The 56,321-nt window shown below is 54.3% G+C and carries 56 protein-coding genes, 1 tRNA gene and 2 pseudogenes (2 of these 59 running past the window's edge); 28 read left to right on the plus strand and 31 right to left on the minus strand.

Translation table 11 applies throughout. From position 1 onward, the window contains the following. Nucleotides 1-1,810 carry the 3' portion of an ATP-dependent DNA helicase RecG gene (gene recG, locus IM291_RS17255; RefSeq protein ID WP_192987383.1) on the plus strand. The gene continues 272 nt to the left of window position 1, outside the view, so the window shows 1,810 of its 2,082 coding nt (coding positions 273-2,082); its start codon lies off the left edge, out of view; the stop codon is at nt 1,808-1,810. Nucleotides 1,811-1,812: 2 nt separating this feature from the next. Here the strand turns inward: recG and gltS are convergent, their stop codons facing one another. After that, a complete protein-coding gene (gene gltS, locus IM291_RS17260; protein ID WP_047366905.1) occupies nt 1,813-3,015 on the minus strand; it encodes a sodium/glutamate symporter in 1,203 nt (400 codons plus the stop codon). Nucleotides 3,016-3,240: 225 nt separating this feature from the next. On the opposite strand from gltS, the gene xanP reads away from it, so the two are divergent. Then, nucleotides 3,241-4,632, plus strand: a complete 1,392-nt coding sequence (xanP, locus tag IM291_RS17265) for a xanthine/proton symporter XanP (RefSeq protein WP_014881972.1) — start codon at nt 3,241-3,243, stop codon at nt 4,630-4,632. Nucleotides 4,633-4,751: 119 nt separating this feature from the next. Further along, the gene (locus IM291_RS17270) at nt 4,752-6,440 is read left to right on the plus strand and encodes an AsmA family protein (protein ID WP_192971828.1); all 1,689 of its coding nucleotides are present in this window, start codon (nt 4,752-4,754) and stop codon (nt 6,438-6,440) included. 110 nt (nt 6,441-6,550) lie between these two features. On the opposite strand, the gene yicI is transcribed toward IM291_RS17270, so the two are convergent. Next, on the minus strand, nt 6,551-8,869 hold the full coding sequence (gene yicI, locus IM291_RS17275; RefSeq protein WP_192971829.1) for an alpha-xylosidase: 2,319 nt from the start codon (nt 8,867-8,869) through the stop codon (nt 6,551-6,553). A 12-nt stretch (nt 8,870-8,881) separates the two neighbouring features. Next, on the minus strand, nt 8,882-10,273 hold the full coding sequence (locus tag IM291_RS17280) for a glycoside-pentoside-hexuronide family transporter (RefSeq protein ID WP_192971830.1): 1,392 nt from the start codon (nt 10,271-10,273) through the stop codon (nt 8,882-8,884). A gap of 289 nt (nt 10,274-10,562) precedes the next feature. On the opposite strand from IM291_RS17280, the gene IM291_RS17285 reads away from it, so the two are divergent. Continuing rightward, nucleotides 10,563-10,657, plus strand: a tRNA-Sec gene (locus IM291_RS17285). A gap of 478 nt (nt 10,658-11,135) precedes the next feature. Here IM291_RS17285 and IM291_RS17290 read toward each other — a convergent pair. Then, nucleotides 11,136-11,297, minus strand: coding sequence for a YlcI/YnfO family protein (locus tag IM291_RS17290; protein WP_192971831.1), 162 nt, complete (start codon nt 11,295-11,297; stop codon nt 11,136-11,138). A gap of 128 nt (nt 11,298-11,425) precedes the next feature. On the opposite strand from IM291_RS17290, the pseudogene IM291_RS17295 reads away from it, so the two are divergent. From IM291_RS17295 to IM291_RS17310, 4 genes and pseudogenes are all read left to right on the plus strand, one after another. Continuing rightward, nucleotides 11,426-11,691 (plus strand): annotated as a pseudogene (locus IM291_RS17295) (SymE family type I addiction module toxin). A 417-nt stretch (nt 11,692-12,108) separates the two neighbouring features. Continuing rightward, nucleotides 12,109-12,804: a hypothetical protein gene (locus IM291_RS17300; protein ID WP_192971832.1), complete on the plus strand. Its 696-nt coding sequence runs from the start codon at nt 12,109-12,111 to the stop codon at nt 12,802-12,804. A 211-nt stretch (nt 12,805-13,015) separates the two neighbouring features. Next, entirely contained in the window at nt 13,016-13,495 is a 480-nt protein-coding gene (locus tag IM291_RS17305; protein ID WP_041911682.1) for a type VI secretion system tube protein Hcp, read from the plus strand. A 10-nt stretch (nt 13,496-13,505) separates the two neighbouring features. Next, nucleotides 13,506-14,090, plus strand: a complete 585-nt coding sequence (locus tag IM291_RS17310; protein WP_226837538.1) for a hypothetical protein — start codon at nt 13,506-13,508, stop codon at nt 14,088-14,090. Nucleotides 14,091-14,123: 33 nt separating this feature from the next. Here the strand turns inward: IM291_RS17310 and IM291_RS17315 are convergent, their stop codons facing one another. Continuing rightward, on the minus strand, nt 14,124-14,567 hold the full coding sequence (locus tag IM291_RS17315; protein ID WP_192971833.1) for an acetyltransferase: 444 nt from the start codon (nt 14,565-14,567) through the stop codon (nt 14,124-14,126). A gap of 248 nt (nt 14,568-14,815) precedes the next feature. Then, nucleotides 14,816-15,340 carry a lipocalin family protein gene (locus tag IM291_RS17320; RefSeq protein WP_028014997.1) on the minus strand — a complete coding sequence of 175 codons (525 nt, stop codon included), beginning with the start codon at nt 15,338-15,340 and terminating at the stop codon, nt 14,816-14,818. A gap of 117 nt (nt 15,341-15,457) precedes the next feature. Between IM291_RS17320 and IM291_RS17325 the strand changes: the two genes are divergently transcribed. The 5 genes from IM291_RS17325 to IM291_RS17345 all read left to right on the plus strand — a co-directional run bounded on the left by IM291_RS17325 (nt 15,458) and on the right by IM291_RS17345 (nt 19,979). Beyond that, on the plus strand, nt 15,458-16,183 hold the full coding sequence (locus IM291_RS17325; protein WP_192987385.1) for a MerR family transcriptional regulator: 726 nt from the start codon (nt 15,458-15,460) through the stop codon (nt 16,181-16,183). A gap of 99 nt (nt 16,184-16,282) precedes the next feature. Then, complete coding sequence (uraH, locus tag IM291_RS17330; RefSeq protein ID WP_028014995.1) at nt 16,283-16,693, plus strand: hydroxyisourate hydrolase; 411 nt, start codon at nt 16,283-16,285, stop codon at nt 16,691-16,693. A gap of 102 nt (nt 16,694-16,795) precedes the next feature. Then, the gene (locus IM291_RS17335) at nt 16,796-17,755 is read left to right on the plus strand and encodes a DUF523 and DUF1722 domain-containing protein (protein WP_192987386.1); all 960 of its coding nucleotides are present in this window, start codon (nt 16,796-16,798) and stop codon (nt 17,753-17,755) included. 145 nt (nt 17,756-17,900) lie between these two features. Further along, complete coding sequence (locus IM291_RS17340; protein WP_192987388.1) at nt 17,901-18,989, plus strand: AAA family ATPase; 1,089 nt, start codon at nt 17,901-17,903, stop codon at nt 18,987-18,989. Nucleotides 18,990-19,175: 186 nt separating this feature from the next. Next, nucleotides 19,176-19,979, plus strand: coding sequence for a DUF4225 domain-containing protein (locus tag IM291_RS17345; protein ID WP_192987389.1), 804 nt, complete (start codon nt 19,176-19,178; stop codon nt 19,977-19,979). Here IM291_RS17345 and IM291_RS17350 read toward each other — a convergent pair. The 5 genes from IM291_RS17350 to IM291_RS17370 form a co-directional block, all read right to left on the minus strand. Next, nucleotides 19,957-20,286, minus strand: a complete 330-nt coding sequence (locus IM291_RS17350) for a hypothetical protein (protein ID WP_041911688.1) — start codon at nt 20,284-20,286, stop codon at nt 19,957-19,959. The two genes, IM291_RS17345 and IM291_RS17350, sit on opposite strands and share 23 nt — an antisense overlap. 234 nt (nt 20,287-20,520) lie before the next feature. Further along, on the minus strand, nt 20,521-21,480 hold the full coding sequence (locus IM291_RS17355) for a GlxA family transcriptional regulator (RefSeq protein ID WP_192987391.1): 960 nt from the start codon (nt 21,478-21,480) through the stop codon (nt 20,521-20,523). 26 nt (nt 21,481-21,506) lie between these two features. After that, a complete protein-coding gene (locus IM291_RS17360) occupies nt 21,507-22,286 on the minus strand; it encodes an MBL fold metallo-hydrolase (protein ID WP_041911690.1) in 780 nt (259 codons plus the stop codon). A gap of 122 nt (nt 22,287-22,408) precedes the next feature. Further along, the gene (nlpA, locus tag IM291_RS17365) at nt 22,409-23,209 is read right to left on the minus strand and encodes a lipoprotein NlpA (protein WP_028014989.1); all 801 of its coding nucleotides are present in this window, start codon (nt 23,207-23,209) and stop codon (nt 22,409-22,411) included. 147 nt (nt 23,210-23,356) lie between these two features. After that, on the minus strand, nt 23,357-23,776 hold the full coding sequence (locus tag IM291_RS17370) for a GNAT family N-acetyltransferase (protein ID WP_192987393.1): 420 nt from the start codon (nt 23,774-23,776) through the stop codon (nt 23,357-23,359). Nucleotides 23,777-23,917: 141 nt separating this feature from the next. Here IM291_RS17370 and IM291_RS17375 point away from each other — a divergent pair, with 141 nt between their 5' ends. Then, entirely contained in the window at nt 23,918-24,214 is a 297-nt protein-coding gene (locus IM291_RS17375; RefSeq protein ID WP_032661999.1) for a YicS family protein, read from the plus strand. A 44-nt stretch (nt 24,215-24,258) separates the two neighbouring features. Here IM291_RS17375 and IM291_RS17380 read toward each other — a convergent pair whose 3' ends face one another. Beyond that, nucleotides 24,259-25,209 (minus strand): LacI family DNA-binding transcriptional regulator, encoded by a 951-nt coding sequence (locus IM291_RS17380; RefSeq protein WP_049000269.1) that lies wholly within the window; start codon nt 25,207-25,209, stop codon nt 24,259-24,261. 293 nt (nt 25,210-25,502) lie between these two features. Between IM291_RS17380 and IM291_RS17385 the strand changes: the two genes are divergently transcribed. The 6 genes from IM291_RS17385 to IM291_RS17410 all read left to right on the plus strand — a co-directional run bounded on the left by IM291_RS17385 (nt 25,503) and on the right by IM291_RS17410 (nt 31,427). Further along, nucleotides 25,503-25,817, plus strand: a complete 315-nt coding sequence (locus IM291_RS17385) for a PTS sugar transporter subunit IIB (protein ID WP_014830072.1) — start codon at nt 25,503-25,505, stop codon at nt 25,815-25,817. Nucleotides 25,818-25,828: 11 nt separating this feature from the next. Beyond that, entirely contained in the window at nt 25,829-27,154 is a 1,326-nt protein-coding gene (locus IM291_RS17390) for a PTS sugar transporter subunit IIC (protein ID WP_028014981.1), read from the plus strand. 17 nt (nt 27,155-27,171) lie between these two features. Beyond that, nucleotides 27,172-28,548 carry a glycoside hydrolase family 1 protein gene (locus IM291_RS17395; RefSeq protein ID WP_192971842.1) on the plus strand — a complete coding sequence of 459 codons (1,377 nt, stop codon included), beginning with the start codon at nt 27,172-27,174 and terminating at the stop codon, nt 28,546-28,548. A 5-nt stretch (nt 28,549-28,553) separates the two neighbouring features. Beyond that, complete coding sequence (locus tag IM291_RS17400) at nt 28,554-28,856, plus strand: PTS lactose/cellobiose transporter subunit IIA (protein WP_028014979.1); 303 nt, start codon at nt 28,554-28,556, stop codon at nt 28,854-28,856. 138 nt (nt 28,857-28,994) lie between these two features. Continuing rightward, a complete protein-coding gene (locus IM291_RS17405) occupies nt 28,995-30,374 on the plus strand; it encodes a carbohydrate porin (protein ID WP_049000263.1) in 1,380 nt (459 codons plus the stop codon). Between the two features lie 147 nt (nt 30,375-30,521). Then, entirely contained in the window at nt 30,522-31,427 is a 906-nt protein-coding gene (locus tag IM291_RS17410) for an EamA family transporter (protein ID WP_028014977.1), read from the plus strand. Nucleotides 31,428-31,475: 48 nt separating this feature from the next. On the opposite strand, the gene nepI is transcribed toward IM291_RS17410, so the two are convergent. Further along, entirely contained in the window at nt 31,476-32,666 is a 1,191-nt protein-coding gene (gene nepI, locus IM291_RS17415) for a purine ribonucleoside efflux pump NepI (RefSeq protein WP_049000261.1), read from the minus strand. A gap of 207 nt (nt 32,667-32,873) precedes the next feature. Here nepI and IM291_RS17420 point away from each other — a divergent pair, with 207 nt between their 5' ends. Then, nucleotides 32,874-33,872 (plus strand): aldo/keto reductase, encoded by a 999-nt coding sequence (locus tag IM291_RS17420; RefSeq protein ID WP_049000259.1) that lies wholly within the window; start codon nt 32,874-32,876, stop codon nt 33,870-33,872. A 62-nt stretch (nt 33,873-33,934) separates the two neighbouring features. Here the strand turns inward: IM291_RS17420 and IM291_RS17425 are convergent, their stop codons facing one another. Genes IM291_RS17425 through IM291_RS17460 form a run of 8 tightly spaced genes read right to left on the minus strand, consistent with a single transcriptional unit; the run spans nt 33,935 to nt 39,859 of the window. Further along, entirely contained in the window at nt 33,935-35,110 is a 1,176-nt protein-coding gene (locus IM291_RS17425) for an acetyl-CoA C-acetyltransferase (RefSeq protein WP_049000257.1), read from the minus strand. Beyond that, a complete protein-coding gene (locus tag IM291_RS17430) occupies nt 35,107-35,520 on the minus strand; it encodes a carboxymuconolactone decarboxylase family protein (protein ID WP_028014973.1) in 414 nt (137 codons plus the stop codon). The genes IM291_RS17425 and IM291_RS17430 overlap by 4 nt, the downstream gene beginning before the upstream one ends. Next, nucleotides 35,507-36,727: an MFS transporter gene (locus tag IM291_RS17435; protein WP_049000255.1), complete on the minus strand. Its 1,221-nt coding sequence runs from the start codon at nt 36,725-36,727 to the stop codon at nt 35,507-35,509. Before IM291_RS17435 ends, IM291_RS17430 begins: the two co-directional genes overlap by 14 nt. 21 nt (nt 36,728-36,748) lie before the next feature. Further along, nucleotides 36,749-37,399 (minus strand): HAD family phosphatase, encoded by a 651-nt coding sequence (locus IM291_RS17440; protein WP_047366714.1) that lies wholly within the window; start codon nt 37,397-37,399, stop codon nt 36,749-36,751. A 3-nt stretch (nt 37,400-37,402) separates the two neighbouring features. After that, nucleotides 37,403-37,627, minus strand: a complete 225-nt coding sequence (locus tag IM291_RS17445; protein WP_041911708.1) for a 2-hydroxymuconate tautomerase — start codon at nt 37,625-37,627, stop codon at nt 37,403-37,405. 7 nt (nt 37,628-37,634) lie between these two features. Then, complete coding sequence (locus IM291_RS17450) at nt 37,635-38,468, minus strand: hypothetical protein (protein WP_049000252.1); 834 nt, start codon at nt 38,466-38,468, stop codon at nt 37,635-37,637. Beyond that, on the minus strand, nt 38,461-39,237 hold the full coding sequence (locus IM291_RS17455) for an AfsA-related hotdog domain-containing protein (RefSeq protein ID WP_028014968.1): 777 nt from the start codon (nt 39,235-39,237) through the stop codon (nt 38,461-38,463). Before IM291_RS17455 ends, IM291_RS17450 begins: the two co-directional genes overlap by 8 nt. A 10-nt stretch (nt 39,238-39,247) precedes the next feature. Then, nucleotides 39,248-39,859, minus strand: coding sequence for a hypothetical protein (locus IM291_RS17460; protein WP_049000250.1), 612 nt, complete (start codon nt 39,857-39,859; stop codon nt 39,248-39,250). Between the two features lie 187 nt (nt 39,860-40,046). Between IM291_RS17460 and IM291_RS17465 the strand changes: the two genes are divergently transcribed. Continuing rightward, the gene (locus tag IM291_RS17465) at nt 40,047-40,967 is read left to right on the plus strand and encodes a LysR family transcriptional regulator (protein ID WP_049000249.1); all 921 of its coding nucleotides are present in this window, start codon (nt 40,047-40,049) and stop codon (nt 40,965-40,967) included. Here the strand turns inward: IM291_RS17465 and IM291_RS17470 are convergent. Then, complete coding sequence (locus IM291_RS17470) at nt 40,964-41,416, minus strand: DUF1198 domain-containing protein (RefSeq protein WP_045260830.1); 453 nt, start codon at nt 41,414-41,416, stop codon at nt 40,964-40,966. The genes IM291_RS17465 and IM291_RS17470 overlap by 4 nt on opposite strands. Nucleotides 41,417-41,740: 324 nt before the next feature. Between IM291_RS17470 and IM291_RS17475 the strand changes: the two genes are divergently transcribed. From IM291_RS17475 to IM291_RS17485, 3 genes are read left to right on the plus strand one after another with little or no spacing between them, the layout of a single operon-like run. After that, a complete protein-coding gene (locus tag IM291_RS17475) occupies nt 41,741-44,383 on the plus strand; it encodes a T6SS effector BTH_I2691 family protein (protein WP_192987395.1) in 2,643 nt (880 codons plus the stop codon). Nucleotide 44,384: 1 nt separating this feature from the next. Next, a complete protein-coding gene (locus IM291_RS17480) occupies nt 44,385-45,488 on the plus strand; it encodes a DUF6708 domain-containing protein (protein ID WP_192987397.1) in 1,104 nt (367 codons plus the stop codon). Further along, complete coding sequence (locus tag IM291_RS17485; protein ID WP_192987399.1) at nt 45,481-46,548, plus strand: DUF6708 domain-containing protein; 1,068 nt, start codon at nt 45,481-45,483, stop codon at nt 46,546-46,548. The genes IM291_RS17480 and IM291_RS17485 overlap by 8 nt, the downstream gene beginning before the upstream one ends. Nucleotides 46,549-46,607: 59 nt before the next feature. Here the strand turns inward: IM291_RS17485 and uhpT are convergent, their stop codons facing one another. From uhpT to IM291_RS17530, 9 genes are all read right to left on the minus strand, one after another. Beyond that, a complete protein-coding gene (uhpT, locus tag IM291_RS17490) occupies nt 46,608-47,999 on the minus strand; it encodes a hexose-6-phosphate:phosphate antiporter (protein WP_192987400.1) in 1,392 nt (463 codons plus the stop codon). A gap of 132 nt (nt 48,000-48,131) precedes the next feature. Further along, nucleotides 48,132-49,442 carry an MFS transporter gene (locus tag IM291_RS17495; RefSeq protein WP_063943316.1) on the minus strand — a complete coding sequence of 437 codons (1,311 nt, stop codon included), beginning with the start codon at nt 49,440-49,442 and terminating at the stop codon, nt 48,132-48,134. Further along, nucleotides 49,435-50,940 (minus strand): signal transduction histidine-protein kinase/phosphatase UhpB, encoded by a 1,506-nt coding sequence (uhpB, locus tag IM291_RS17500; RefSeq protein ID WP_192987402.1) that lies wholly within the window; start codon nt 50,938-50,940, stop codon nt 49,435-49,437. Before uhpB ends, IM291_RS17495 begins: the two co-directional genes overlap by 8 nt. Beyond that, nucleotides 50,937-51,530, minus strand: a complete 594-nt coding sequence (uhpA, locus tag IM291_RS17505; protein WP_041911714.1) for a transcriptional regulator UhpA — start codon at nt 51,528-51,530, stop codon at nt 50,937-50,939. Before uhpA ends, uhpB begins: the two co-directional genes overlap by 4 nt. Before the next feature lie 82 nt (nt 51,531-51,612). Continuing rightward, nucleotides 51,613-51,900, minus strand: a complete 288-nt coding sequence (ilvN, locus tag IM291_RS17510; protein WP_028014960.1) for an acetolactate synthase small subunit — start codon at nt 51,898-51,900, stop codon at nt 51,613-51,615. 3 nt (nt 51,901-51,903) lie between these two features. After that, nucleotides 51,904-53,592: an acetolactate synthase large subunit gene (gene ilvB, locus IM291_RS17515; RefSeq protein WP_192971849.1), complete on the minus strand. Its 1,689-nt coding sequence runs from the start codon at nt 53,590-53,592 to the stop codon at nt 51,904-51,906. A 106-nt stretch (nt 53,593-53,698) separates the two neighbouring features. Further along, entirely contained in the window at nt 53,699-53,797 is a 99-nt protein-coding gene (gene ivbL / locus IM291_RS17520) for an ilvB operon leader peptide IvbL (RefSeq protein ID WP_057979964.1), read from the minus strand. Between the two features lie 107 nt (nt 53,798-53,904). Continuing rightward, a complete protein-coding gene (locus IM291_RS17525) occupies nt 53,905-54,384 on the minus strand; it encodes a type VI secretion system tube protein TssD (RefSeq protein ID WP_063943320.1) in 480 nt (159 codons plus the stop codon). 208 nt (nt 54,385-54,592) lie between these two features. Beyond that, nucleotides 54,593-55,297 (minus strand): hypothetical protein, encoded by a 705-nt coding sequence (locus tag IM291_RS17530; protein ID WP_048957713.1) that lies wholly within the window; start codon nt 55,295-55,297, stop codon nt 54,593-54,595. Nucleotides 55,298-55,403: 106 nt separating this feature from the next. Between IM291_RS17530 and IM291_RS17535 the strand changes: the two genes are divergently transcribed. From IM291_RS17535 to IM291_RS17545, 3 genes and pseudogenes are all read left to right on the plus strand, one after another. Next, on the plus strand, nt 55,404-55,859 hold the full coding sequence (locus IM291_RS17535) for a hypothetical protein (RefSeq protein ID WP_164558229.1): 456 nt from the start codon (nt 55,404-55,406) through the stop codon (nt 55,857-55,859). Between the two features lie 128 nt (nt 55,860-55,987). Beyond that, on the plus strand, nt 55,988-56,077 hold the full coding sequence (gene tisB, locus IM291_RS17540; RefSeq protein WP_045260836.1) for a type I toxin-antitoxin system toxin TisB: 90 nt from the start codon (nt 55,988-55,990) through the stop codon (nt 56,075-56,077). A 64-nt stretch (nt 56,078-56,141) separates the two neighbouring features. Next, a pseudogene (locus tag IM291_RS17545) lies at nt 56,142-56,321 on the plus strand (GNAT family N-acetyltransferase); it runs 267 nt beyond the window's last position.

Raw genomic sequence — 56,321 nt, forward strand, 5'->3', positions numbered from 1 at the left:
CCTCACCATGCGTTTCTTCAACTTCAGCGCTGCAATGAAAAACAGCCTGGCGACAGGCCGCAGAGTGCTGGCCTATGGCGAAGCTAAACGCGGGAAATACGGCGCAGAGATGATCCACCCGGAGTACCGCGTGCAGGGCGATCTCAGCACGCCGGAACTGCAGGAGACGCTCACCCCGGTTTACCCGACGACCGAAGGCATCAAGCAGGCGACGCTGCGTAAGCTCACCGATCAGGCGCTGGAACTGCTGGATACCTGCGCCATTACCGAACTGCTGCCGCCAGAACTGGCTCAGGGGATGATGAGCCTGCCCGAGGCGCTGCGCACCCTGCACCGCCCGCCGCCAGCGCTGCAGCTCAGCGATTTAGAAAGCGGTAAACACCCCGCTCAACGGCGTCTTATCCTTGAGGAATTACTGGCGCATAACCTGAGCATGCTGGCGCTGCGCGCCGGCGCGCAGCGTTTCCACGCTCAGCCGTTAAGCCCGAATGATGTGCTCAAAGATAAGCTGCTGGCCTCGCTGCCCTTTAAGCCCACCGGCGCGCAGGCGCGCGTCACCGCCGAGATTGAGCGCGACATGGCGCTCGACGTGCCGATGATGCGCCTGGTGCAGGGCGACGTAGGTTCAGGTAAAACGCTGGTTGCCGCCCTGGCCGCCCTGCGCGCGATTGCCCACGGCAAACAGGTCGCGCTGATGGCACCAACCGAACTGCTGGCTGAACAACACGCTAACAATTTCCGCGCCTGGTTCGCACCGCTCGGGATTGAGGTGGGCTGGCTTGCCGGAAAGCAAAAAGGCAAAGCGCGTCTTGCGCAGCAGGAAGCCATCGCCAGCGGCCAGGTGCAGATGATTGTGGGCACGCACGCTATCTTTCAGGAGCAGGTGCAGTTTAACGGCCTCGCGCTGGTGATTATCGACGAGCAGCACCGCTTCGGCGTGCATCAGCGTCTGGCGCTGTGGGAAAAAGGGCTGCAGCAGGGCTTCCACCCGCATCAGCTGATCATGACCGCCACGCCGATCCCGCGTACCCTGGCGATGACCGCCTACGCCGATCTGGATACCTCTACCATCGACGAACTGCCGCCGGGCCGAACGCCGGTGACGACGGTCGCCATACCGGATACGCGCCGCAGCGACATCATTGACCGGGTGCGCAATGCCTGCACCCATGAAGGGCGTCAGGCCTACTGGGTCTGTACCCTGATTGAAGAGTCTGAACTGCTGGAAGCCCAGGCCGCCGAAGCGACGTGGGAAGAGCTCAAGCTGGCACTGCCCGAGCTGAACGTTGGCTTGGTTCACGGCCGCATGAAGCCTGCCGAGAAGCAGGCGGTGATGCAATCCTTCAAACAGGGGGAACTACATTTGCTGGTCGCGACGACGGTCATCGAAGTGGGCGTTGACGTACCCAACTCCAGCCTGATGATTATCGAAAACCCGGAACGTCTGGGGCTTGCCCAGCTCCACCAGCTGCGCGGGCGCGTTGGCCGCGGCGCGGTAGCGTCTCACTGCGTGCTGCTTTACAAAGCACCGCTTTCAAAAACCGCCCAGATGCGGTTGCAGGTGCTGCGCGACAGCAACGACGGCTTTGTGATTGCGCAAAAAGACCTGGAGATACGCGGCCCGGGCGAACTACTGGGCACGCGCCAGACGGGAAATGCTGAATTCAAAGTGGCGGATTTACTGCGCGATCAGGCCATGATCCCGGAAGTTCAGCGCCTTGCGCGCCATATTCATGAACGCTACCCCGAACAGGCGGCAGCGTTAATTGAGCGCTGGATGCCAGAAACCGAACGGTATTCCAACGCCTGATCTCAGGCAAATATCGGCAGCATCAGGTACAGCTTGATCACCAGCGCGTTGACGATATCAATGAAGAATGCGCCGACCATCGGGACCACCAGAAACGCCATATGCGATGGCCCGAACCGTTCGGTGATCGCCTGCATGTTGGCGATAGCCGTGGGGGTAGCCCCCAGACCAAACCCGCAGTGACCGGCCGCCAGCACCGCCGCATCATAGTTTTTCCCCATCATGCGCCAGGTCACGAACATGGCATAAAGCGCCATAAACAGCGCCTGCACCGCCAGAATCGCCACCATCGGCAGCGCCAGCGAGGCCAGCTCCCACAGCTTCAGGCTCATCAGCGCCATCGCCAGGAACAGCGACAGGCAGACGTTGCCGAGCACCGATACCGCCCGTTCAAACACGCGGTAGAAGCCCATCAGCGCCAGACCGTTGCTCAGGATCACCCCGATAAACAGCACGCAGACAAAGGTCGGCAGTTCAAACGCCGTTCCCGCCAGCCATTGCGCAACCACTTTGCCCACGGTCAGGCAGATGGCAATCATCGCGATGGTTTCAATCATCACCAGCGAGGTGATGCTGCGTCCAACGTCCGGCTTTTCGAACGCGGTCGGCACCATTTCATCGTCTGGCCTGCCGTTCGGCGTGGTGGAGTGCTTCACCAGATAACGCGCTACCGGGCCGCCAATCAGGCCACCCAGCACCAGGCCAAAGGTCGCGCAGGCCATCGCCACTTCCGTCGCGTTTTCAAAACCGTAGCGTTCGATGAACAGCTTGCTCCACGCCGCGCCGGTGCCGTGACCGCCCGAAAGGGTAATCGACCCCGCCAGCAGCCCCATCAGCGGATCCAGCCCCAGCAGCGTTGCCATACCGATGCCAATGGCGTTCTGCATCAGCAGCAACCCCACCACCACAATCAGGAATACGCCGAGCACCTTACCGCCCGAGCGCAGGCTCGCCAGGTTGGCGTTCAGGCCGATGGTGGCAAAGAAAGCCAGCATCAGCGGGTCTTTCAGGGACATATCAAAATCAATTTCCCAGCCCATGCTTTTTTTCAGTATCAGCAAGGCCAGCGCCACCAGCAGACCGCCGGCGACAGGTTCAGGAATAGTGTATTTTTTCAGAAAGGAAACGCTGTGGACCAGCTTGCGACCAAGCAGAAGAACCAGCGTTGCGGCAACAAGGGTCGACAACGTATCGAGATGAATCATAAAAGGCTCCTGTTATGCGCGTATTCCATACACACGCGGCGTTATCCTGGGCCGGTTTGCGCTCGTCATGAGCCCCCGGCGCAAAAAGTGTAATTTTTTTTTCCGATAGGTTGTAAAAAACCTGCTCACAGCGGCAGATTTTCTTCCTTTTTTTTGCTGGCAATCGTTTGCTTTTACCAGGTGGTCAGATAAAATGCCCGCTTTTCCACCGTGGGATTGCCGCCGATGTCCGTTAACACCATAGAATCGCCAGATGCGCAACCGATTGCGCAGAAGCAAAATAGCGAACTGATTTACCGCCTTGAAGACCGACCGCCGCTGCCGCAGACGCTTTTTGCCGCCTGCCAGCATCTTCTGGCGATGTTTGTTGCGGTGATCACCCCGGCGCTGCTGATTTGCCAGGCGCTCGGTTTACCGGCGCAGGACACGCAGCACATTATCAGTATGTCTCTGTTCGCCTCCGGTGTGGCCTCCATTATTCAAATTAAAGCCTGGGGCCCGGTGGGGTCTGGGCTACTGTCGATTCAGGGCACCAGCTTTAACTTCGTGGCGCCGCTGATCATGGGCGGTACGGCGCTGAAAACCGGCGGTGCGGATGTTCCGACCATGATGGCGGCGCTGTTCGGCACGCTGATGCTGGCAAGCTGCACGGAGATGGTCATCTCCCGCGTGCTGCACCTGGCTCGCCGTGTGATCACCCCGCTGGTTTCCGGCGTGGTGGTGATGATTATCGGCCTGTCGCTGATTCAGGTGGGCCTCACCTCCATCGGTGGCGGCTACGCGGCAATGAGCGACCACACCTTCGGCGCGCCGAAAAACCTGCTGCTGGCGGGCGTGGTGCTGGCGATCATTATTTTGCTTAACCGTCAGCGTAACCCTTACCTGCGCGTGGCCTCGCTGGTGATCGCCATGGCGGCGGGCTATCTGCTGGCGTGGGCGCTGGGGATGCTGCCGGAGAACACCGCGCCGACCAACAGCGCGCTAATCACCGTCCCAACGCCGCTTTATTACGGCCTGGGCATAGACTGGGGTCTGCTCCTGCCGCTGATGCTGGTCTTTATGATTACTTCTCTGGAGACCATCGGTGATATCACCGCTACCTCCGATGTCTCCGAGCAGCCGGTGTCCGGCCCGCTGTACATGAAGCGTCTGAAAGGCGGCGTACTGGCGAACGGCCTGAACTCGTTTGTCTCTGCGGTATTCAACACCTTCCCGAACTCCTGCTTCGGCCAGAACAACGGTGTGATCCAGCTGACCGGCGTGGCCAGCCGCTATGTTGGTTTCGTGGTGGCGCTGATGCTGATCGTCCTCGGCCTCTTCCCGGCGGTGAGCGGCTTTGTGCAGCACATTCCTGAGCCGGTGCTGGGCGGCGCAACGCTGGTGATGTTTGGGACTATCGCGGCCTCAGGCGTGCGTATCGTCTCCCGCGAGCCGCTGAACCGCCGCGCAATCATGATTATCGCGCTGTCGCTGGCCGTTGGTCTGGGTGTTTCCCAGCAGCCGCTGATCCTGCAGTTTGCGCCGGACTGGGTTAAAAACCTGCTCTCTTCCGGCATTGCCGCGGGCGGTATCACCGCTATCGTGCTGAACCTCGTTTTCCCGCCTGAGAAGAACTGATCTCCCTCACGGCAGGCAGTCAATGCCTGCCGTGACATCTAATTACACCATTCCCGCCTTGAGCATTGCGCATAAATCGTGCATAACTCCCTTATGTTCGTTTCGCGGGATGGAAGACCATGAAATTTATTGGAAAGCTACTCGTCTATCTTCTGGTAGCCCTGCTTATTGTGCTGCTGGCGTTCTATATTTTGCTGCAGACCCGTTGGGGCGCGGCGCAAGTCAGCAGCTGGATTACGGTGAATACCGACTACGAACTCAGTTTCGACAAGATGAATCACCGCTTTTCATCGCCTTCCCACCTCATTCTGGAAAATGTCACCTTTGGGCGGGACGGTAAACCCGCCACATTAGTTGCCAAAAAAGTCGATATTGGCCTGAGCAGCCGTCAGATCACCGCTCCGCTGCACATGGGCACTATCACCCTGTTCGACGGCACGCTGAATCTCTCGCCTCAAACAGCGCCGCTGCCCTTCCAGGCCGATCGTCTGCAGCTGAACAACATGGCCTTTAACAGCCCGAATACTGAATGGGATCTGAGCGCACAGAAGGTCACGGGCGGCGTCAGCCCATGGCAGCCAGAAGCCGGGAACGTGCTGGGTAAAAACGCGAAAATCCAGATGAGCGCCGGCTCGCTGACCCTGAACGGCGTACCGGCCACTAACGTGCTAATCGACGGCCAGTTGAACGGCAAGGAGGTGGTGCTGAACACGATTGGTGCCGATATGGCCCGTGGCTCGCTCACCGGCTCCGCCCTGCGTAACGCTGACGGAAGCTGGATAATCGACACCATGCGCCTGAACGAGATCCGCCTGCAGAGCGACAAAACGCTGAAAGCGTTCTTCGCGCCGCTGGCTACCATCCCCTCCCTGCAAATTGGCCGTCTGGAGGTCACCGATGCCCGCCTGCAGGGCCCGGACTGGGCGGTGACCGATCTCGACTTAAGCCTGCGCAACCTGACTCTCAGCAAAGGCGACTGGCAGAGCCAGGAAGGTCGCCTGTCCATGAACGCCAGCGAGTTTATCTTCGGCTCGCTGCATCTGTTTGACCCGATCCTGAATGCGGAGTTTTCCCCGCAGGGCATAGCGCTGCGTCAGTTCACCTCCCGCTGGGAAGGCGGTATGGTGCGCACGTCCGGCAACTGGCTGCGCGACGGTAAAGCGCTGGTTCTGGACGATGTTGCCATCGCCGGGCTGGAGTACACCCTTCCTGAAAACTGGAAAACGCTGTGGATGGAGCCGCTGCCGGAATGGCTGAACAGCGTCACGCTGCAAAAATTCGGCCTGAGCCGCAACCTGGTGATCGACATCGATCCCGCCTTCCCGTGGCAGATCACCTCCCTGGACGGCTACGGAGCAAACCTGCAGCTGGCGAAAGATCGCCAGTGGGGCGTCTGGGGCGGCAGCGCAACATTAAACGGCGCGGCGGCGACCTTTAACCGCGTCGACGTGCGCCGTCCGTCGCTGGCGCTGAATGCCAACGCCGCCACGGTGAACATTAGCGACCTGAGCGCCTTTACCGAGAAAGGTATTCTGGAAGCCACGGCGACGGTTTCACAGCTCCCGCAGCGGCAGACCACGGTAAGCCTGAACGGGCGCGGCGTACCGCTCAACGTGCTGCAGCAGTGGGGCTGGCCTGCGTTACCGATTACGGGCGACGGCAATATTCAGGTGACCGCCAGCGGCAGCGTGCAGGCCGGTGCGCCGCTGAAGCCAACGGTAAATGGGAAGCTGAACGCGGTGAATATGGATAAGCAGCAGGTAGAGCAGACGATGACGGGCGGCGTGGTTGCAACGCCTGTGCAATAAAGTTTTTGATGTTTGTTCCCTCTCCCTTTGGGAGAGGGTCAGGGTGAGGACATCAGAGCGCATAATTACCTTAGGCCCGGTAAGCGAAGCGCCACCGGGCATTTTCCACCTCAGAGCTGAACCACCACCTCATCCCCCTCCGCTTTCACCACCACACCCCACTCGCTGCCCGCGTGCGAGCCGCCTTTCACGCCACTCACCTTCTGCACGTTGCGCAAGCACACCGACCAGTTTTGCGCGTCACCCGCGCCGGTAAAAGTCACAATGTCGCCCCGACGTGACGCCTTCAACGTAAACGCCACGGAACCGTCCGCCGCAGGCACTTCGCTCACCGCCGCTGCGCCATCCTCCAGGTTAAACAGCTGGAAGGCCGTCCCCGCGTTCCACGCGTAGTCCGGCTTCTGGTTATTGTTACCCAGCGCCAGCAGGGTGTTGTCGCGCACGTAGACCGGCAGGCTCATAAAATCGTGCTGCTGCTTATGCCAGCGGCTGCCATGGATTTCGTCGTTGTGCCACAGGTGGGTCCAGCGGCCTTCCGGCAGGTAGAACTGCACGTCCCCCGCCTCGGAGAACACCGGCGCCACCATCATGGAATCCCCCAGCATGTACTGACGGTCGAGGTAATCACACGCCGGATCGTCCGGGAACTCCAGCATCATCGCACGCAGCATCGGCGTGCCGAACTCGCGGGCCAGCGCCGCCTGACGGTACAGGTACGGCATCAGCTGACACTTCAGCTGCGTGAAGTGGCGCACCACGTCGCAGGACTCGTCATCGTACGCCCACGGCACGCGGTAGGATTTGCTGCCGTGCAGGCGGCTGTGGCTGGAGAACAGCCCGAACGCGCACCAGCGTTTATAGACGTGCGCCGGAGCGGTGTTTTCGAACCCGCCGATATCGTGGCTCCAGAACCCGAAGCCGGACAGGCCAATCGACAGCCCACCGCGCAGGCTTTCCGCCATCGACTCGTAGTTGGCGTAGCAGTCGCCGCCCCAGTGTACCGGGAACTGTTGCGCTCCGACGGACGCCGAGCGGGCAAACAGCACCGCCTCCTCTTCGCCGACGGTCTCTTTCAGCACGTTCCACACCAGTTCGTTATAAATGTAGGCGTAGTGGTTGTGCATCTTCTGCGGATCGGCCCCGTCGAACCACTGCACGTCGGTCGGGATACGCTCGCCGAAGTCGGTCTTGAAGCAGTCAACGCCGATATCCACCAGGCCTTTCAGCTTGTCGGCATACCACCGGCATGCGTCCGGATTAGTGAAGTCGTAAATCGCCAGCCCCGGCTGCCATTTGTCCCACTGCCACAGAGAGCCGTCCGGACGCTTGAGCAGATAGCCCTTCTCTTTCAGCTCGCGGAAAATCGGGGATTTCTGGCCGATATACGGGTTGATCCACACGCAGACCTTCAGCCCTTTCTCTTTCAGGCGGCGGATCATCCCTTCCGGGTCCGGGAAGGTCACCGGGTCCCACTCGAAGTCGCACCACTGGAAGGCCTTCATCCAGAAGCAGTCGAAGTGGAACACGTGCAGAGGCAGGTCGCGCTCGGCCATGCCGTCGATAAAGCTGTTTACCGTGGCTTCGTCGTAGTTGGTGGTGAACGAGGTGGTGAGCCACAGGCCGAACGACCACGCAGGCGGCAGCGCCGGGCGCCCGGTGAAGCGGGTATAGCGGTTTAATACCTCTTTTGGCGTCGGGCCGTCGATCACGAAATACTCGAGATATTCCCCTTCCACGCTGAACTGCACTTTTGACACTTTCTCGGAGCCGACTTCAAACGAGACGTTTTCCGGATGATTCACCAGCACGCCGTAGCCGCGGTTGGTCAGGTAGAACGGGATATTTTTGTAGGACTGCTCGGTGCTGGTGCCGCCGTCGCGGTTCCAGGTTTCGACCGTCTGGCCGTTGCGCACCAGCGCGGTAAAGCGCTCGCCCAGGCCGTAGACTGTTTCCCCCACGCCCAGATCCAGACGCTCGAACACGTAATTACGGTCGGCGTTACTGTCCTGCACGTAGCCGTTGTTTTTCAGCTGGCTGCCGGAAATGCGCTGGCCGTTGCGCAGGAAATCCAGCGCCCAGAACTCGCCTTTGGTGACGCGCACGCTGACGCTGCCGCTTTTCAGCTCGGCAAATTCGGCGTTGTTTTCAATCTCGACCTTCACGTCTTTCAGAACGTTCAGCGGATAGTGCGGGCCGCTGTTCAGCGCGCCCTGGAAGTGCTCGATGCGCACCCCGACAATCCCTTCCTGTGGAGCAAACAGGCGCACCGTGAACATCAACGTGTCGAGCTGCCAGGTGCGCTCACGCACGTCGCGCGGCGCAACATACACCACCAGGTCATTGCCCTGCTGCTCCACGTCGAACACCTGAACCGGATAGGTCACGTTCAGGCCCGGTTGAATAAGCCAGTTTCCATCACTGATTTTCATGCTTTCATCCTCTTAGTTCTGCAATTCTTTGCTGACCGGCAGGTTTTCAAAATCCTGCTGATTGCGGCGCGCGCCCTGCGCCAGCTCGCGCAGGATTTTGGTCAGGAAGGGGGTTTTCAGCGTGTAGTAGCGTTTGGCGATAATGGCGCTCAGCACGTAGCAGATCGCCGGCGCCAGCGTAAACAGGCCGATAATGATGCTGATGGTCGCGCTGTTCTGGGTTTTGGCCGCCGCGTCGTAGCCGCCGCCTGCCAGCATCCAGCCGATCATCGCCCCGCCCAGCGCCAGGCCGAGCTTCAGCACGAACAGCGTGCCCGCAAAGCTGATGCCGGTCAGGCGTTTGCCGTTGGTCCATTCGCCGTAGTCGACGGTATCGGACATCATTACCCACTGGATTGGCGTCACCAGCTGGTGCAGCACGCCGATAACGAAGATAAAGGAGAACATCAGCACGGTGGCATGCATCGGTACGAAGAACATCGCCACGCTGACCACCGCCAGCGCGGCGTTGGTCCACCAGAAGATGCTGACCTTGCACTTCCAGTCGGTGAGCGGTTTCGCCAGCGCGGAGCCGATCAGGTTGCCGACACAGTAGGTGGTGAGGAACGCGACGAACACCTCCGGCGAGCCCATGATCCAGGTGCAGTAGTACATCATCGCGCCGCCGCGCACGCAGACGGCGAGGATGTTGAGGATGGTGAGCACGCCGACAATGCGCCACTGGTCGTTTTGCCAGATATCGCGCAGGTCTTCCCGCATGGAGGTGGTGCTCGGCGGCACCTGGATGCGCTCTTTGGTGGTGAAGAAGCAGAACGCCAGCATCAGGAACGCGACCACCGACAGCACGGCGATCCCGCCCTGGAAGCCGAACGCCTTATCGTCGCCGCCGATCAGGTTCACCAGCGGCATCATCAGCACCGTGGAGAGCATGCCACCCGCCGTCGCCAGCACGAAGCGCCAGGACTGAAGGGAGATACGCTGCGTCGGGTCGCTGGTGATTACCCCGCCAAGCGCGCAGTAGGGGATGTTGACCACGGTATAGAGCAGGGTCAGCAGGGTGTAAGTCACGGCGGCGTAAACCATTTTGCCGTTGAGGCTGAGGTCCGGTGTGGTGTAGGCCAGCACGCAGACGATGCCGAACGGGATGGCGCCGAACAAAATCCACGGGCGGAACTTGCCCCAGCGGCTGCGGGTGCGGTCGGCAATCAGCCCCATGCACGGGTCAGAGATTGCATCCAGCGCGCGGGCCAGCAGGAACATGGTGCCGACAAACCCGGCGGGAATGCCGAAAATATCGGTGTAGAAAAACATCATGTACAACATGACGTTATCAAAAATGATGTGGCTGGCGGCGTCACCCATACCGTAGCCAATCTTCTCTTTTACTGACAATACTTCGCTCATATTTTTTATCCTTCACGCTGTAGGGGGCGCTGAGACCGGTTGCATTGGTTTTAAACCATTGTTTCAACGGCGGGTATTGCGTTTTCTGGTTAGCAGATTACGTTTCTTGTTTTTTGTGATCGCGATAAATGTTGGAGAGCACAAAAGGCTAACCTGAGGATTTTCTTAGGAATTAGCTGAAACAGGGGGGTACAGGTCAAAAGAGAGGTGAAAAAAGTGGTGTGGGGTATGTGGTAAATGCCTGAAAGTAGCTATAATGCGCCCCGCCTCCATGTAGCAATCGAGGCGCGGAAGATCGTCATCTCCGGTGAGGTGGCTGGACTTCAAATCCAGTTGGGGGCGCCAGCGTTCCCGGGCAGGTTCGACTCCTGTGATCTTCCGCCAAAAATGTCATTCACCTCGATAATAAAAAACGTCACTCGTAAATAGAACCGCTTATTGCAACCACCTTATGTGAGCTTGATCAATTATTCATTTGAATATTGAGTGTTATCCTTTTACTTATTCAAAAAATATTTAAGGGAAGCTGTAATGGAATGGATTATTGGTGCGGTGATTCTAATGGCTATTATTTGTACCATATTCAAGCCCAGACGGTGTGATATCTGCCAAACTTATTTCAAGAAAAAATATTACACATGGAAAATCCAAGGAAAGAAACAACATCTATGCCCCAACTGCAATGGTAAAATGCAGCGTCGAGTTAGTTCGCAAAAATTTAAGAGTAGATTTGGTTAAAAGTTTTTTAATCATTTTTTAATCGCAAACTTCAGGATAATCATAAATGATAAGTTTTTTATTATAGTTCTATAACTTATCATTTATTCCCTTATTATCATCACCAAATTAAAAACCATGATAGCTACTTATTCATAAGCCTAAGCCTACAAGCTTCTTTAACCCACTTACTAAAATTCCCTTTCCCCGCAGCCTTCTCAATCTGCCCCAAAAGGTCATCCTCGAACCGGATGTTTTTCATCGTGCTCTTTGTGCGGTCAAAATTTGGTTTGTTTTTCTCTTGCATGGTAGGTACCACTTCGGTTAGTTTTTCCGCATGTGGTACCTACCACATGGATTATAAATTCCTGACAACGCCCAGCAGTGTTGGAGCACTAAAGGGCGTCTACCATACCAACTATCAATGAGTTGATTATAACTGATTCACATTCTATCCAGACACCGACCAATCCGGAACCGAGCGTTCGTTGATTATGGGATACAGCCCAAATGTTTTCGACAAATCGACGCTGAAAATCATCCTTTCTGGCAAGTAGCTGCGCGCGGCGGGGTTTGATACCGGACAGCATGTCACTGTAAAGGTCATGAAAGGATGTATCATTCTGGTGGCGTATAACGAGCAGGAAGCGGTTGCAGGATAAACGCTCATTGAGATAGAGGACGCGCTTGCAGCGATTTAAGCTCCCTGTTCGAACCATCAACTAACATCTCATAAATAGAATTTCTGATGGCGACATTGATCAGCATTCAACTATCCGGAAATTCCGGATAGTTGGCCCGGAAAGGTGACATCAGATTTCCACTGAGTGATCACTACAATCTCAAAGCTACACTCGTAGTTACGCTCAGCTCATGGCTCCCAGTTTCGCCTTTAGCGGCCATACGGCTATTAAACTAATATGCAACGGATCTAACGCCCTCATTCTCACGCTCATATAATATCTAAATTAATAGCCAACAATTATTCACGACAAATATAATGCGAAGATTAAGATATCTGAATTTTTCATTACGTATAAACTATTGCGATATGCATCACAGCAGAAATACAATATTAATAGAAACTTGTACCTATGGTTACTGTTAAAAGATGCAATATGTATTATAGCGACTCATTAATAACATCAATGGATGCGAATAAAATATTGGCACAAAAGTTAGATCACGCCTTAACAGGCGTAAAAGATGAAGTATTAAAGCAAGCGCAACTGTTAGATGATGGGGCAACGCGATTAAGCTATCAGCTATCGTGCTTTACTGAAAACTATCAGGATGTATGTTTACGATTACGCAAAGAAGACTCAAGATTTTTGACAGGTATCGTCCAGTTAATAAAACACAGAGACATTATCTATAAGATGCTTTATATTTATATTAAAAGCCTATTAATTAACAAGAGTGAAAAAAGAATACATAACATACAAATAAATCTTATGCGTTTAGGTGTATCAATTTCATCATCGATGCTCTCCAGCCAGGCTTTTATATATTCAGCAACTATTGCAATCTGTAGTAGTGTTCATACCAACATTTGGATGAAAGAAAAGATTACATCGTTTTCTACTTATGCTGTTCTTGGTTTAAAAGTTTATGGCATCGTTGAGCAGGCATCCAGAAGCGCAAACCATCTAAAAAGCTATAATGCTTATTATTATAATCTACTTTATCAGGAAGAACTTGAAATGATGTTTTTCTTGATTGAGCCCATAATAACGAGATCCCCCATGCTTAACCAAGTTTATGCTTCAGACAGCGACATTGCATATGCGATTTCAAGGATGATAAAGGGATGATTAAAGCTATTAAAGACTGGTTAAAAGGCCAATTCATATTCTTCCTGAGAGGCGCAATACCACTTCTATTCGTCATAATATTTGCATTATTTGCCGTAACCTGGTTACCGGAAAAAATCGCAATGAATGCAATATGGTCAATTGTAGTTATTGTAGGCCTCTATATCCTTTTACGTAAAAAGAGATAATTACTATTTAACAGGAGTAAATTATGTCAATTCCCGCACATCTGTGGTTGTTTGATGAAAATGGTTCGCCCATCGTTGGTCCATCATTACTGCCAGCGAGATTAGGATCGTTTGAAATCCGTTCAGTTAACCATCAGGTATGGATCCCTGAGAGCGCGAATACTGGTCGCTTGACAGGCACGAGAGTTCATTCTCCCTTAACCTTGCATAAGGAATTTGATGCTGCAACGCCTGTTTTGTACCGTGCTATGTGTGAAGGAAGAACATTCCAAAAAGCAGTTTTGAAAATGTATCGAATTCTTGACCATGGTATTGAGAGTGAGTATTTCAATATGATAATGGAGAACGTAAAGATCACCTCAATATCACCCCTGCTGCATCCCACCGGCTTGACGAGCACGCATCTAGAAGAGATTCAACTCAGGTACGAGAAGATTACATGGAAGCATTGCGACGGGAACGTTCTCTACACTGACGAATGGAATAACCGTGCTACGTATTAGGGTATCTAAAATGAAAGTACTGCTAATTTTGGCTGCACTCCTTTTCCTTGTTCAAAATGCAGCATCAGCCCAAATGTCCGGCTTCGCAGCCAGGTATTATCAGGATGATGTAACAACACCAGAAGAACCCACAGAAGTGCCCCTCTATCCCACTATTACCATCGGTAAGAAAACCGTACAAATGAAGGTTACTCACCTGTCAGACATCACCGGTTCACCCATTGAGAAAGACCGTTCCGCGCGCTGGATCTGCCTCCATGACGACGATGGCACGAATTACTGGTTCATCTCGGATAACGAAATGGGTGCAGGATTGCTAACGGCACTAGCCATAGCCAGGGATGGGATTCATAAAGAGTGTGCAAAAACAACGGAACCAGTCAGAGTCTCAGTCGCTAATGTTCCATTGTTGAATGCTACTCACGGGAATTTAGTTAAACTGTTCGGTAATAAGGAGCTCGCCACAAAGAAAGCGATGCTCTTTTATCATGAGACGCCAGTGCAGGATGGATTCATCCAGAGTAATACAGTCTCTTATTCCTTCGATGACGAAAAAGTGCGTGGTGTAATCATCGGGCAAATTACCAGCAACTAGTTCGCAGACTCCCTCTTCCACAGGAACGGGGAGTTAAGCCTGTCCACCCAACCGCATATGCAACAACGGAAACGGATTTCCCTGCCCGTCCAGTTCCGAGCGTCCGACCTGCTCAAACCCCATATGGCGATAAAACGCGACGCCCTGCGGGTTCTGCTCATTCACGTCCACTTCGTTTACGCCAAACTCGGCGATGGCGTGTTTTAGCAGCAATTTCCCAACGCCCTTCCCTCGGCTCGCGTCATCCACAAAAAGCATTTCAATGCGGTTTTCATCCACGCCCAAAAAGCCGTAAATAACGCCTGCGTCATCGCGAGCTATCACGACCTTGAGGTTAGGCAGATAGGCGTTAAGCAATAACGGGCGCAGCGCCGCAATATCGCTTTCCTGTAAAAAGTGATGGGTGGCGCGAACGGAAGATTCCCAGATCGCGACCAGACGTTCAAAGTGTATGGGGAGTGCGGTTTCTATTTTCATGGGGGGATCATGATTAGAAAACCGAACTATTTCAATCCACTCTTTACAATCTGTTCCCCATCACCCCATCCCTACGGTGACGTTTTCCATCGGCACGCCTGCCGCAAGGTGAATATCCTGTAGCTGCTGTGACGCTCCCCGCAGGGATGGCAGCTCCGCTCGCCAGTTCATGCCGTCTTTCTCCGTTGGGCTTTTAACGGAAGTCTATCCAGGCGAGCCAGTAATGCCCAAGGAAGAAAGCACGATTTTTACTGCTTCACCCATACCAGCTGATCAACCCGGAAGCCCAGACTGCGCGCGGTGTTCAGGTAATCCTGCTTCACCGCATCCGGGATGGTCGGCGTGCGTGACAGGATCCACAGATAGTCGCGGTTCGGGCCGCTCACCAGCGCGTACTGGTACTTATCGTCCAGCCTGATCACGTTATACCCGCCGTAGAACGGGCCGAAGAACGATACCTTCAGCGCGGCGGTGGTCGGCTCGCCGGTAAAGTAGGCTTTGCCCTCGCTCTCGTTCCACTTGTTCTTCACCGGATCAAAACCCCGGTTAAGCACGCTGATGCCGCCGTCGCTGCGCTCGCCGTAGGTCGCCGTCACCTGTTCCAGACCGCGTTCAAAGCGGTTTTCCAGACGGGCGACTTCGTACCATTTGCCGAGATAGCGGCTGGCGTCAAAGTGGGTAATAGGCTGCACGCCTTTCGGCGGCGTGGGGGATTTACAGGCGACCAGCGTCAGGGCAATCGCAACACCGGTCACAACAGGCCATAGCTTCATGAGAATTCCTTTCATTTGCACGGTTGGAAGTTAAGTGTAGTGCACCGTTTCGGCGCTTCATCCCGTTCGGGAAAATTCGTAGTATATTGAGAGTATTCCTCCACCCTGGACACGGACATGGCTTACTCCATCGGCGAATTCGCCAGACTCAGCGGCATCACCGCCACCACCCTGCGGGCGTGGCAGCGTCGCTACGGTTTACTCAAGCCACAGCGCACGGAAGGCGGCCACCGCCAGTACAGCGATGAGGACGTCCAGCAGGCGCTCAAAATCCTCGACTGGGTAAAAAAAGGCGTCCCGATCGGCCAGGTCAAACCGCTGCTGGAACGCCCGACGACGGGGCGGACCAACAACTGGCAAACCCTGCAGCAGAGCATGCTGCAACGCCTGCAGGACGGCAAAGTCGAGTCCCTGCGCCAGATGATTTACGACGCCGGACGCGAGTACCCAAGGCCGGAGCTGGTCGCGAACGTGCTGCGTCCGCTGCGCAGCCAGGTCTCGGCCAACGTTGCCGCCGCCATGACCCTGCGCGCGATCCTCGACGGCATCATCATCGCCTACACCTCGTTTTGCCTTGAGGGCGACAAAAAAGCGCCGGGCGACAATATTCTGCTCAGCGGCTGGCACCTGAACGACCCGTGCGAGATCTGGCTCGAAGCCCTAACGCGCACCGGGCAGGGCCACCGCATCGACATCCTGCCGGTTCCCCCTGACGCGCTGGCACCGGAGATTTTCCCGGAGCGCAAATGGCTGCTGGTCACCAGCGGCAAGCTCACCGCCGGGCGGAAAAAGCAGGTGGCACAGTGGCAGCAGCAGGTATCGCTTGAAGTGATTATCCTCTGATAATTTTCTCCTGCGGGAATCTTCACGAAAAGTTGAATATTTTCCCGCGCCGCAGATGCTAACGTTTTCCTGTGACGAATAACTCAACAGGAAAACACCATGAAAAAAACTGCCCCTCTGCTGATCCTGGCCTCGATGGCCTTTGCCCCTGCCGCCTTTAGCGCCCCTGCCGGCACGCTAAGCGTCCACATTCTTGACCAGCAAACCGGAATGCCGCCATCAGACGTTACCGTTACGCTGGAGAAGCAGCAGCAGGACAAATGGACTCAGGTTGCCAGCGGCAAAACCGACCAGGATGGCCGTATCAAATCGCTCTATCCGCAGGATCAGGACATGCAGCCTGGCGTGTACAAAGTAACCTTTAAAACCGCAGAGTATTTCCACGGCAAAAAGCTGGATACCTTCTTCCCGGAGATCCCGGTGCTGTTTACCGTGACCCGCACCAACGAGAAGCTGCACATCCCGCTTCTGCTGAGCCAGTACGGCTACTCGACCTACAAGGGCAGTTAAGACGCATTGATTTTAAAGGATTATAAAAAATAGTTCCGCGAATACTTGGACAAATTAGTCATGTTGTGTAAGTTTTAATTATATGAACGGGAGGACGACACCATGACGATGAAACCAGTGCTGGGTATTAGCGGATGTTTGACCGGATCCGCCGTTCGCTTTGACGGCGGACACAAGCGTATGGGCTTCGTCATGGATGAGCTGGCCCAGTGGGTGAATTTCAGGCCCGTCTGCCCGGAGATGGCCATCGGCCTGCCGACGCCTCGCCCGGCGCTGCGTCTGATCGTCACGACAGACGGTGAAACGCAGATGCGCTTCAGCCACGCGCCTCACGAAGACGTTACGCAGAAAATGGCCGACTTTGCGGCAGATTATTTGCCGAAAATCGGCGACCTCGCAGGCTTTGTTCTCTGTGCAAAATCCCCAAGCTGCGGCATGGAACGCGTGCGGCTGTACGATGAAAACGGCAACCGGGGCCGCAAGGAGGGGGTCGGGCTGTTCACCGCCGCCCTCCTTGAAACCTTGCCGTGGCTGCCCGTTGAAGAGGATGGACGCCTGCACGACCCGGTGCTGCGGGAAAACTTCGTCGAGCGCGTTTTTGCGCTGCACGAACTCAACACGCTACGTAAAAATGGCCTGACCCGCCGCGCGCTGCTGGACTTCCACAGCCGCTATAAGCTTCAGCTGCTGGCGCACCATCAGGCGGGTTACCGCGAAATCGGCCCGTTCGTTGCCTCGCTGCACGAGTGGGAAGACCTGGACGCTTTCTTCGTGGCGTACCGGGAAAAGCTGATGACCATCCTGAAAAAACCCGCCTCGCGGAAGAATCACACCAACGTGCTGATGCATATTCAGGGCTATTTTCGTAACCAGCTCAACACCCGCCAGCGCGGCGAGCTGCGCGATGTGATCCTGCATTATCGCAACGGACAGTTGCCTATCCTCGCGCCGATCACGCTGCTGAAGCACTACCTGGCCGAATACCCCGACCGGTATCTGATGACGCAAAACTACTTTGATCCCTATCCTGATGATTTGGGTCTGCGTCTGGCAGTCAAGTGATGAAAAAAATGCGAAGGCCCCATTGACCCATAGAGGCCCAAAGCAGTACCCCGTTTAGACGACAGCCTCACTGTCGTCTCTTTTTTGCATTTCATCTTAAAGACTGTGATTATATACAGGCTTATTCTGCAAAAGGGGCCTGCCTGTGATTAACACCCTGCACATACAAAACTACCGCTCCATCCGCGAGATGTCGCTGGAGCTGGAGCAGCTCAACATCGTCTTCGGGCCGAACGGTACCGGGAAATCCAATATTTACAAGGCGATACACCTGATGCACAGCGCCGCGCAAGGGCAGTTTTCCCAGGCGCTGGCGAACGAGGGCGGCATTCTGAAGGTGTTCTGGGCAGGCAAAACCCGCAGCGACCAGCTGCGGCGGATGAATCTGGCGGTAGAAACTGAGACCTACGAATACGAACTGCAGGTCGGTTTTGTGGAGAAGCTGCCGTATCCCTCACAGTTTCAGCTCGATCCGGTGATCAAAGAAGAATCTCTCTGGCTGAGCGGCCAGCACCGCCGCCCCTCGTCGCAGCTGATGAAGCGCAGGAATCAGGCCGTATTTCTGAACAACGTGCATCACGAGAAGGTGACCCACAGCGGCACGCTGTACGAGAACGAATCGGTATTCGGGCAGCTTGGCGAACCGCACCTTTACCCGGAAGTGTCGCAGATGCGCGAGTCCCTGCGTAACTGGCGCTTTTATCATGAGTTTTCTGTATCAATCGGCTCGGCGATGCGCGCCCCGCAGGTCGGTTTCCGCTCCCCGGTGCTGGCCAGCGACGGTGCCAACCTGGCTGCGGCGTTTCAGACCATCGTGGAGATTGGCGACGAGCTGCTGCTGATGCGCATCCTTGACCAGGCCTTCCCCGGCTGCGTGTTTTACAGCGACAACAGCGGCGGACATTTTCGCATGATGATGCAGCGCGAGGGGCTGAGCAGGCCGCTGGAACCGGCGGAGTTCTCCGACGGCACCCTGCGCTTTCTGTGCCTGGCGGTGGCGCTGTTAAGCCCGCGCCCGCCGGCGTTTATCGCATTGAACGAACCGGAAAACAGCCTGCACCCACAGATGCTGCCCGCCCTGGCGAGCTTAATCGCCGAGGCCAGCCGCTACTCGCAGATCTGGCTCACCAGCCACTCGCCGGAGCTGGCGACGTTGATTGAGAAGCACAGATCGTTTTCCCTGTATCAACTGTCGATGGCGGAGGGGGAGACGAGGGTGGAGAGGCTGGGGTAAGTGTTTGTTTCCTTAATTACTTTTCTCCAGTCATCCCTCTCATGGTCGCCATCAACGACGATGATGATTTCCGCAGGTATATGCTTCAGCGAATTCTCAGCTCGCGATACATTATCCAATTTATTGTTGTCAGTTTCTGCTGGCTGGATAATCTGTAAACATTGGTTATCAGATGAGAAAATTAAAATGGATATTGCACTTTTACCTGGTCAGAACACCCGTGCATGGGCTGAAACAATGATTAACCTTGAAGCCCGAAAGCTTATCAATACTGCGAATATTGTCGGAGGGCAACATCTCAGCGACGGACTCGCACGAATTAAATTTATGGATGATATTCGGCAATTTGTAATGCAACAGTTTAGCGCTACCCGGGCGGCCAGAAGTCATGATGAGTGCATGGAATGCCTGAAAAACATCCGGGCTGAGAACGAAAGTCTTCTTGATCAAAGCAGAATGCTTCGCTCACGTACAGCTCAGCTTTTTGCTCAGATTGAACTGGTTAAAGAAAATAACAAAGTCATCGGTTACTTTATCTCGTCGATAAAGGTTGTACTTTCCGGGTTACAGATTGTTGCAGGCGTTGGTGCAATGATGACAATGAATCCAGTGGGTGCGCTTGCAGGAGCGATTCTGGTTATGGATGGTGCAAATGCTATTTCAAAAGAAATTAACAGAACGCTTCAACATCAACCAAATTCTGAAGGTATGCTGGCAGATGGCGTCATGGATATCGCTCAGTTTATGGGATTTAAACGTGAATCAGCACTGGGAGTCTTCAACAGCGTAAGCCTGGCAGCAAGCGTCTATACGGTATTTGGCGCCATCCGAAAACCCGAATCATGGCGTCTGTTTCGCTATCTCCCGCTGGATTTCTACCGCAAGGTCGACGGTATGAATCGCGCAGCGCTCACTATGAAAATTGTCGGCTGGGGTGTCTCTGCAAAAGTCTCGTTTGATTTAATTTCTAATGCGTCTGGCCAGAACTAATGTATTTCTTTCTGTAGCGCCAGGCTTTGTAGGTAATGACCGGGGGTTGAAAAAACCAGACAATCGCCAACACGATGAAAAGAGAGATGCCCCCGGAAACAAGATTGTAATGTTCAGCGAAAAAAATAAGCGCCAGGAAAATCAGAGCCACAGCCGCAGTAATACACAGAACCATGATAAATCGCTTACCTAACTCAAGCACGACCTCGAGCAAGGATGAACCATAACGACTGATGTTTCGGTTCAGATACGCTAACTCTTTTACGGTGAAACCTGATTCAAGTAACTGCGTTTCAATATTGTTCATGCCACTACCTTTTCTTCTGGAAAGTAACGTGCAATATCTTAACCGGAAGAGATGCGTCTTGTAACCCGTCTGATACATCAGCATTTTCAGCAAAAAAACAGGACCACGCTAAAAAGACACTGGCGCTAAAGTAGAAAATAATAGATTACGGTGTTTAAAGCGCGCTCGTTAGGGGCGTTCGTAGCCGTCACCCCGAAAATGTCCCCCACGCCTTTTTATTCCATCGCGACAGAATTATAAAGACGGATGAACACGAAACGTCTTTCGCCACTCCGCTGGGCTCACCCCAAAGCGCGCCTTAAACTGCTGTCGCCAGGTGACAGCGGAATTAAATCCCACCAGCTCCGCCACGCTCTCAACGGGCATATTCCCGGCTTCAAGCAAAATCTGGCTGCGCCGCAGGCGTTCGGCGGTAAGCCAGTCGGCGACGCTCATCCCCGTGGCTTTAACAAAATGACGAGTCAGCGTGCGGCGGCTCATCGAAACCACCTCCGCCAGCGAGTCCAGACTATGCGGTTCGGTGATGTGCTGCTGCAGGTAGTCGATCAGGCAGTTAATACGTGCGTCACGGGTATCTTTCGGAACCGGCTGGGCGATGAACTGCGCCTGCCCGCCCTCGCGATGGGGCGGGACAATCATCCGACGGGCAATCTGGTTGGCGACGACGCTGCCAAAACGCTGGCGAATGATGTACAGGCAGCAGTCCAGCGCAGCCGCGGTACCGGCAGAGGTGATGATATTGCCGTCATCCACGTAGAGGGCATTGATATCCAGCTGAACGTTCGGAAAGTGCGACTGGAAATGATGTTCAAACTCCCAGTGGGTGGCGGCCCGTTTACCGTCGAGGATCCCCGCCCAGGCCAGCACAAACGACCCCAGACACAGGCCGACAATTTCCGCGCCGTTGTCTCTCGCCAACACCAGGCTGTCAAGCAGCGCCTGAGGCGGCCGTTCAAGGACGTGCTGCCAGTAGGGAACGACAACAATGTCGGCCTGCCCGATGGCGGTGTAATCCTGCGTGGCGTTGAGGGCAAACCCGTCTTTTGAGGTAAGAAACCCCGGCGTTTCGGCGCAGATCGTCACGTTAAAGCGCTTTTCGCCGGAGACCGAATCACCAAACAGAATGCAGGGAACGGAGTAGTGGAACGGGCTAAACCCGTCTACCGCGACAATCGCGACGTTGATTAGCGACATCTGTCTCTCCTTTCCCGTTAACGCACTCAGAATATAACGGTTTCGCCATCCTGGGGAATGCTCACCACATCGCTCACCTGGTTGGCTTCGACGTACTCACGCAGCGCGCTGCGGGTCAACAGGCAGTGGTTAATCGCCTCCATGTGGCTCGCGACGATTTTAGCCTGCGGCAGGAGGAAATGGACGTTAAGCACATCTTCCTGTCCCATAATAATGGGCCCAAAGCCGATGACGTGGGCATAACCGGCGTTCAGTACCACCACATCTGGCTGGTGTTTTTGCAGATCGGCTGCCACCTCTTCGCGCCAGATGGTATCCCCGGCAAGATAGAGCGTCTTCTCATCAGGATGACGCAGCACCACGCCACAGGCCTCGCCCAGCCGCTCCGCCAGTTCTGGCACGGCGTAAGCGCGGTCGGTCCCGTGCTGGCCGCCGTACGTTTTCGCAATCCGAACCTCCCCGAAGGTGGTCTCGTCGGTCATGATCGTCAGGTTGGTAAATCCCTGGCTGCGCAGCAGCGCGGCGTCACGATCGTTTTGAACGTAGATCGGTTTGTCTTTGGCGATCAGCTCTGCCGCGGTGCGATCCCAGTGATCGTCATGGGTATGGGTGACGATCACCGCGTCAGCGTCCAGCAGCGTATTGACGTCGACGGGAAGTTCGACCGTCGGGTTACGGCGTTCGGCATGCGCCGTACCGGGAAAGCCCGGATAAGCACCTTTCGGGGCCAGCATCGGGTCGATTAAAAGGCGTTTTCCGGCGTAGGTAATCAGCAGGGTGGCATTGCGAATTTGGGTAATGTTCATGAGCTATCCTCCGGTTGGTGTGATAAGGAGGATAGCCAGCCGTCATAATTGGTGCTGTGGGCTAAAGGGCGATTACCGATGGAATCGGGCCATTTTCATCACCGCGTTTTCTGCCGGCACCTTTACCAGCCCGGCACCGCCCCGCCGTTGAAGATCGTCTCTGCCGCTTTCGCCACTTCCGGTGACTGATAGGACTGGATAAACGCCTTCACGTTCTCCGCGTCCTTATTGTCTTCGCGCGTCACCACGATGTTCACGTACGGCGAGTTTTTATCTTCAATAAAGACGCTGTCATGCACCGGCGATAGCCCGGTTTGCTGAATATAGGTAGTGCTGATGATGGCGACATCCACTTTCGGGTCGTCCAGCACGCGCGGCAGCTGTGCCCCTTCCAGTTCCATGATTTTCAGCTGCTTAGGGTTGGCGGTAATATCCAGCGCCGTCGGCAGCAGCCCGGTGTCCGGCTTCAGGGTGATGAGCTTCTCTTTTTGCAGCAGCAGCAGCGCGCGGCCAAGGTTGGTCGGGTCGTTTGGAATGGCGATAGTCGCCCCGTCCTTCAGGTCAGAGACGGATTTGATTTTGCGGGAATAGCCGGCCATCGGGAAAACAAAGGTGTTCGCCACGGCCACCAGCTTGTAGCCATGCGCCTTGTTATCTTCTGCAAGGAACGGGCGATGCTGGAAGACGTTGGCATCCAGCTCTCCCTGGTTAGTGGCATCGTTGGGCAATAGCGAGCCGCTGAAGCCGACCAGCTCCACGTCCAGGCCATATTTTTCTTTTGCCACCTTTTTGGCGACTTCCGCCACGTCCTGTTCAGCGCCGTTGATGACGCCCACTTTTATGTGTTTGGCATCGCTGCCACTTTGATCGCACCCTGCCAGCAGCAGGCCAGCGAGAACCAGAGCACCCAATCGACGTTTCACGAGAAAGTTCCTTTTGCTGAATGTTGTAGTGACTATATCGACAACGAGGCGGTGAAATAAAAAACGAAAAAGAATCAATAAGAAGGATAAGTTATATGCGGGTATGGCCGGGTGACGCTGCGCTTACCCGGCCTACGGATTCAAAGCTTAAAGGGCTTTCGCCAGGTAATGTCGCTGCATGCCCGGGTACGGATAATCCTGCAAAGACATCTGCAGCTGGTACCCCTGTTTTTCATAGAACGGACGCGCCTGGAAGCTGACGGTATCCACCAGCGCATGCTTGCAGCCTTTGCGTCTGGCTTCATCTTCCGCCGTTTTGATAAGCTGGCTGCCCACGCCGGTACCCCGCACGGTGTCGCTGACCCAGAGAAAGTCGATATTCAGCCAGTCGCCTTTACGCACCCCAATGAGCCCGCCGAGCATGGTGCCGATTTCGTCCCGCACGTAAACGCCAATATCCCCGCTGAATGTGGATAGATCCAGAAACTGCGCATTGTAAGCTCTCAGGCCCGTGAGTAACTCTTCTTTTTCCTGCGCCGTAACCGCATGAGTGATGCTCAGGTGCATATTTTTTCTCCTTGTTGTCTGTGCCGTTTCACTATCTCACACACGCAACGTGGAGAAAATTCATACTTTCGGCTGGCGTCGCTACACTGAATGTAACGATATATTTCATGAGAAGCCTGTGACGTCTAAAGGGGGTTGTTGATGAAAGCTGCGCACCTGGTCTGCCTGCTGGTTTGTCTGCTGTTCGCCGCGTTTGTCCATGCTCAGGAAAAAGAGGATCCGGCGAAAGAGGCGCAGATTAAGCAACAGGTCCTGAAAGATATTAAGAAAACCTGTACGCCTCAGAAAAAGCAGAGCGATAAGGCCTGGCAGGAGATGATTTTGTCGTCCGAGGCCAATCAGCTGCTGATCAAAAACGCCATCACCGCCGTGAAGCGCGACAACCTGGACGCCTACTGGGCTGCGGTTGGTCAGGTGGATTGTCTGGAAGATTATTGAGTTCTCGCCGGGTGGCGCTGCGCTTACCCGGCCTGGAAAATGTTTTAACGCTTCCGCACGTCCGGAATGATGAGATCCCCGCGCAGAACATAGGACCCGAGCATCTGCGTTTTCTCCGTCAGCCAGCTTACGATACGCGCCGCCATGGCATCCATTGAATATTCAATCGCCGGGATCACCGGAATCCCCGGCAGGTGCAGCGATCCGGCTAGGCTAAAGACCATAATGTCGTCCGGTACGGATTTATTAAACGCCTGCAGCTGCGGGATCACCCGCTGGGCTTCCTGCTCATCCGCCACCAGCAGCGCGTTGAAGTTCAGCGTGGACGCATTGTTGAGTAATTCCTGAAGCGCAACGGACGAGGAGGTTGCGTCCATAAAGACGAGGTTGCGATTAAAGGGCAGGAAATTTTTCTCCAGCGCGTGCTTATAGCCAAGCAGCACCTGGTCGGCAAACCCGCTGCCGTGCGGGTGGATCAGCGCAATCTGGCGACGCCCCTGGCTGGTCAGATAGTTACAGGCGGTTTCGGCGGCAAAGGCGTGATCGAACTGAATGCTGTTGGAGTAATCAGCCTCCATGCAGTCCACCAGAATGACGTTTTCCATATCCACGTCCAGCGGGAAACGGGCGCCAATCACCAGAATGTCGTCACACAGGCCGCAGGAGAGTTCTTCAAGAGCATTCATCACTTCCGCTTTGCTATGGGCGAAGCGCAGCAGCAGGTGTTTTTGATGCTGGCTGAGCTGTTTTTCCAGCGCGTAAAGATAACCGGTGGTCTGGTTAATGTTTTCCTGCGCGCAAATCACCCCAATGCAGCCCGTCGACTGGCTCAGCAGCGACTGGGCAATCACGTTGGGACGGTAGTTCAGCTCATCCACCGCCTTTAGCACGGCCTGACGGCTGGCTTCCTTAACGCCACGTGACCCACTCAACACTCGCGATACCGTGGCTTTAGACACCCCGGCCAGACGTGATACATCATTGATTGTCGACATCTCTTTCCCCTGGCAGGCTAACCTCGCGCCTGCAAATTCCATAACCGCTACGGCTCACATTATAGCCAGAACGGAGTATATCCGTTTCCGTTTTTCATGGAAACCGATTTTCCGTTTCCACTCAAAATGATGTTAAAACAGCCAAATTATGTGACCAACATCCGGTTAATTAGCCTCATAAGCATTGGATCTTGATGGTTATCACAGTTCTGCTTTTTATAAATGGAAACCGGTTTCCGTATCATGTCCAATCATTCTCGCAATAACTATTTACATTTAGAGGATGGTTGTCGATGTTCAAGATTATGCTGTGTTGTTCTGCCGGGATGTCCACCAGCCTGCTGGTTAGCAAAATGGTCGATGTCGCGAAAGAACGTGGTTTGCCGGTGAAGATTGATGCGTACGGTGTTTCCGAATTTGATACGCAGTTTCCGCAATACCAAGTGGTACTTCTCGGACCGCAAGTGAAATACATGTTACAGACACTCTCAGACAAGGCGGCTACGAAAGGCATTCCGGTGCAGCCCATCGACATGATGGACTACGGCATGCAGCGTGGCGATAAAGTACTGGACTATGCTCTGTCGCTCATCGAAGCGGCACACTAAAAGGTGTTCACATGAGTTCGTTATATCAATCCATGGTCGCGGTGATTGAGCAGTCAATTACCCCGCTGGCCGCAAAGCTGGGTCAGCAAAAGTATGTGATTGCCATCCGCGACGGCTTTACCGCCGCGCTACCGTTTATGATCATCGGCTCGTTTATGCTGGTGTTCATCTTCCCGCCGTTCTCGGCGGATACCACCAACAGCTTCGCCCGCGGCTGGCTGGATTTCTCCCAGACCTACCGCGAACAACTGATGCTGCCGTTTAACCTCAGCATGGGCGTGATGACCTTCTTCATTTCGGTGGGGATTGGGGCGAGCCTGGGGCGTCAGTTTAACCTCGACCCAGTGATGTCCGGCCTGCTGGCCTTTATGGCCTTCCTGCTGGTCGCCGCGCCGTATGCCGACGGTAAAATCTCGACCCAGTATCTCTCCGGTCAGGGCATCTTTACCGCGCTTATCACCGCGATTTACGCCACACGTGTCTATGCGTGGCTGAAGCAGAACAACGTGACCATCCGCCTGCCGAAGGAAGTGCCCACCGGCGTGGCGCGTTCGTTTGAGATCCTGATCCCGGTGATGGTGGTAATCGGTACGCTGCACCCGCTGAACCTGTTCATTGAAGCGCAGACCGGAATGATCATCCCGCAGGCGATCATGCACCTGCTGGAGCCGCTGGTATCCGCATCCGACTCCCTGCCCGCGATACTGCTCTCCGTGCTGCTGTGCCAGATCTTCTGGTTTGCCGGTATTCACGGCTCGCTGATTGTCACCGGCATCATGAACCCATTCTGGATGGCGAACCTCTCCGCAAACCAGGCGGCGCTCGCCGCAGGCGCGGCGCTGCCGCACGTTTACCTGCAGGGCTTCTGGGATCACTACCTGCTGATTGGTGGCGTAGGCTCCACGCTGCCGCTGGCGTTCCTGCTGCTGCGCAGCCGCGCCACGCACCTGCGCACCATCGGCAAAATGGGCATTGTGCCGAGCTTCTTTAACATCAATGAGCCGATTCTGTTCGGTGCGCCGATCATCATGAACCCGATGCTGTTTATCCCGTTCGTGTTTGTTCCGCTGGTCAATGCCTGCCTGGCGTACGGCGCAACGAAGCTCGGCTGGCTGGCTCAGGTGGTGTCATTAACCCCGTGGACCACCCCCGCGCCGATTGGTGCCTCATGGGCGGCAAACTGGGCGCTCAGTCCGGTGATAATGTGCCTGGTCTGTATGGTGATGTCCGCGCTGATGTACCTGCCGTTCCTGCGCGCCTATGAGCGTACGCTGATGAAAAACGAAGAGCAGAAAGCCCAGGCAACCGTCGGTACCGCTGAAGCCGCAAGCAATTAAGTCAAAGAGGAAAGGACATGAAATACGCATTTCCCGATAACTTCTGGTGGGGCAGCGCAAGCTCCGCTCTCCAGACCGAAGGGGCAAGAGAGGGGGAAACCACATGGGATTACTGGTTTGCCCGCGAGCCGAACCGTTTTCACAACGGCGTGGGGCCGCAGCACACCTCCACGTTTTATCAAAACTGGAAAACGGACATTCAGCTGTTAAAGCAGCTGAACCACAACAGCTTTCGCACCTCGATTAGCTGGGCGCGCCTGATCCCCGACGGTATCGGTGAAGTGAACCCGGAAGCGGTCGATTTTTACAATCAGGTCATTGATGAGCTGAATGAACAGGGCATCACGCCGTTTATCACCCTGTTCCATTTCGACATGCCGATGGCGATGCAGGAGATCGGCGGCTGGGAAAACCGTGACGTGGTGGACGCTTACGCCCGCTATGCGCAGATCTGCTTCGAGCTGTTTGGCGACCGCGTGCTGCACTGGTTTACCTTCAACGAGCCCATCGTCCCGGTGGAGGGCGGTTATCTGTACGACTTCCACTATCCCAACGTGGTGGATTTCCGCCGGGCCGCCACCGTGGCGTATCACACCGTGCTGGCCCACGCGAAGGCCGTTCAGGCTTACCGCGCCGGACATTACGCGGGTGAGATCGGCATCGTGCTGAACCTGACGCCGTCCTACCCGCGCTCGCAGAACCCGGCGGACGTGAAGGCGGCGCACATCGCGGACCTGATGTTTAACCGCAGCTTCCTTGACCCGGTACTGCGCGGGGAGTATCCGGCCGACCTGGTGGCATTGCTGAAATCCTACGATCAGTTGCCCGCCTGCAGGCCGGAAGACAGCGCGTTGATTGCGGAAGGAAAAATCGACCTGCTCGGCGTGAACTACTATCAGCCGCGTCGCGTGAAGTGTCGCGACAGCGCGGTGAACCCGCAGGCGCCGTTTATGCCGGAGTGGTTCTTTGATAACTACGAGATGCCGGGCCGCAAGATGAATCCGTACCGCGGCTGGGAAATCTACGCGCCGGGTATTTACGATATTCTGGTTAACCTGCGCGACAATTACGGCAACCCTCGCTGCTTTATTTCTGAAAACGGCATGGGCGTCGAAAATGAACAGCGCTTTATTGAAAATGGCCAGATTAACGATCACTACCGCATCGAGTTTATTTCTGAGCATTTAACGTGGCTGCATAAAGGGATTAGCGAAGGGTGCAATTGCCTTGGCTACCATATGTGGACGTTTATTGATAACTGGTCGTGGTGCAATGCCTATAAAAACCGCTACGGATTTATCCAGCTTGATTTAGAGACGCAGCAGCGCACCATTAAGAAAAGCGGAGAGTGGTTTGCCGCCACCGCCTTAAATAATAGTTTTGAAAAAGAGTAATAATGATGATCGCACTAGAAGAAGCCGTAATGGAAATTATCGTCAACGCCGGACAGTCCCGCAGCCTGTGCTTTGAAGCGCTGCACGCAGCGCGTCAGGGCAACTTTGACGAGGCCAAAAGCCTGCTGCACGAAGCCGACGGCTACGCGCGCCAGGCGCACAAGATGCAGACCAAACTGATCGAGCAGGATGCGGGCGAAGGCCGCCAGCCGATGACGTTAATCATGGTGCACGCGCAGGATCATTTAATGAATTCCTTATTAGCGCGTGAACTGTCTGAAGAAATTATTCATTTATATCAGAGATAGTCTATGGCGAAATAAAGTTAATGTAATACCTCTGTACCCTAAATAGAGATCCACTTGTTCTGATGATAGCGACATACTCTGTCAGATCGGAGCGGGATGGTTATTGTCTGAATAAAATTAAACTATATTGAGATAACCATGAATACAATTAAAAAACTTCCATTAACCATGGCGGTTATCGCCGCGCTTTGCCCAATTTCCGTACTCGCACAAGAATTTACCCAGGAGCAAATCGACGCCATTGTGGCGAAAGCGGTAGATAAAGCTCTGGCCGAGCGTCAGGCCAAAATGGATGCGGCGGTTGCGAAAAAAGCGGACGTGGTGACCGAGCCGCAAAGCGCGGCACAATCCCCGGATATGGCGATCCCGTTCGGCATTAAATTTACCGGCTACGCCCGCTACGGCGCGCACTTCCAGGCCGCCGATCAGAAATACGTGGCGGTGGACGGCTCCTACAACGGCGCGTCCGCGATTGGTCGTCTGGGTAACGAAGGTAACGGCGGGGAATTCCAGCTCTCCAAGGCCTTCAAAGGGGACAACGGCGCCATCTGGGACATCAACGTGATGATCGACCACTGGGGCGACGAGGTTAACCTGAAAAAAGCCTACGCGGGGGTGACCAACATTATGGCCTCCAACCCAAATGCCTACTTCTGGGCCGGTCGTGACTTCCACCAGCGTCCGCAGCAGGGCATCAACGATTACTTCTGGATGAACCACGACGGCCAGGGCGCAGGGGTGAAGAACTTCGACATCGGCGGCGTGCAGTTTGACGTGGCTGCCGTGGCGGCAGTCGAATCCTGTAGTCCGGAAGTGATGGAAGACGAAGCAAACCCGTCGCGCATCACCTGTACCGGCGGTTCCGGCACGGGCGACAAGGGCAACTACGCCGCGACCTCCAAAATCCACGGCATGAAGCTCGGCCCGATCGACATGGAGCTGTACGCCAACTATGGCTTTGATTCGAAAGCGGTTGAAAGCGACGAACGCCTGAACGCCTGGCAGGGCGGCGTGGTGCTGAGCCACACCAACGACAGCGGCGTGAACAAGGTGATCGCCCGCTACTCCGATAACGCGGACAACAGCGTGTTCAACAAAACCGAAGATCTGACCACGGTCTACGCCAGCTTCGAAGGGCTGTATAAATTCACCCAGGCCACGCAGGTGGAGTACATCCTCGCCTTCCACGACTACGACAACAGCCACGATAAGACCGACAACCGCAAGAACTACAACGCCATCGTGCGCCCGATGCACTGGTGGAACGACGTTCACTCTACCTGGCTGGAAGCAGGCTGGCAGCACGTTGACTTCGACAACGGCGGCGACAACAAGGGCTGGAAGCTGACCCTGTCGCAGAACATGTCTATCGCCATGGGGCCTGAGTTCCGTCCGATGCTGCGCTTCTACGTCACCGGCGGCAAGGTGGATAATGAACGCACCGCGCGCGTGAACAATACCAAAGACGAGACGCTCGACGACTTCAACGTCGGCGCGATGTGGGAGGCGTGGTTCTAAGGTCAACAACATGCCGGGTGGCGCTACGCTTACCCGGCCTACGGTTTTCCCCCTCTCCCCGTGGGAGAGGGCCGAGGTGAGGGCATCAGGCCGCACACAACCATGCTATGCTGTTGGCCAATTAACGACAACATAGCAGGGGAGAAAATGGGTTCCACACGCAAAGGGATGCTGAACGTCCTGATCGCCGCCGTTTTATGGGGCAGTTCCGGAGTTTGCGCGCAGTACATCATGGAGAAAAGCCACATTTCTTCGCCTTACCTGACCATGGTTCGCCTGCTGTTTACCGGCGTGATCCTGCTGACGCTCTCCTTCGTTCACGGCGACAAGATTTTCTCGATCATCAAGCATCGTAAAGACGCGCTCAGTCTGCTGTTTTTCTCGCTGGTCGGCGCGCTCACCGTGCAGCTCACCTTCCTGCTGACGATTGAAAAATCCAACGCCGCTACGGCGACCGTGCTCCAGTTTCTGTCGCCGACCATCATTGTGGCGTGGTTCGCCCTGGCGCGGAAAACGCGTCCCGGCGTGTTTGTCCTGTCAGCGATTTTTACGTCGTTGATCGGCACCTTCCTGCTGGTGACACACGGCGACCCAACCTCGCTCTCCATCTCCCCTGCCGCGCTGTTCTTCGGCATCGCCTCGGCGTTTGCCGCCGCGTTTTACACAACCTATCCGTCAGCGCTGATTGCCCGCTACGGCACGCTGCCGATTGTCGGCTGGAGCATGTTGATTGCCGGGTTAATGCTGACGCCGTTCTACGCCGGGCGCGGCACCACTTTCGTGATTGACGGCGGCCTGCTGCTGGCGTTTTTCTACCTGGTGGTGATCGGCACGGCGCTGACGTTCAGCCTGTACCTGAAGGGCGCGCAGATGATCGGCGGGCCGAAGGCGAGCATTCTGAGCTGCGCCGAGCCGCTGAGCAGCGCGTTGCTGTCGGTGGTGTTGCTTGGCGTGGCGTTTACGCTGCCGGACTGGCTGGGGACGCTGCTGATTGTGTCGTCGGTGGTGCTGATTTCGATGGATTCGCGTAGAAGGGTTAAGGCATCGGCGTAGCCTGATGCCCTCACCCCAACCCTCTCCCACGGGAGAGGGAGAAAAACACTACTTCGCCTTAACCTTTCCCGCCACCAGCAGCGCGGTCAGCAGCATCAGCGTGCCGGAAATCACCAGCGGCGACGTCAGCCCCAGATGGTCGAGCGCCACGCCGCCAATGGCCGCACCGCAGGTGTTCGCCAGCTGGATCACCGCCACCTGAATCGACCCGGCTTTTTCCGCCTGATCGGCAAGCGTTCGGGTGATCCACGTCGACCAGCCCACCGGCACCAGCGCAAAGGCAAAGCCCCAGATAATCGCAATCGCCGAGGCAACCCACTTGTCGCTACCCCACAGAATCAGCACCGTGGCACTCACCGCCAGCAGCAACGGCGCACCCGCCAGCGCCACCTTCAGGGAGCGCTTCAGGAACTGGGACGACAGCGACGTGCCGATAAAGCTGGCGATACCGAAGCTCAGCAGCACCAGCGTCAGGCCGTCCACGTCAAAGCCCGCCATGGTCATAAACACCGGGCGGATGTAGGTGAAAAAGGCAAACTGCCCGGCAAAGGCCATAAAGATGGCGGTCATCCCCGCCAGCACGCCCGGACGCTTGAGCAGCGCGAACATGTTCTGTTTGTGGTGCGCCGCTTCGCCCGGCAGGGACGGCAGCGCCTTCCACACCCAGATAATGCAGAGCACACCCATCACTGCCGCCGCGTTAAAGACGTTACGCCAGCCGATAATCCCACCAAGGAAGCTGCCTAGCGGCGCGGCAATCACCAGCGCAATAGAGACCGCGCCGAAGATAACGGACAGCGCTTTTGGCACGGTGCGCGCGGGCACCAGGCGCATGGTAAGCGAGGCCGACATCGCCCAGAAGCCGCCTAATCCCAGCCCCAAACAGGCGCGACCGAGCAGCAGCAGAGTGAAGCTTTCCGCGAAAGAGACCAGCAGGCAGGAGAGCGTCAGCAGCACGCTGAACAGAATGACCACTTTGCGGCGATCAATCGCGCCAATCACCTGAGTGATAAACAGGCTGGCGAACATCGCCACAAAGGCGGTGACGGTAACGGACTGCCCCGCCACGCCTTCGGAAATGCCCAGATCCTGCGCCATCGGCGTCAGCAGGCTCACCGGTAGAAACTCAACGGTAATCAGGCAGGCGACGCAGAACGCCACGGAGAAAACCGCCGACCAGTTGGGGCGCGACACCTCTTTGGTCTGCGGTCTGGTTGTGGGCTGGATATGTTCTGTCATGGCGTCACCTGAAGATAAAAACGTGCGGAAAAGTCGCGCAGTTTATCATCAAAAGTGTGACGAATTTAACGTTTAGACAACTTTTGTCGTTTTTAATGATTCGGAAGGCAGATCGGCGGTGACTGATACCTTTTCAGCATAACGAAAATGAAAATTCAGTAACCACAATTGAGGTGAAACAATCATAGCGTCTGAAAAGGAGAAACTATGAAAACACGTACTTTATCTCAAAATCTTACCGTCAGTGCCGTCGGCTACGGTGCCATGGGTCTGAGTGAATTTTATGGCCAGACTGATGACAAAGGCTCACTGCAGGTATTGCATAACCTCATCGATCTGAACGTGACGTTTATTGATACCGCAAATTTATATGGCCGTGGCCATAATGAAAGGCTAATCGGTCACTTTCTTGCCGGGCTGGATAAAAACACGCGCGACCAGTTCAAAATTGCCACGAAGTGCGGCATCGATCGCTCTCCTGACGAGTCCTACGCCCGCACCATCAACAATACGCCGGACTATATCATCCGCTGCTGTAACGAATCCCTTAAGCGGCTTGGCGTGGAGCGAATCGACCTCTTTTATCTTCACAGAGTGAGTAACGCAACCCCGATCGAAGAGAGTATGGATTGTCTGCGCACCCTTGTTAAAGAGGGCAAGATCAACCACATCGGCCTTTGCGAAGTGTCGGCTTCAACGCTGCAACGGGCTCATGCGGTGCATCCGGTCACCGCATTGCAAACAGAATATTCTCTGTGGACACGAGACATCGAGGAAAACATTTTGCCGGTCGTGAAAGCGCTAGGTATCGGCCTGGTGCCCTACTCACCTCTTGGCAGAGGCTTCCTGACGGGAAAATACCTGAACAACAACGATTTTGCAGAAGGTGATTTCCGCAAGAATAACGAACGATTTGTTCAGTCCAGCCTCGATCATAATCGCCAGTTGCTCGATATCATTACCCCGCTGGCGGCAAAATACGGCTGTACCGCAGGTCAGATTGCGCTTGCCTGGCTGTTAGCACAATACGATCGGCTGGTTCCCATTCCGGGTACTAAGCACGTTAGCTATCTGGCCGAGAACGCGCGCGCTGCCGATATTGTGCTTGAGAAGAGCGATATCGAATCGTTGAACAACCTTCATCGCCGGGTAGCGATTAAAGGCGATCGTTATTCTGCCGAGGGTATGAAGGGCGTGAATGCCTGATACAGCATCTTGAAAATAAAAAACCGGGTTTCCCCGGTTTTTTTATATCCACAGATACGCCGTTAGCGATAAACGCTCAACGCGACGCCTTCCCCGCCGCCAACGCACAGTGCGGCAACGCCACGCCTGGCATCATTACGGATCAGGGAATGAACCAGCGTCACCAAAATTCGGCAGCCGGATGCACCTATCGCATGCCCAAGCGCGATTGCCCCGCCGTATGGATTGATACGATCCGGGGAAATTCCGGCCTGCTGAATCACAGCCAGCGCCTGGGCGGCAAACGCTTCGTTGGATTCGAGATGATCGACATCCTCAGGCTTCCATCCCGAGCGGGAAAGACAGTCGGCAATGGCCTGAATCGGGGCTGCACCCATTAATGCCGGCTGGATACCGGAATTGGAAAATACGCCCAGTGATGCCAGAACCGGCAAACCACGTGCTTCGGCAGTCTCACGCGTACAAAGCAGGACCGCCGCGGCACCGTCATTCAACGATGAAGCATTTCCCGCCGTCACCGTACCCTCTTTTCGGAAGACAGGCTTTAGTTTCGTCAATTTTTCGATACTGGTTGCACGCGGTCCTTCATCCCTCTCCACGCTGATCGTTTCACCTTTTCGCGTCTGCCACTCAACCGGGACAATTTCACGCTCAAAAATGCCACGCGCCTGCGCTTCAAGCGCATTGTGGTGAGAGGCAAGGGCATATTCATCCTGCATTTCGCGGCTAATACCAAACTCCGTCGCAACATTCTCTGCGGTGATACCCATGTGATAATCGTTGAAAGCATCCCAGAGCCCGTCAGAAACCAGGCTATCTTTGAGAGTAATATCACCCAGCCGCGTTCCGCTACGCGACGTCGTGGCGATATGCGGCGCGTTGGACATACTCTCCTGACCACCGGCGATAACAAACTCGGCCTCACCCGTCTGCAGCGCCTGCATGCCAAGATGGACCGCCTTAAGCCCGGACCCGCACACTTTGTTTACCGTCAGACATTGCGTATCTACGGGCAATCCAGCATTCAGTGCCGACTGTCGGGCCGGGTTCTGGCCGCACCCCGCAGTAAGAACCTGTCCCATAATGACCTGAGAGATATCACTGGCTTCTACGCCAGATTCTTTCAGGAGCGCCTGAATGACGCGGCTTCCCAGGCCAGAGGCTGAATGCTCCGCAAGCGCGCCCTGAAATGCGCCCGTCGCCGTGCGGCGGGCTGCAATAATAACAATCTCGCTCATGCGTCACTTCCCTTCAGTCCTGGCAAAGTATGGCCCGTCGCGGCCATTGCCGCGCGGTATGCAGTAAGACCATTCATGCAGGCGGGAACGCCAGCATATACCGCCATCTGTATCACAATTTCAAGCAGCTCTTCCGGCGTCACGCCGGTATTGAGCGCGCCTCGCATATGCAGTTCTAGCTGCGGCATGGCATTACCCAGCGTCACAAGCGAGGCGACGGTCAACATTTCGCGCGTTTTGAGATCCAGTCCCGGACGACCCACCACATCCCCGAACGCATAGTCGGTAATCAGGGCGGGCAGCCCCGGGTCCAGCTCGCTCAGGCGGCGGGTGACTTTATCCGCAAGCCCCGCTTCAAGACGGTCCATAATCTCTCTGCCATAGCGCGTGCGGTCATTAATTTGACTCATAAGATTTCTCCATACGGGATTGTTTTGCGGTCAACGTTGCCGGAATAACCGCGACAAGCAGAACGGACAGACCGATGGCCGTACCGGCGACGATATACAGGAGCGGCATTGAAAATGATGAAACCATCCAGGCACCGACTGACGCACCGATACCAATGGCGGTATTGAAAAATGAAACGTAGATTGCGGAGGCCGGGAAGGCTTTATCCTCTGCCATACGTAAAACCCACGTCTGGAAACCGACAAATATTCCTGATACGGCGACACCCCAGACAACCATACTGGTAAATATCAACGCAGCAGAGAGCGAGGAACCAGACAGGCCCAGGAACAGCAGCACTGCACAGATCAGCAGTACAGACAAAGAGACCGTCAGCTTGAGATACTTATCAATCAACACGCCGGTCAGGAAATTACCTGCCAGACCCGCGATGCCGTAAACAAAAAGCACAGCAGGAATAATGGTGGTGGACAGTAAACTCTGCGTGTGTAGCCAGGGTTCAATGTACGTAAAGGCAGCAAAGTGAGCCGTCACAGCCAGCAAGGTTGCTGAGTAAATTTTCCATAATGTTGACGATTTCAGCACGCCTTTAAGCGCATCCAGCCCGAGCGCGCTTTTGCTGGTAATCCTGGGAACAAGAACGCTAATACCCACAAAGGCAATTACGCTCAGCGCGGCCATCAGCCAAAATGCCTGCCGCCAGCCGAAGTGAATACCAATATAGTTGGATACCGGTACGCCAAAAACGCTTGCTGCGGAAACACCACCAAATACGATTGACGTCGCCGCCCCTATATATCTGGCAGGGACCATAGCCACCGCCGTTGCGCCGATCATCGCCCAGAATGCGCCGTGAGCGAGCGCACCCAGTACGCGGGCGCTAAGCAGCATGCTATAGACGTTTACCGTCGCAGCCATAACGTTAGAGACCAGAAGTACCACGGTAAGCACAAGTAAAAGCCGCTTCTTGGCCACATTCCCTAAAAAGACGGAGGCAAACATCGCACTCAACGCCCCCACCCAGGCATAAAGCGACACGGTCATGCCCACCGCAGATTCCGAAGTCTGTAGCCCCTCTGCGATTGGCGTTAATAATCCGACTGGCGCCAGTTCGGTGGTGACAATAGTAAAGGTTGAAATTGCCAGAATGAATAAAGCAAGCCATGACCTTAACGTCATATTCTGCGGAGTGAGTTCTGAAGTCATACTACTTACCTCAATATGGATTTAAATAATGTGCCAATTTTTTTCAGTTGCATATCTGGTAAGCGCGGAATGCTCTCCCACACAGACGGGATGGCCAGTGGCTTCCAGCATTGGAATATCCGAAAGATCGTCGCCGTAGGCATAACAATCCACGGGGTTAATCTCTTTATCATCGCAAAAGGCGATAAGCGCGTCTTTTTTACCTGTTCCAATTGTTTGAGGCAGGCCGATTTCACCCGTCAACTCACCTTCGTCATTTATTATCACCGGCGCACAGAGTACTTCCGTTACTCCAAGATATTTTGCAATGGGTGAAAGAATCGGAAGCATAGAGCCCGATATAAATACGGTATACATGTTCTGGTTCTGATGTTTTTTAAGGGCTGAAACAGCACTCTCAATAAAAAAATTGCTTTCCAGCTTACGCCTGAACCACTTCTCACCCATTTCTTCCAGATAACGACAAGACACACCTTTAAACTGACGATAATAATCTCTGTTCAGGGCTTCCCTTGGCACGCCGTTTTTCACGTCGGTGCGAAAACGAGACATATAGCGTTGAAGACGATCGTTTTGATTATTTTCCCTGCACCAGAAATCATAGAAATCAAACATGCTTTTAATATTTATAAGCGTTTCATCAACATCAAAAAAAGCGGCATGTTTACGCAAACTTTATTCCTCGTAGTTTTTTCTTCGACTCTTAACCGGAAAATCTCTATCCGTACCAGACACGCCTGCATCCGCCCAGCGAGAAGGCGCAATTTCAGAAACCACCACGGAAATTTTATCCAGCGGCGCACCCGTGTTTTTGTGAACGGCAAATGTAATATCTTCCTGGAGTCTTATGATTTGATTTTCATCTTTCGCAGGCCAGGTCATAACATGAACAAATGGCATATTTTTCTCACTCTATAGTTGTAAATTCATCGAAGGAACGGCCTTTGAGTTTTAAATGGGCATGGATATCGCCTCCAAGACCATAAAAGCCAATTGCCCCGCCGTAGCTCTGACGCGAGCTCATATAAAGTACGACTACGTTAATAATTCTGTTTCCTTTCCTCGCCGGAGCCGGGAAAGGATCGGTTAACTCAGCCCAATATTCGGCATTACCTTCGCTATCGGTTATAAATACGTTGGGTATTCCCAGCGGACCTGGCCTGCTCGGATCCTCCGAGGCTAGATCGTTTTCCCTGAGACTCATCACGGTGTAAACGCTATCCGGAACAAGGCTCCGGAACGAAAACGTGAACCGGGCTCGTTTCTTATCTTCGGACAATGTGACCTCAAAGGAGCCCTCTGCCTCGAGCCAGGCAGCGAGGGTCACTGGCTCGATCTCTCGCTTTCCATCGCTGCTGCGATAATCCGCGATATAGCCTTCATGAAGTGGCAGGCCAGGCCTTATTTCATTATTGGCCTGTGGCCGCTGTTCTGGTGCGAAAATCATCCGATAGTTGTTCATCGGAATGGGTAAAGGAAGAGTATGAAGAATGATGTCCTTCAACGCGTCCTGAGGCATCTTTTCCAGATCGCACAGAATGTTATAGGGTGCGACTTCCCCAAATGCCGGAAGCGGGCTGTCCGGAGAGACAATGACGCTTCGCCACTGCAGTCCGTTATCCCCTGGCACCATGCCCACCACGACAAAATTACCCTTCCCGTCCATGACCTCCGCAGGGGGGTAAAGCGGCCCCTGCGTGGTCGCAGCCAGACGGTATTTCTGGCTACGTAATTCAGGCATGCGTTACCCCCTGAGTCACCCCTTGCTGCTCAACAATGGTCGCCTGCATGGCAACCTCAGCCAGAGATTTCTCTTTCTCTGTAATCAGGGCTGAAGGATAAACGGTGAACGAGACATCCATTGTCGCGCAAAGCGTTTGGTGCTGAGTGACGCGAACCTGAGCCTTGAAACGCCCCCGGCGGTCGTTAATATCTTTTTCAAGAAATTCAAAGTGGACCAGCGCCGGTAAAGGGAACAGGAAACTGGCGAAATTGATTGCCATGCTATTAATGACGTAATAGCGTCCACTTTCCTGCTGGTAAATAAATTCTTCGGTGACACCGATAAAGGCCTGTCGGCTGGCTTCAACCAGGAGCATTCCCTGAATATGCTGCCCCGTCTGATGATCCGCCATCAATTCGCAACGCTCATCAATTAACAGCGGCATCGCATAAAGATCGTGGTTATGCTCAGCTTGTTCCGCAGGTCCTATAAGTACATTCTGTTCCAGTCTTTTATGGCAATAAGCATTTTTTTTGTCGCTAACCAGTTTTTCCAGAGAGCACATTTTTAACTTATTACCATGAATCGCATTTCTTGCCTGGTTTGAAATTACCTTTCCGGCAAAATCCTTGCGCACGCCCTGCCCAACAATAATTTCATGTTCTTTATCAATGATATTCGCAGGTATTTGAGTCAATAATTCTAGCTGAGATATAGTCAGTACATCTTTACCATTGGCAAATTCATTAAATTTATCGCCAACAACTACCAACTTTTTACAGTTCATTCATTGTCCCTCAACAACAGCAAGCACGATAGATACGTGTATAAAGGCCGTCATTACCGCCAGTAATAAAGTTATCGCCGGCCTGTTGAATGATTTCCTGATAACGCGCATTGGTAAATGCTTCTTTATATGCTGCTTTATCGCCGTTGAATGAGGAGATAAACATTACACCCGGAACGCCGCTGATCAGTGAATGAAATGCTTCGAAACTTTCAATCTTATCTTTGTTATCTCTTACAACATTAAAAATGGTTTCATCGCGCCACTGACGGTACTGCTGATAGTTATGCGCAGGCACTTCGACGTGTCGGAGTTGAATATAATTTGATTGTGGCAAGCTATTTTTATTATCAATTGGGGATTCAACAAACTTAAGCAGTTCGCGACGGATATCGGCAGAAAGAACTTCAGAGAAACGATGGAACATGGATTCCATTTCACTTTCAACCCATGCAATTTCTTTAATATCGTTGAATGCGCGTAATTCCAGCAATTCATTAACGCCGTTTTCTTCACAGGTATAGTAGCGAACGTTTTCATTGCTTTTTAAGGAAGTAAATTCTTTTTCAGAAAAAGTGTTTTTTAATGGGAAGCGTGATAACAGTACATATTTAGACGACATAATTACTCCGAGTATTGATTAAGTGAGGATTCGGATAGAAATTTATCAATACAGGAAACTATTGGAATTGTTAAATTTGTAATATATTTTTTGTATTACTGTTAAAACGGGTTTTGCTGCCAGCATTTAGCGTGTAATATCGAAATGGAAAAAAGACGAAATACCTTTTCGCATTTAGGACCCACGTATGGCTACAGCAGAACATTTAATCAGCAATAACCTGCCCAGTATCAAACAATTACAATGCTTTCTCGCTGTTGCACATGAACTGAACTTTCGTAAGGCTGCCGAACGTCTGCGCATGACTCAACCTCCTCTGACGCGTCAGATAAAATGCCTTGAAGCGGTGTTGAAACGTCAGTTGTTCAGTCGCAGCACGCATGACGTTAGCCTCACTGAAGCAGGCCGAGCGCTGGTCGTTCAGGCAGAAAAAATACTCAAAGACATCAGCAGCTTAAAAGAAGATCCTCACTCTTCAGAAACGAGTCTGCGCATCGGTCTCACGCGCACGCTTAATTTTGAATATATTGAACCTGTAAATACCCAGCTTCAAAAAATGAACGTCGGAGATGACGTTGAAACGCCCGACCTGACGTCAGCACAGCTGCTGCAAAGCTTGTCTAAAAATATGCTGGATCTGGTGCTGACCGGGGAAAAAGGAACGGGTCATGAAGACATTGTTCAATACCGCTGGGTCTGCCAGGAACCGTTGCTCATCGCAATGCCTTCTTTACATCCTGCCAGTCTGAAAGAGAAAGTCTCGCTGGAAGACATTAGCGATCTTCCACTTTTTTGGTTTTCGAGAAGCGCTAATCCGTCATTCTATGATAAATGCGAAAGCTACTTTGACACGCTGAAAACGCCGCTGAAGCGTATTAAAGAGCCGGATGATTCCCTCGTGATGCTAAGCCGTATCGCAAGAGGGAAAGGGTTTGCGCTACTGCCTCAGTCAAAATGCACCTTCAATCAGGAGGGGCTATGCTATCGCGAACTAACGGACGATGAGGCAAAGAGATTAAATATTGATATCTATGCCGCAACCCGCCTCAATGAAAACAGAGAGGAGATCCTGAACGCTCAGAATATCTTGTGCGGGAAAAAGGCTTAATGCAGATAAAACACACCTTCTTCCGGCAGAAATAGCTGGTTATAGCGCAGCTGGAAGACGTTCAGCTCCTGCGGATCGGGCTCCATTTCGCGCATAAAGCCAAGTGCCAGACGAATTTGCGCGTCGGTAATGGGTGCGGCAAGGCGGGCTTTACGCAGCATACGGTGCCAGGTATGCAGATTCTCTTCGCTACCGTCGACAATACAGACCTGCCAGATGAGCAGCACCTGCGCGGCGTTTTGCAGATGCGCCTCGTCAGGCCGCTCAAGGTAGCGGATAAATTCATTGCCCGGTGTTTTACCGAACTGGTCAATCATCGACTCGATCGGCATCGGGGTAATCCCCAGCCGTTCGCTTAAACGTTTGATGGCGCGGCGGGAATCTGAGGTCAGGACGCGAAATCCCACCACAAACACCACGGCAAGCGTTGCCAGCATTATCCAGACCATGCGTTCTCCTTAGACTAGCCGCTCATCATAGCGGGAAACGCAGCGTGTCGACAGCGGGCATAAACATAATAGTGAATGGAAAACAGGTGGAAAATCGGCATGAAAGCGGATCTGCGCGCGCCTGATCTTAACCTTTTGAAAATGCTCGATGAGCGCAGCGCCGTAGACGCAATCCTCAAAACCTGTAATACGTATTAAACAGGTTAATTTCCTAAAATATCGTGCTGCCGTAATTTAGACTCTGACATATCTTAACCTTTTTTTTTGTATGGTTATAATCATCCCCTTACAATACTTTTTAGATATCAATAAGACAGGGATAGAATGAATACGACGCATGGATGCAATTTTTGTCGACGTATGGGTATGCCATTACTACCGATACGCCCAGCAGTCATGGCAAAGGGAGATGACTTACCTTCTCTCCCCAGTGATTTTTCACCTTCCATACAACCAGAAGGCGAAACAGACTATACCGCGCGACTATTACGAAAGGGATTTTTGTATATTTGGTCCGAGCAATGCCGTTACTGGTTAAACTACTTTGTGACTGATGATGGCTATTTTTATCCCCTTCCGCAAAACGGTAATGTTCCGCCTCGATTGTTTGAGGGGGAGTTGAAGCCATGTATCGCACAACCGCAAGAATTAGCGGCGGCTTCACTTATCACACTCCCCATGAAGCCGCCGGGTATACAAAATGGTAGTTACTGGTTCATTTGGTCTGAAGAGCAATGGACTGATAAAACCCGCCAGTTACATGAAAAGCCAGAATGGCAACAAATGTATATGCAAAAATTTGATATGGATGCATGGTTGATGACACATCAAGGTCAACAGGCCAGGTCTATCAATCTCCTCACACAGACCGTAGCGGAATACAGCCCTTCGGTCCGTATTTGTCAAATGAAAGACTGGACACCTACGCCATTTAAACCAGTAACGGCGAATTCAGCCAGTGAATTAATTAAAGCTGCAACTAGCCTGGATGCTCAGCATGGTGCACTTCTTTTACTTTCTGACCCAGTAGCTGCTGCCATGGAAATCTCATCACTGTCGCGATATCGTTTTGACCAGGCGATAACCGACAACCCTGAATTTAAACGTGGTATTGCATTAAGTGCGATGTTGAACGGACTGGAACTCTCAGTTCGGGAATGCCTGTTCCAGACGGTGAAGGACAGTGATATCAGGAATGAACAAAAAACCCGTTTCGGTTGGGATAGCCCTGCCGGGCCACATTTTCCCGATCCTGAATCAGCAGAAAAACTTCACAGGCTGGATGAAGAAACACGCAATGAGCGAGTTAACGAGGTCTGGCAGCACTACGAAAAGTATATCGACAGAAATCAGCAAAACGAATTTACCAGCAAGCTGATTAAGCACATTACAAGCTATAACGAACGCATTATCGTTCCGATGACCAGAATGTTTCTTAATTGGTTACAAAGCACGGCAATGAAGTCCTACTTCATTCAACATTTTGATCCAACTTCGCCTCACAGTGGTGCTCGTTACATTCAAACCGTATTTAATTGTCTGGTAGGTATGGAGGATAAGGCCGGGGTTATAAAGTTTATTGAGCAACAGTTGTATATGTCTGAAAAGGAGGAGCAAAACTATCTTTTAAGGGCGGTGTTTTTTAACAATAATGCATGGATCTCGCAGTTCGAAGCCGAAATGAATACGCATGGCGGTCGGGACTGGGATAAAGGTATCAGCTGGGACAGGTTGGCTGATGGTGTAAAGGAAATCAGTCAACAATATTCATCAGCAATAAACCTCGCGCTTGAAAGGCTGCATTACCTGTACCTGCCTGCAATCATGAAAGCGACAGGCGAAATGGCCAAAGGCGTACAGGTCAATTTTGCGATTTCTATTCTTGCTATACAGGGAAAAGCGTTTTTGCGAATACCCGTTGATACAGGAACAAAACAATACCTTAACGCCCTCACGCGGGGTATGGCTGGTCTTCTTGAAATGAGTGGTAAGACAGGCGGGCGGCTTTACCAGGCACTGCAGAAAGAAGCTGAATACATGTCCCGTGGCATATCTGAAACAGCAAGGATAAAAACCTATTTACCCACACTGATAGATATTGATGAGGTGAAGAAACTACAGGCCCTTTCTGAACATGAACGTCTGGCGAAACTTGGATCCGTACTGAAAACAGAGGATGAGATCGTCAACGCCGTGTTTCCGTTCTCCACTCACCTTCAGCTTGCAAAAGCCCAAGGGATATCAGGCAATACCATACTCTCAGAACTCGGTCATAATGCCTTCCCCTTTGCTGGAAGCACCTTTTCAGCTCTGTTTCAGGGATGGGTCGTGCTAAATGGTTTTCAAAAAGAGGGATGGCCCGGAACACCCGACGGATGGGCGCGCTTCTCGTCAAATGGCGCTATGGCATGGGCAGCCGCAATGGATACCCTGAAGCGCGCTTCCGCTGGAATTATCCGATTAGAGCTTTCTCCGACGGTGACGTTTGGTGCTCGATTTGTGCTAAAAATCGCCAGTTGGCCATGGTGGGAGCGGCTTGGATTTCTGGGAGGGTTAGTATTTACCGGTGTTGAATTTACAGATGGCATAATAAAGATATCTGAGGGTAAAACGGATATTGGTATAGCTCATTTGGTCAATTCTCTAGGTGTTGGTCTTATGACTCTGGCCACCGGAAAATCCATCATTCTTCCTCTACTAACCTATCTAGGTCTTTCAAGTGCCAGCGTGGCGGAAGGTAGCCTGTTTGCCCTGATCCTCGGCCCTTGGGGGATCTTTGTCAGCGTGTTATTGATTTTAGGAGCGAACGCCTGGTTAGTCAGCCAGACGCGTAATGAGATCCAGGGATGGCTGGCAAGCACCTTATGGCGGCGCATTCCTGATGGCGAATCAACTATTCCAACACAATACCAAAATAGTCTATTGGAACAAGACGCGTTCAAAGCCTTGGGCAAAGGAAATGCATAATATGTTTAAACGTATCCCCCTCGATCCGTCCCGGATGTACATGAACACGTTCACCCGCATCACGGATAAGACCGTGTTACAGCGCTATTTCCGTGGAAAAGGCAACCCCGGCGTCACTGCGGTGTCCGCCATGGACAGCGTGATCCGCATCAACTCCACCTGTCTGGAGCTGGTCGACCGGCTCTATTTTTCCCGTGGTTCCGGTACATTAATTGCCAGTTTTTTCTTTGGCTTATTTTTTGGCGTGTGCTTTCTTTGGTTGGTTTTTAAGGCATTTTTTTTGGGGCAAGGGGAGAATACCCCCTGGGGTGTATTAAGTATTATATGGATTATATTTGTATTACCTCTATCCTGGCTGTCATATAAATTCCTGGTTCTGGAGGTCTTTAACTACACCCACTACCCCATCCGCTTTAACCGCAAAAATAAAACCGTCTATCTCTTTCGCAACGGTAAACCCGTACTCGCCGTACCGTGGCACGACCTGGAGTTTGTCCGCATATCCAACGGCGGCAAACCCGAGTCATGGTCCATTGTCGGCTGCACGCTCGCGGATGACGGCGAAACCGTCACACACTACATTCCCCTCCCCGTCAGCAACAACTGGGGGCCGGAATACCTTGAGGTTTACTGGGAATACATCCGCTGCTACATGGAAGAGGACGACTGCGTGGCAGACCTCGCTGATATCGTCACTTACTGTCTCCCCGTCGAAAAACAGAAGGAAGGCTGGTTTTTTGGGCTGCTCTATATCAGCAAAATGACCAGCAGGCTGGGGTGGCTGGTTAACCTCCCGCTCTTCCCTTTTGTGTTTTTTGTCAGCATCACGCGCTGGCTGGTGATGCTCACCTGCCGCGTTCCCGTCTGGCCGCCTGAAGTGGAGGAGGCCTGCCGCCCGGATGAAAACGACCCGGTCAACAAAGGGGCAGAGCACAACCCGCCGCAGGTATGGCGCCCGATGCTGGCGGTACAGGGAAAAAAGCGTTATGAGGAAAACTACGCCCGCGAGCGGGGCGCGATGGACCGGATCATTGCCCGTCTGAAAGCGAAATATCCACCGTCTGTTCAGCCGGAAAAGCGCCGGGAGAAGAGAAAGCATGTTTAAACGACTCCCCCTCGACCCGTCCCGGATGTACATGGGCACGTTCACCCGCATCACGGACAAGACCGTGTTACAGCGCTATTCCCGTGGAAAAGGCAACCCCGGCGTCACCGCCGTATCCGCCATGGACAGCGTTATTCGTATCAACTCCACCTGCCTGGAACTGGTCGACCGGCTCTATTTTTCCCGTGGTTCCGGTACATTAGTTGCCAGTTTTTTCTTTAGCTTATTTTTTTTGAACTGCTTTATCTGGCCATTGATACAGTTTTTATTACTCGATACAGGTAAAGACCGGAACTGGGCAGGGATGATTATTGTCTGGCTTTTAGTCATTCTCCCCCTTTCATGGCTATCATATAAATTCCTGGTTCTGGAGGTCTTTAATTATACCCACTACCCCATCCGCTTTAACCGCAAAAATAAAACCGTCTATCTCTTTCGCAACGGTAAGCCCGTGCTCGTCGTCCCGTGGCACGACCTGGAGTTCGTCCGTATCTCCAACGGCGGCAAACCCGAGTCGTGGTCCATTGTTGGCTGCACGCTCGCAGATGACGGTGAAACCGTCACACACTACATTCCCCTCCCCGTCAGCAACAACTGGGGCCCGGAATACCTTGAGGTTTTCTGGGAATACATCCGCTGCTACATGGAAGAGGACGACTGCGTGGCAGACCTCGCTGATATCGTCACTTACTGTCTCCCTGTCGAAAAACAGAAGGAAGGCTGGTTTTTTGGGCTGCTCTATATCAGCAAAATGACCAGCAGGCTGGGGTGGCTGGTTAACCTCCCGCTCTTTCCTTTTGTGTTTTTTGTCAGCATCACGCGCTGGCTGGTGATGCTCACCTGCCGCATTCCCGTCTGGCCGCCTGAAGTGGAGGAGGCCTGCCGCCCGGATGAAAACGACCCGGTCAACAAAGGCGCAGAGCACAACCCGCCGCAGGTTTGGCGCCCGATGCTGGCGGTACAGGGGAAAAAACGCTATGAGGAAAATTACGCCCGCGAGCGGGGCGCGATGGACAGGATCATTGCCCGCCTGAAAGCGAAATATTCTTCATTTGTATGATAGAACCGCTTAAACAAAAAAGCCCGGCGGCCAGCCGGGCAAAGACGTTACCTGCACACTCAGGCCGCTTTTAATTTCTGCGCGCGGTTCTCGCGGCGAATTTTACGTTCTTCCAGCACCGCGACCATCGCCATCAGGACGATACAGCCAATCGCTGCCGCATCCAGCGCCGCGAAGGTGCCCGCCCAGCCGGTAAGGCCGAAAATCGGCGTACCGTCGGCGATCATCCCCAGGCCAAGCTTGGCGAAGCTGTCGCCGATCAGGTAGGCGAAGGTGCCTTTAATCCCATCGGCGGCGCCGATCGCTTTTTTCGGCACGAACCCTACGGCCGCCACGCCAATCAGCAGCTGCGGGCCAAACACCAGGAAGCCGAGCGCAAACAGGGACGCCAGGTAAACGTACTGGTTGTTGGCGTGCTGATACACGCCCAGCGTGGCGATAATCAGCGCCAGCGCGACGCAGGCCACCAGCGCACGGCGGCCATTGGCGAGATCCGAGAGCCAGCCCCACAGCAGCGTGCCGACCAGCGCGCCCACTTCGAACAGGGTGAAGCCCTGAATAGCCACCTCTTTCGAGAGCTTCAACTCCTGGAAGGCGTACACCGTTGACCACTGGTCGATGCCGATGCGCACCACGTACAGGAAGATGTTTGAGAAGCACAGCAGCCAGATCACTTTGTTTTTCAGCACGTACTCAACAAAGATCTGCCATTTGGACATCTCGTTCTCTTCGGTCTCTTTGTCCTCTTCGCTGATCTCCTCCCCGAACAGCTCTTCGGCTTTGCCGAGGCCGTACGATTCCGGGGAGTCGCTGCCGAAGCGCAGGCCGATAAAGCCGACGATCAGGGCGATAATCGACGGGAAGATAAACATGCCGATGACGTGGCCGTCGAACAGGTAGTTCGCGCCAAACAGCGCCACGCCTGCCGCCCCCGCCCCGCCGAGGTTGTGGGAGATGTTCCACATGCCGAGGTACGAACCCCGCTTGCGGCGCGGCGTCCATTTGGTAATGGTGGAGTAGCTGCACGACCCGCCGGTGCTCTGGAAGAAACCGCTCAGGGCGTAGAAGGCAATCATCAGGAACAGGCTGACGGAGCCCGCGCCCATGCTGGCGCTGAAGCCAAGCATACAGATGGCGGAGAGGATCAGCATAAACGGCAGGAACTGCTTGGTGTTTTTGCCGTCCGCGTAGTAGGACACAACCGTTTTCCCCACCCCGTAGGTGATGGAGAAGCCCAGGCCAATCATCCCCAGCTGCGTCATGCTCAGCCCGTAGGTGGAGATCATGTCGTTCTGCGCGATGTTAAAGTTTTTGCGGATCAGGTACATGGTCAGGTAGCCGATGAAGACCACCAGATAAGACTGCATGAACGGTTTGAACCACATCTTGCGCCGCACGTCGAGCGGCAGATCCAGGGTCGGCTTGCGCACCTGGTTTAAGAAGGCCAGCATGGTTGGTTTACTCCTGAGCTGATTTTTGCAGCATTGTAAAAATCAGCCGGGAGAGATGCCTGAGACAGCGTCCAGGTGAAACCGGGAAAATTTCTTAGTTTTGCGCCATTCGGCAACAAAAGGTGAGGCACGTCACGCTTCGCGCGGCGCCTGGGCGTGCAAAAACGGCAGCAGCAGCAGGGCGGAAATGCCCGCCGCGATGGCGATCGCCGCGAAGAATCCGCTCCAGTGCCAGACGTCGATGACCCGTGCCAGCGGCCAGCCGGAGAGCGATGCGCCGAGGTAGGCAAACAGCCCGACAAAGCCCGTCGCCGCGCCTGCCGCCTCTTTGTGCGAGCACTCTGCCGCCGCCATGCCGATCAGCATCTGCGGACCAAACACGAAAAAGCCGATGGTGAAGAAGCACGCCGCCTGCATCACGTAGCTGGCGAACGGCATCAGCCACAGCGAGCCCACGGAGAGCAAAATCCCGGCGGCAAAAATCAGATTCATCGGGCCGCGGTTGCCGTTGAACAGCTTGTCCGAGCCCCAGCCCGCCACCAGCGCGCCGATAAACCCGCCCAGCTCAAACATCGTCACCGCAGAGTTGGCGGTCACCAGGTCCACGCCGAGCGTCTCGGACATATACAGGTTGCCCCAGTCGTTGATCGCCGCGCGCACCACGTAGACCAGCACGTAGCAGAGGGACAGCAGCCAGATGTACGGGTTTTTCAGCACGTATTTGGTGAGGATTTCCTGGCGGGACAGCCCGGCGCCCTCCTGCTGCTGGGCGATCTCCATCTCGTCGTGCCGCCAGTCGCCCACCGCAGGCAGGCCGACGGTTTGCGGCCTGTCCCGCAGGCGCCAGCAGAGGAACAGCCCGGCGACAATCGCGAGGCCACCAGCAATCATCATCCCCGTGCGCCAGCCGTAGTGCAGCGCTGCGGCTCCCACGACCATCGGGATCAGCGCCCCGCCAACGTTATGCGCGGTGTTCCAGATCGCCCACCATCCGCCGCGCTCGTTGCGCGAGTACCAGGCGGTGAGCAGGCGGGCGCAGACCGGCGCGCCCCAGCCCTGGAAAAAGGCGTTCAGCGCCCACAGCAGGGCGAAGGCCCACAGCGAGGTGGAGAAGCCGAACAGGATGTTCACCACGCCGGTGGCGATCAGCCCAACGCCCATGAAATAGCGCGCGTTGGAGCGGTCGCTGACGATGCCGGAGAAGAACTTCGACAGCCCGTAGCTGATGTAAAACAGCGTCGCCAGCAGGCCGATATCGGTGCGCGTCATCACGCCGCTGGCGAGGATTTCCGGCGCGGCGGCGTTGAAGCTTTTACGGGTGAAGTAGAACAGCGCGTAGCCGAGCCAGATGGTGATCAGGATATGGCGACGCCAGTAGCGGTAGCGGGCGTCGATTTCCGCCTTGTCGCGCAACGGAGCCGCGCTGGTTGGGGTTTTAAACATGGTACGTCCTTAACGGCAAACTGACGCTGACGCGCGTCCCGTGGGTGCAGGAGAGGGTCAGCGTGCCGCCCAGCGCCTTGACGCGCTCGCGCATGCCCGCCAGGCCAAAGCCCTGCTGGCCGGAGCCCGGCGGCAGGCCGCAGCCGTCGTCTTCAATCACCAGCATCAGGCGCTCGTCCTGCTGCCAGCCCTGGATCGTCACCGCGCTTGCATTGGCATGTTTAACGATATTGTTCAGCCCCTCCTGACAGACGCGGAACAGCGTCACGCGCTGGCCTTCGCTGAGCAATGATTCATCAATGCGCCAGTCGAGATGGCTGACAATGCCGCGGCTTTCCAGCTCCATCTCGCGCATCAGGGAGCGTATCGCCTGCTCCAGCGACAGATCATCAAGCTGGCGCGGACGCAGCCGTCCCAGCAAACGGCGAACGGCGTCATAGACACCCAGCGAAAGCTGTTCGATATGCGCCCCGCCCTGCTTCACGCCCGCGTTATCCGCCGCCAGACGCTGGACGATGCCCGCCTGCGTGCGGATGGCGGTTATGGTCTGGCCGATATCATCGTGCAGTTCGCGGGCCACCTCCTGCCGCACGCTCTCCTCGGTCTCCAGCAGACGCTCCGCCAGACGACGGTTGCGCGCCAGCTCGGCTTGCAGGGACTGGTTCAGCTCGCGCAGACGCTGAATGCCCGCCCCGAGCAGCAGCCCGGTCAGGCTCTGGGCCAGCAGCGAGAGCAGCAGATCCACCGGATGATCGTGCCAGGTCTGGCTGGCGATCAGCGCGATGGCGTTCATCAGCGTGGCGATCAGCGCCCCCTGCCAGCCGTAGTGCAAGGCCAGAGCGATGATCGGCAGCGCCAGGCAAAACGGCGTGAAGCGCGAAAGCTCGGCGGGCAGACCAAGCTGCAGCCACAGGCTCACCATAAACAGCAGCAAATACCAGATGAGGTGTCGGGCGCGCCAGTTCACCGGTTGGGAGACCAGCGCGGGGCCGAGCGGCTGCCAGACGGTGCTTGTGAGGTAGTGCCAGAAAACCAGACAGGTCGGCGCGAGGGTCAGACCACCGGTCAGGGTCAGAAGCAGGGCGTTAAGCATCTCCTTCTCGCCGATCCACGGCAGGGATTGTAACAGCGCGGCGGCAATCAGCGCCGCCCCCTGACGCAGCAGCGTGCGCCAGTCGCGCTGGTAGCGGTAGCGGGAAATCAGGGCAACGGGGAGAAGCGTAAGCAGGCTTCCGGTCATCAATAAGGGAAGATGCGCGAGGGCCACCTCCTGCGCCAGCCAGACCAGCATCAGCCACTCCGCGCCGAGCAAAACGGGCCAGTAGCCGCGCGGGCACTGGAGCATTAGCCCCAGACGCAGGCCGAAGGGAAACAGCAGCACCGCCAGCTCCGGACGCTCCACCAGGTGCAGGCTGATGCTCCACAGGCAAAACCATGCGGCGGAGAAGATAAAAAAGCTGGCAACGACGGCGATCAGCCGCGAAAACACGGGACTCATTGCCAGCTGTCGAACATGCGGCGCGCCAGCTCGACGTCGTTGCTGACGTTGAGTTTTTCCATCAGGTTGGCGCGGTGGACGTGCACGGTTTTCGGCGACAGATCCAGCTCGGCGGCAATCTCTTTCACCGACATGCCCTGGGCAAGCTTCTCCGCCACCTGGCGCTCGCGTCTGGTGAGCGGATCCTGACGTCCGGCCGCCAGCTTGATGGCGATATCCGGCGTCAGGTAGCAGCCGCCGGTGGAGACGGTGCGCACGGCAGCGATCAGCTCGTCCGGGCTACAGCGTTTGGAGAGGAAGCCGCGTGCGCCCGCGTTGAGCGCCTGCTCGACCAGCGCCGGGCTGTCGTGGACCGAGAGCATGATCGTCGCCATCCCTTTCGGCAGCTGGCTCAACAGCTCCAGCCCGGAGAGATCCGGCATCGAGATGTCACAGATACAGACCTGCACCCCGCGCCCCGGCAGGCCCGCCAGCGCCTCGTGACCGGAGCCAAACTCGGCCACGACCTGGAAATCCGGTTCGAGGTTAAGAAGCTGGGCAAAGCCGGAGCGGACGATAAGGTGGTCGTCGATGAGAGCGATGGTGGTCATGTGTGTTCCTGCGGTCTGAAAAAGCCGGATGACGCTGCGCTTATCCGGCCTACAAGAGCGAAAGACGCTTACCTTAAGCGATTTACTCGAAAAACACCGCAATTTTGTTAAACATGGTGGGATCGGACTGGTTGCGCGCCACTTTGGTGACGTCTTCCAGCTTGTCGATCTGCGCTATCATCTGCTCCAGACGCTGATCGTCGTTGACCAGTAGCCAGATGCGGCTGTGCTCGCTGCCCTGAATCGGCAGGCAGAGAATACCTTCCACGTTAAACGCCCGGCGGGCAAACAGCCCGCAGACGTGGGTCATAACGCCAGGGTGGTTGCGGACGGTGAGTTCCAGAATGACGTTATCATGTTGTTTCTGCATGGTTTATTCCCCCACCATCTCAGTATTGGCCGCACCCGGCGGCACCATCGGATACACTTTTTGTTCAGGGTCGATACGCACGTGGATCAGCGCCGGGCCAGGACGCGAGATCGCCGCCTGCAGCGCCGCGTGGGCGTCTTCTTCCGCGTTCAGATCGCAGGTGTGCAGGCCAAAGCCGGCGGCAATCTGCATAAAGTTAATCATTCCCGGATAGGTCGCCGCAAACACGCCCTGCTTGTAGAACAGGCTCTGCTGCTGGTGCACCAGACCCAGCGCCTCGTTGTTCATCAGGATGATTTTCACGTCTAACTGGTTTTCGGCCGCAGTCGCCATCTCCTGAATATTCATCATCAGGCTGCCGTCGCCGGAGAAGCAGATAACCTTGCGGTCCGGGTTGGCGAGCGCCGCGCCTACTGCCGCCGGCAGGCCGAAGCCCATGGTGCCGAGGCCGCCGGAGGTCAGCCACTGGCGCGGACGGTTCAGCGGATACGCCTGCGCGGCCCACATCTGGTGCTGGCCCACGTCGGTGGTGATAATCGCGCTGTCGTCCACGCAGGCGGCCACGGCGTTGATCAGCCCGTAGTGGCTCAGCGGGTCGCCCTCAGCTGGGATGGCACCCGGGAACTCGCGCTGCAGATCGGCCACCAACTGACGCCAGTCGGCCCGGTCAGTTGCGTCAGTCTGCGGGATCAGCTGCGCCAGCACTTCGGCCACGTCGCCCTGAATCGCCACGTGCGGCTGTTTGATTTTACCCAGCTCGGCGCGGTCGATATCCACGTGAATAATTTTGGCGTTCGGGCAGAACTGCTCGGTTTTGCCAATCGCCCGGTCATCAAAACGTGCGCCCATAACAATCAGCAAATCCGCCTCTTGCAGGATGTAGTTGGTGCTGCGCGCACCGTGCATGCCCAGCATGCCTAATGACAACGGATGCGCTTTAGGCAGCATACCCAGCGCCATCAGGGTCATGGTGGTCGGCAGGTTGGCCTTTTCCGCAAACTGGCGGATTTCATCCGCAGCGTTAATCGCCCCGCCGCCCAGATAGAGCACCGGGCGTTTAGCGGCGTTAATCATGGCGGCGGCGTCGCGAACGCTTTCAGCGCTGAATTCCGGCGCGGGGGCGCGCTCGCCCGGCTCCGGCAACACGTCGATCTCGATCTCTGCGGTCTGGACATCCTTAGGAATGTCTATCCACACCGGGCCCGGGCGGCCAGACTGCGCAATGCGGAACGCATCGCTGATAACCTGAGGCAGCTCGCTGATATCGCGAACTAAATAGTTATGTTTAGTGATGGGGATAGAGATGCCGTAGGTGTCCACTTCCTGGAACGCGTCGGTGCCGATCATCGAGGACGGCACCTGGCCGGTAATGCAGATCAGCGGAATGGAGTCGAGGCGCGCGTCGGCGATGGCGGTTACCAGGTTGGTTGCGCCGGGGCCGCTGCAGGCCATACAGACCGCCGGTTTGCCCTGCGTACGCGCCATGCCCTGAGCGATAAATCCTGCCCCCTGCTCGTGACGCGCCAGCACGTGGCGGATCTGCGTGCTTTGGCTCAACGCATCGTACAGCGGCAACACGGTTCCACCCGGGATACCCGCAACCGTGGTGATGCCCTGTCGTTCCAGTAAATGAACAATCAGCTGCGCGCCTGTAAAACGCGTCTTTGTGGATGTTATGCCCGAACTTGCCATGCTCCAGTCCTTTTCTTCTGGGCCGACTTTCCGGGGAGGGTCCTAAACGAAAAACCCCGCCCGGTTTGCGCCGGCGGGGTTTTGGATTCGTGTGTTGATCCAGTCCCTACGGCGCATTGCCGACGACCACCACCACACGCACGACGACCACTGCGGCTGGTTGCGCAGTTTTTAGTAGGGTCGAAGTGAAGATGGATGAAGTCATTGGGGACCTGTGTTTGGAATCATTGCTTGAATTTATACAAACACAGGTTTTCGGGCGTGACAATGGAAATATTTTCATCTGCGCAAAAATGCGTCAGGGATCACGTTTCAGTACGTTGCTCGCTCATTCCAGGAGTCACTATAGATGACATTGCCGTCGCAATGCTTCCAGGTGATTTTCTCATAGCGTATGAGAACCGTTTCAAGGTGTGTTCCCGTGTTTGCGCCGGGATACAGGTCAGGTGTGATTGAGGTTATTTTCACATTCTCCAGGAGGATATTAAAATATTCCTGTTCTAAACCCGCCTCATTAATCTGATACATCTTAATGGTGGCTGACTGGAGTGTTCTTCCCGTACTCAGCGCGCGAAAGAGAAGCGGGGTTACACGATCAAATTCTTTCTGGAACATGATGGGCATGTGTATGCGCGTGCCCGTCAATTTCCCGGTATTCCCGTCGACTGGAATGTTGACATTATGAGTGAATGATTTGAGTTCAATTGCACCTTCACGCCCTGTCACAAGGCAGGGGCCAACCATGGGGGAACCATTTTCATCTGTAAGAAATAAATAAGCCGGGTTTGACATAAAGAATACCTTTTTTTTAAAAAATCAATCGTACTTATCAAAACGACCAAAAATTATTGGATGAACAAGGATAAATACACCGATAGCAATAAATGTGAGTAATACCCAGTGGTCAGGTATCAACCATAGAAAAAAAGAGGCGCATACAAAAACATAAACGGGAAATAAAATATCCGTAAATAGAATTGATAACAGACTCTTAAACACGCTACTTGTCCCTTAAGTCGTCATAAATCGCTTCAAAATCCCTGTAGAAACCCATTTGAACCTTCTTAATCAGTTCAGACAGGAATGGTTCAATAAAGTAATAGAGCATTTCCAGTTGTGCGGCATAGAGGGTAGCGTAATACTTTGGGTCCAACGTTTTCAGGCGACGAGCAGCAAGCGCGCACTTCTGGTCCGTGCCAATCAATTGAAATGCCATGACAACGTTCGGTACGCGACGTGCAAGCCGTTCGACGACGATTTCTGAGAGCAGGCCAGATTTGGAAAGATATATTGCCAACCCCCATGCTATTGCTAAACGCGCTGCTTTGCTTGTCGGGATATTTTTAACAAATCCGGTTACTTGTGAACCCGTCTTGCGGGCGCGATTTTGTTCATTTCCATTTTTAGAGTCATTTAGAACACTTTTAAAATAAAGATAGAGCATCTGTGCTATTACATCGCGATAACGGTAAAGAGACACAATGGAGAGGTACATTCTCTTTTCTTCTGAGAGAAGCTCATCACATACATCGTGATAGCTGGGGATTAAGCATGATGAGTACCAGCTTACACGCTCCATTCCTGAATAGATATCAGAGCCGATTCCCTTTAATGCTTTCCATGTCCCGGCAACGCCTTGCTGTCCATAAATAGCCAACTGTCTGTCGCCCTGGAACTTCATCTTCAAATAATCCGATGCTTGCATAAGATATCCATATCATGATTGTGGCTATAGAAATATACAATGAAAAGCAGTGTAATTCAAACTGGTGAATTGCCTAAAAAATACATTCACGAGAAAAATAATTCGATTGAATATTATTTTTTACGGCTATATCCGATGCGGTTTTAATATCCTGGCGAGTCTGTTTTTTATATTAAATGACTTATTTGGTGCTGCATCTCGTAAAACTATCCTGGTTCCCCTGCATAAAATTGATTTCTTAAGAAGCCTGACCAGGCCACCGCTTATCCCGGTATTTTTTTGTGGGCAGACCAGAAAACAAAAAACCCCGCCGGAGCGAGGTTTTTATCAGGGTTTTGCGGTTGGTCGCCGCAGAACACACTGTGTTACGTCAACGGAAAAAGTATACGCGATCGAACTCGAACGCGCAATTCCGGCACGGATTTTGACGTTTTTGAGTATGGATCACCTTCCAAATTTTGTCCAAAAAATACTGTTCATGCATACAGTATTTATCTATACTGAGGGTGTTCGCAGTGAGCGAGGGGGCCGCAGTTTACCGGCGCAACGAAGTCCTGGCTGAAACGGGTGGTGCCGTCAGTGCCTTAACCCCTGAAGTGAGCACACTGTGTTACGTCAATCCAGGTGCTGGCAACAGGCGGCGGAAAGGTACGCCAGCATCGTGCTCCTTTTAACCAAAAGGAGACGCGTATGAGCGTAGTGGATATGGTGATACTTATCCTCAAACTCATTGTTGCAGTACTGCAACTGCTTGATGCTGTCCTGAAATACGTTCGGTAATTCAGGTTCAAGTCGCACCTGAGAGGGGCGGGCAACCGCCCCTCTTTAATAACGAGGGAATGCTATGTCGCGTCTGTTAATTGAGCCTGTCACACCGGATGAGCCGGGGTATATCGCCCTGAAGGCGGAAAGTATCGCGCTGAATTTCAACATGCTGCGCAGGCTGGAAGAGAACTGGCTGCGGGGTGAGAACCGCTTTAACGCGCCGGGTGAAAAGCTGCTGGGTGCGTTTCTTAACGGCAAG

Source organism: Enterobacter cloacae complex sp. P27C, from assembly GCF_014895705.1.
In the GTDB taxonomy this organism is placed as follows: Bacteria; Pseudomonadota; Gammaproteobacteria; order Enterobacterales; family Enterobacteriaceae; genus Enterobacter; species Enterobacter bugandensis.

What these genes read in the sequence shown, in the direction of transcription:
- gltS (WP_047366905.1), bottom strand. Translation starts at nt 3,015, where the DNA reads ATGATTCATCTCGATACGTTGTCGACCCTTGTTGCCGCAACGCTGGTT.
- xanP (WP_014881972.1), top strand. Translation starts at nt 3,241, where the DNA reads ATGTCCGTTAACACCATAGAATCGCCAGATGCGCAACCGATTGCGCAG.
- IM291_RS17270 (WP_192971828.1), top strand. Translation starts at nt 4,752, where the DNA reads ATGAAATTTATTGGAAAGCTACTCGTCTATCTTCTGGTAGCCCTGCTT.
- yicI (WP_192971829.1), bottom strand. Translation starts at nt 8,869, where the DNA reads ATGAAAATCAGTGATGGAAACTGGCTTATTCAACCGGGCCTGAACGTG.
- IM291_RS17280 (WP_192971830.1), bottom strand. Translation starts at nt 10,273, where the DNA reads ATGAGCGAAGTATTGTCAGTAAAAGAGAAGATTGGCTACGGTATGGGT.
- IM291_RS17290 (WP_192971831.1), bottom strand. Translation starts at nt 11,297, where the DNA reads ATGCAAGAGAAAAACAAACCAAATTTTGACCGCACAAAGAGCACGATG.
- IM291_RS17300 (WP_192971832.1), top strand. Translation starts at nt 12,109, where the DNA reads ATGTATTATAGCGACTCATTAATAACATCAATGGATGCGAATAAAATA.
- IM291_RS17305 (WP_041911682.1), top strand. Translation starts at nt 13,016, where the DNA reads ATGTCAATTCCCGCACATCTGTGGTTGTTTGATGAAAATGGTTCGCCC.
- IM291_RS17310 (WP_226837538.1), top strand. Translation starts at nt 13,506, where the DNA reads ATGAAAGTACTGCTAATTTTGGCTGCACTCCTTTTCCTTGTTCAAAAT.
- IM291_RS17315 (WP_192971833.1), bottom strand. Translation starts at nt 14,567, where the DNA reads ATGAAAATAGAAACCGCACTCCCCATACACTTTGAACGTCTGGTCGCG.
- IM291_RS17320 (WP_028014997.1), bottom strand. Translation starts at nt 15,340, where the DNA reads ATGAAGCTATGGCCTGTTGTGACCGGTGTTGCGATTGCCCTGACGCTG.
- IM291_RS17325 (WP_192987385.1), top strand. Translation starts at nt 15,458, where the DNA reads ATGGCTTACTCCATCGGCGAATTCGCCAGACTCAGCGGCATCACCGCC.
- uraH (WP_028014995.1), top strand. Translation starts at nt 16,283, where the DNA reads ATGAAAAAAACTGCCCCTCTGCTGATCCTGGCCTCGATGGCCTTTGCC.
- IM291_RS17335 (WP_192987386.1), top strand. Translation starts at nt 16,796, where the DNA reads ATGACGATGAAACCAGTGCTGGGTATTAGCGGATGTTTGACCGGATCC.
- IM291_RS17345 (WP_192987389.1), top strand. Translation starts at nt 19,176, where the DNA reads ATGGATATTGCACTTTTACCTGGTCAGAACACCCGTGCATGGGCTGAA.
- IM291_RS17350 (WP_041911688.1), bottom strand. Translation starts at nt 20,286, where the DNA reads ATGAACAATATTGAAACGCAGTTACTTGAATCAGGTTTCACCGTAAAA.
- IM291_RS17355 (WP_192987391.1), bottom strand. Translation starts at nt 21,480, where the DNA reads ATGTCGCTAATCAACGTCGCGATTGTCGCGGTAGACGGGTTTAGCCCG.
- IM291_RS17360 (WP_041911690.1), bottom strand. Translation starts at nt 22,286, where the DNA reads ATGAACATTACCCAAATTCGCAATGCCACCCTGCTGATTACCTACGCC.
- IM291_RS17370 (WP_192987393.1), bottom strand. Translation starts at nt 23,776, where the DNA reads ATGCACCTGAGCATCACTCATGCGGTTACGGCGCAGGAAAAAGAAGAG.
- IM291_RS17375 (WP_032661999.1), top strand. Translation starts at nt 23,918, where the DNA reads ATGAAAGCTGCGCACCTGGTCTGCCTGCTGGTTTGTCTGCTGTTCGCC.
- IM291_RS17380 (WP_049000269.1), bottom strand. Translation starts at nt 25,209, where the DNA reads ATGTCGACAATCAATGATGTATCACGTCTGGCCGGGGTGTCTAAAGCC.
- IM291_RS17385 (WP_014830072.1), top strand. Translation starts at nt 25,503, where the DNA reads ATGTTCAAGATTATGCTGTGTTGTTCTGCCGGGATGTCCACCAGCCTG.
- IM291_RS17390 (WP_028014981.1), top strand. Translation starts at nt 25,829, where the DNA reads ATGAGTTCGTTATATCAATCCATGGTCGCGGTGATTGAGCAGTCAATT.
- IM291_RS17395 (WP_192971842.1), top strand. Translation starts at nt 27,172, where the DNA reads ATGAAATACGCATTTCCCGATAACTTCTGGTGGGGCAGCGCAAGCTCC.
- IM291_RS17400 (WP_028014979.1), top strand. Translation starts at nt 28,554, where the DNA reads ATGATCGCACTAGAAGAAGCCGTAATGGAAATTATCGTCAACGCCGGA.
- IM291_RS17405 (WP_049000263.1), top strand. Translation starts at nt 28,995, where the DNA reads ATGAATACAATTAAAAAACTTCCATTAACCATGGCGGTTATCGCCGCG.
- IM291_RS17410 (WP_028014977.1), top strand. Translation starts at nt 30,522, where the DNA reads ATGGGTTCCACACGCAAAGGGATGCTGAACGTCCTGATCGCCGCCGTT.
- nepI (WP_049000261.1), bottom strand. Translation starts at nt 32,666, where the DNA reads ATGACAGAACATATCCAGCCCACAACCAGACCGCAGACCAAAGAGGTG.
- IM291_RS17420 (WP_049000259.1), top strand. Translation starts at nt 32,874, where the DNA reads ATGAAAACACGTACTTTATCTCAAAATCTTACCGTCAGTGCCGTCGGC.
- IM291_RS17425 (WP_049000257.1), bottom strand. Translation starts at nt 35,110, where the DNA reads ATGAGCGAGATTGTTATTATTGCAGCCCGCCGCACGGCGACGGGCGCA.
- IM291_RS17430 (WP_028014973.1), bottom strand. Translation starts at nt 35,520, where the DNA reads ATGAGTCAAATTAATGACCGCACGCGCTATGGCAGAGAGATTATGGAC.
- IM291_RS17435 (WP_049000255.1), bottom strand. Translation starts at nt 36,727, where the DNA reads ATGACTTCAGAACTCACTCCGCAGAATATGACGTTAAGGTCATGGCTT.
- IM291_RS17445 (WP_041911708.1), bottom strand. Translation starts at nt 37,627, where the DNA reads ATGCCATTTGTTCATGTTATGACCTGGCCTGCGAAAGATGAAAATCAA.
- IM291_RS17450 (WP_049000252.1), bottom strand. Translation starts at nt 38,468, where the DNA reads ATGCCTGAATTACGTAGCCAGAAATACCGTCTGGCTGCGACCACGCAG.
- IM291_RS17455 (WP_028014968.1), bottom strand. Translation starts at nt 39,237, where the DNA reads ATGAACTGTAAAAAGTTGGTAGTTGTTGGCGATAAATTTAATGAATTT.
- IM291_RS17460 (WP_049000250.1), bottom strand. Translation starts at nt 39,859, where the DNA reads ATGTCGTCTAAATATGTACTGTTATCACGCTTCCCATTAAAAAACACT.
- IM291_RS17465 (WP_049000249.1), top strand. Translation starts at nt 40,047, where the DNA reads ATGGCTACAGCAGAACATTTAATCAGCAATAACCTGCCCAGTATCAAA.
- IM291_RS17470 (WP_045260830.1), bottom strand. Translation starts at nt 41,416, where the DNA reads ATGGTCTGGATAATGCTGGCAACGCTTGCCGTGGTGTTTGTGGTGGGA.
- IM291_RS17475 (WP_192987395.1), top strand. Translation starts at nt 41,741, where the DNA reads ATGAATACGACGCATGGATGCAATTTTTGTCGACGTATGGGTATGCCA.
- IM291_RS17480 (WP_192987397.1), top strand. Translation starts at nt 44,385, where the DNA reads ATGTTTAAACGTATCCCCCTCGATCCGTCCCGGATGTACATGAACACG.
- IM291_RS17485 (WP_192987399.1), top strand. Translation starts at nt 45,481, where the DNA reads ATGTTTAAACGACTCCCCCTCGACCCGTCCCGGATGTACATGGGCACG.
- uhpT (WP_192987400.1), bottom strand. Translation starts at nt 47,999, where the DNA reads ATGCTGGCCTTCTTAAACCAGGTGCGCAAGCCGACCCTGGATCTGCCG.
- IM291_RS17495 (WP_063943316.1), bottom strand. Translation starts at nt 49,442, where the DNA reads ATGTTTAAAACCCCAACCAGCGCGGCTCCGTTGCGCGACAAGGCGGAA.
- uhpB (WP_192987402.1), bottom strand. Translation starts at nt 50,940, where the DNA reads ATGAGTCCCGTGTTTTCGCGGCTGATCGCCGTCGTTGCCAGCTTTTTT.
- uhpA (WP_041911714.1), bottom strand. Translation starts at nt 51,530, where the DNA reads ATGACCACCATCGCTCTCATCGACGACCACCTTATCGTCCGCTCCGGC.
- ilvN (WP_028014960.1), bottom strand. Translation starts at nt 51,900, where the DNA reads ATGCAGAAACAACATGATAACGTCATTCTGGAACTCACCGTCCGCAAC.
- ilvB (WP_192971849.1), bottom strand. Translation starts at nt 53,592, where the DNA reads ATGGCAAGTTCGGGCATAACATCCACAAAGACGCGTTTTACAGGCGCG.
- ivbL (WP_057979964.1), bottom strand. Translation starts at nt 53,797, where the DNA reads ATGACTTCATCCATCTTCACTTCGACCCTACTAAAAACTGCGCAACCA.
- IM291_RS17525 (WP_063943320.1), bottom strand. Translation starts at nt 54,384, where the DNA reads ATGTCAAACCCGGCTTATTTATTTCTTACAGATGAAAATGGTTCCCCC.
- IM291_RS17530 (WP_048957713.1), bottom strand. Translation starts at nt 55,297, where the DNA reads ATGCAAGCATCGGATTATTTGAAGATGAAGTTCCAGGGCGACAGACAG.
- tisB (WP_045260836.1), top strand. Translation starts at nt 55,988, where the DNA reads ATGAGCGTAGTGGATATGGTGATACTTATCCTCAAACTCATTGTTGCA.